The organism is Pseudoalteromonas sp. NZS127_1 (assembly GCF_015864295.1).
Taxonomy (GTDB): domain Bacteria; phylum Pseudomonadota; class Gammaproteobacteria; order Enterobacterales; family Alteromonadaceae; genus Pseudoalteromonas; species Pseudoalteromonas arctica.
The window spans coordinates 57,672-115,342 of sequence record NZ_JADYXO010000014.1; the positions used below are offsets into that span (position 1 = coordinate 57,672).

54 protein-coding genes (2 of these 54 cut by a window edge) are annotated in these 57,671 nt (G+C 39.7%); 22 read left to right on the forward strand and 32 right to left on the reverse strand.

Features of this window, described 5'->3' with window-relative positions; translation table 11 throughout:
* On the forward strand, positions 1-1,270 hold the 3' end of the coding sequence (locus I6F50_RS13295) for a S8 family serine peptidase (protein WP_197176466.1). It extends 2,201 nt beyond the left edge of the window; only the last 1,270 of its 3,471 coding nucleotides appear in the window; its start codon lies off the left edge, out of view; it ends in the stop codon at positions 1,268-1,270.
* Between the two features lie 139 nt (positions 1,271-1,409).
* Positions 1,410-3,584, forward strand: coding sequence for a S9 family peptidase (locus I6F50_RS13300; protein WP_197176467.1), 2,175 nt, complete (start codon positions 1,410-1,412; stop codon positions 3,582-3,584).
* 43 nt (positions 3,585-3,627) lie between these two features.
* On the opposite strand, the gene I6F50_RS13305 is transcribed toward I6F50_RS13300, so the two are convergent.
* The 4 genes from I6F50_RS13305 to I6F50_RS13320 all read right to left on the reverse strand — a co-directional run bounded on the left by I6F50_RS13305 (position 3,628) and on the right by I6F50_RS13320 (position 7,360).
* Positions 3,628-5,115, reverse strand: coding sequence for a cell wall metabolism sensor histidine kinase WalK (locus I6F50_RS13305; RefSeq protein WP_010554544.1), 1,488 nt, complete (start codon positions 5,113-5,115; stop codon positions 3,628-3,630).
* 10 nt (positions 5,116-5,125) lie between these two features.
* Positions 5,126-5,851: a response regulator transcription factor gene (locus I6F50_RS13310; RefSeq protein ID WP_007580488.1), complete on the reverse strand. Its 726-nt coding sequence runs from the start codon at positions 5,849-5,851 to the stop codon at positions 5,126-5,128.
* A gap of 62 nt (positions 5,852-5,913) precedes the next feature.
* Positions 5,914-6,648 (reverse strand): spondin domain-containing protein, encoded by a 735-nt coding sequence (locus tag I6F50_RS13315; RefSeq protein ID WP_024607274.1) that lies wholly within the window; start codon positions 6,646-6,648, stop codon positions 5,914-5,916.
* 10 nt (positions 6,649-6,658) lie between these two features.
* Positions 6,659-7,360, reverse strand: a complete 702-nt coding sequence (locus I6F50_RS13320) for a spondin domain-containing protein (RefSeq protein ID WP_165729342.1) — start codon at positions 7,358-7,360, stop codon at positions 6,659-6,661.
* 184 nt (positions 7,361-7,544) lie between these two features.
* On the opposite strand from I6F50_RS13320, the gene I6F50_RS13325 reads away from it, so the two are divergent.
* Together I6F50_RS13325 and I6F50_RS13330 are read left to right on the forward strand one after the other, a co-directional pair.
* Positions 7,545-7,910, forward strand: coding sequence for a DUF4870 domain-containing protein (locus I6F50_RS13325; protein WP_165729341.1), 366 nt, complete (start codon positions 7,545-7,547; stop codon positions 7,908-7,910).
* A gap of 227 nt (positions 7,911-8,137) precedes the next feature.
* Positions 8,138-8,572, forward strand: coding sequence for a YqaA family protein (locus I6F50_RS13330; protein ID WP_010554546.1), 435 nt, complete (start codon positions 8,138-8,140; stop codon positions 8,570-8,572).
* A gap of 17 nt (positions 8,573-8,589) precedes the next feature.
* Here I6F50_RS13330 and folX read toward each other — a convergent pair whose 3' ends face one another.
* The 7 genes from folX to ycaO all read right to left on the reverse strand — a co-directional run bounded on the left by folX (position 8,590) and on the right by ycaO (position 17,278).
* Positions 8,590-8,946, reverse strand: a complete 357-nt coding sequence (gene folX, locus I6F50_RS13335) for a dihydroneopterin triphosphate 2'-epimerase (RefSeq protein WP_007377309.1) — start codon at positions 8,944-8,946, stop codon at positions 8,590-8,592.
* A gap of 4 nt (positions 8,947-8,950) precedes the next feature.
* Entirely contained in the window at positions 8,951-9,505 is a 555-nt protein-coding gene (gene folE / locus I6F50_RS13340; protein ID WP_002962341.1) for a GTP cyclohydrolase I FolE, read from the reverse strand.
* A 22-nt stretch (positions 9,506-9,527) separates the two neighbouring features.
* Complete coding sequence (folM, locus tag I6F50_RS13345) at positions 9,528-10,247, reverse strand: dihydromonapterin reductase (protein ID WP_010554547.1); 720 nt, start codon at positions 10,245-10,247, stop codon at positions 9,528-9,530.
* Positions 10,248-10,467: 220 nt separating this feature from the next.
* Positions 10,468-11,298, reverse strand: coding sequence for an ammonia-dependent NAD(+) synthetase (nadE, locus tag I6F50_RS13350; RefSeq protein WP_165729340.1), 831 nt, complete (start codon positions 11,296-11,298; stop codon positions 10,468-10,470).
* A gap of 68 nt (positions 11,299-11,366) precedes the next feature.
* The gene (locus I6F50_RS13355) at positions 11,367-11,996 is read right to left on the reverse strand and encodes a YceH family protein (RefSeq protein WP_197119559.1); all 630 of its coding nucleotides are present in this window, start codon (positions 11,994-11,996) and stop codon (positions 11,367-11,369) included.
* Positions 11,997-12,039: 43 nt separating this feature from the next.
* Positions 12,040-15,402 carry an ATP-binding protein gene (locus I6F50_RS13360; protein WP_197176469.1) on the reverse strand — a complete coding sequence of 1,121 codons (3,363 nt, stop codon included), beginning with the start codon at positions 15,400-15,402 and terminating at the stop codon, positions 12,040-12,042.
* Between the two features lie 115 nt (positions 15,403-15,517).
* Positions 15,518-17,278 carry a 30S ribosomal protein S12 methylthiotransferase accessory factor YcaO gene (gene ycaO / locus I6F50_RS13365; RefSeq protein ID WP_024589636.1) on the reverse strand — a complete coding sequence of 587 codons (1,761 nt, stop codon included), beginning with the start codon at positions 17,276-17,278 and terminating at the stop codon, positions 15,518-15,520.
* A 156-nt stretch (positions 17,279-17,434) separates the two neighbouring features.
* Here ycaO and I6F50_RS13370 point away from each other — a divergent pair, with 156 nt between their 5' ends.
* The 4 genes from I6F50_RS13370 to I6F50_RS13385 all read left to right on the forward strand — a co-directional run bounded on the left by I6F50_RS13370 (position 17,435) and on the right by I6F50_RS13385 (position 22,598).
* Positions 17,435-19,720: a penicillin acylase family protein gene (locus tag I6F50_RS13370; protein WP_197176473.1), complete on the forward strand. Its 2,286-nt coding sequence runs from the start codon at positions 17,435-17,437 to the stop codon at positions 19,718-19,720.
* 80 nt (positions 19,721-19,800) lie between these two features.
* The gene (locus I6F50_RS13375) at positions 19,801-20,649 is read left to right on the forward strand and encodes an MBL fold metallo-hydrolase (RefSeq protein ID WP_197176474.1); all 849 of its coding nucleotides are present in this window, start codon (positions 19,801-19,803) and stop codon (positions 20,647-20,649) included.
* 99 nt (positions 20,650-20,748) lie between these two features.
* Positions 20,749-22,281, forward strand: a complete 1,533-nt coding sequence (locus I6F50_RS13380) for a bifunctional GNAT family N-acetyltransferase/carbon-nitrogen hydrolase family protein (protein ID WP_010554553.1) — start codon at positions 20,749-20,751, stop codon at positions 22,279-22,281.
* On the forward strand, positions 22,281-22,598 hold the full coding sequence (locus tag I6F50_RS13385; RefSeq protein ID WP_165729335.1) for a multidrug efflux SMR transporter: 318 nt from the start codon (positions 22,281-22,283) through the stop codon (positions 22,596-22,598). The genes I6F50_RS13380 and I6F50_RS13385 overlap by 1 nt, the downstream gene beginning before the upstream one ends.
* A 67-nt stretch (positions 22,599-22,665) precedes the next feature.
* On the opposite strand, the gene I6F50_RS13390 is transcribed toward I6F50_RS13385, so the two are convergent.
* Positions 22,666-23,553: a DMT family transporter gene (locus I6F50_RS13390; protein WP_197119572.1), complete on the reverse strand. Its 888-nt coding sequence runs from the start codon at positions 23,551-23,553 to the stop codon at positions 22,666-22,668.
* Between the two features lie 230 nt (positions 23,554-23,783).
* Here I6F50_RS13390 and I6F50_RS13395 point away from each other — a divergent pair, with 230 nt between their 5' ends.
* On the forward strand, positions 23,784-24,167 hold the full coding sequence (locus tag I6F50_RS13395) for an MAPEG family protein (RefSeq protein WP_024592624.1): 384 nt from the start codon (positions 23,784-23,786) through the stop codon (positions 24,165-24,167).
* Between the two features lie 74 nt (positions 24,168-24,241).
* On the opposite strand, the gene I6F50_RS13400 is transcribed toward I6F50_RS13395, so the two are convergent.
* The 3 genes from I6F50_RS13400 to I6F50_RS13410 all read right to left on the reverse strand — a co-directional run bounded on the left by I6F50_RS13400 (position 24,242) and on the right by I6F50_RS13410 (position 26,628).
* Positions 24,242-25,450, reverse strand: coding sequence for a M56 family metallopeptidase (locus I6F50_RS13400; protein ID WP_165740961.1), 1,209 nt, complete (start codon positions 25,448-25,450; stop codon positions 24,242-24,244).
* A gap of 9 nt (positions 25,451-25,459) precedes the next feature.
* Entirely contained in the window at positions 25,460-25,834 is a 375-nt protein-coding gene (locus I6F50_RS13405) for a BlaI/MecI/CopY family transcriptional regulator (RefSeq protein WP_007580531.1), read from the reverse strand.
* 101 nt (positions 25,835-25,935) lie between these two features.
* A complete protein-coding gene (locus I6F50_RS13410) occupies positions 25,936-26,628 on the reverse strand; it encodes a pseudouridine synthase (RefSeq protein ID WP_024589641.1) in 693 nt (230 codons plus the stop codon).
* 109 nt (positions 26,629-26,737) lie between these two features.
* Here I6F50_RS13410 and I6F50_RS13415 point away from each other — a divergent pair, with 109 nt between their 5' ends.
* Together I6F50_RS13415 and I6F50_RS13420 are read left to right on the forward strand one after the other, a co-directional pair.
* On the forward strand, positions 26,738-27,043 hold the full coding sequence (locus tag I6F50_RS13415) for a DUF6482 family protein (RefSeq protein WP_024609954.1): 306 nt from the start codon (positions 26,738-26,740) through the stop codon (positions 27,041-27,043).
* A gap of 41 nt (positions 27,044-27,084) precedes the next feature.
* Complete coding sequence (locus I6F50_RS13420; protein WP_165729333.1) at positions 27,085-27,492, forward strand: GNAT family N-acetyltransferase; 408 nt, start codon at positions 27,085-27,087, stop codon at positions 27,490-27,492.
* A 10-nt stretch (positions 27,493-27,502) separates the two neighbouring features.
* Here I6F50_RS13420 and I6F50_RS13425 read toward each other — a convergent pair whose 3' ends face one another.
* The 8 genes from I6F50_RS13425 to I6F50_RS13460 all read right to left on the reverse strand — a co-directional run bounded on the left by I6F50_RS13425 (position 27,503) and on the right by I6F50_RS13460 (position 33,782).
* The gene (locus I6F50_RS13425) at positions 27,503-27,859 is read right to left on the reverse strand and encodes a HopJ type III effector protein (RefSeq protein ID WP_039486892.1); all 357 of its coding nucleotides are present in this window, start codon (positions 27,857-27,859) and stop codon (positions 27,503-27,505) included.
* A 21-nt stretch (positions 27,860-27,880) separates the two neighbouring features.
* On the reverse strand, positions 27,881-28,984 hold the full coding sequence (locus tag I6F50_RS13430) for a retroviral-like aspartic protease family protein (protein ID WP_165739321.1): 1,104 nt from the start codon (positions 28,982-28,984) through the stop codon (positions 27,881-27,883).
* A 187-nt stretch (positions 28,985-29,171) separates the two neighbouring features.
* Positions 29,172-29,879 (reverse strand): HAD-IA family hydrolase, encoded by a 708-nt coding sequence (locus I6F50_RS13435; protein ID WP_121954373.1) that lies wholly within the window; start codon positions 29,877-29,879, stop codon positions 29,172-29,174.
* A 10-nt stretch (positions 29,880-29,889) separates the two neighbouring features.
* Complete coding sequence (locus tag I6F50_RS13440) at positions 29,890-30,834, reverse strand: tyrosine recombinase XerC (protein ID WP_007580545.1); 945 nt, start codon at positions 30,832-30,834, stop codon at positions 29,890-29,892.
* Complete coding sequence (locus I6F50_RS13445; RefSeq protein ID WP_197176475.1) at positions 30,831-31,442, reverse strand: DUF484 family protein; 612 nt, start codon at positions 31,440-31,442, stop codon at positions 30,831-30,833. Before I6F50_RS13445 ends, I6F50_RS13440 begins: the two co-directional genes overlap by 4 nt.
* Positions 31,439-32,269: a diaminopimelate epimerase gene (dapF, locus tag I6F50_RS13450; protein WP_024589649.1), complete on the reverse strand. Its 831-nt coding sequence runs from the start codon at positions 32,267-32,269 to the stop codon at positions 31,439-31,441. Before dapF ends, I6F50_RS13445 begins: the two co-directional genes overlap by 4 nt.
* Before the next feature lie 64 nt (positions 32,270-32,333).
* A complete protein-coding gene (gene lysA, locus I6F50_RS13455) occupies positions 32,334-33,587 on the reverse strand; it encodes a diaminopimelate decarboxylase (RefSeq protein ID WP_165739325.1) in 1,254 nt (417 codons plus the stop codon).
* Entirely contained in the window at positions 33,588-33,782 is a 195-nt protein-coding gene (locus I6F50_RS13460) for a lipoprotein (RefSeq protein ID WP_166419563.1), read from the reverse strand.
* A 157-nt stretch (positions 33,783-33,939) separates the two neighbouring features.
* Here I6F50_RS13460 and cyaY point away from each other — a divergent pair, with 157 nt between their 5' ends.
* From cyaY to add, 8 genes are all read left to right on the forward strand, one after another.
* Complete coding sequence (cyaY, locus tag I6F50_RS13465) at positions 33,940-34,263, forward strand: iron donor protein CyaY (protein WP_007377335.1); 324 nt, start codon at positions 33,940-33,942, stop codon at positions 34,261-34,263.
* Entirely contained in the window at positions 34,260-34,916 is a 657-nt protein-coding gene (locus tag I6F50_RS13470) for an alpha/beta hydrolase (RefSeq protein WP_197161117.1), read from the forward strand. Before cyaY ends, I6F50_RS13470 begins: the two co-directional genes overlap by 4 nt.
* Before the next feature lie 22 nt (positions 34,917-34,938).
* Positions 34,939-35,916: a DUF2914 domain-containing protein gene (locus I6F50_RS13475; protein WP_197176476.1), complete on the forward strand. Its 978-nt coding sequence runs from the start codon at positions 34,939-34,941 to the stop codon at positions 35,914-35,916.
* 35 nt (positions 35,917-35,951) lie between these two features.
* Positions 35,952-36,890, forward strand: coding sequence for a hydroxymethylbilane synthase (gene hemC, locus I6F50_RS13480; RefSeq protein ID WP_197176477.1), 939 nt, complete (start codon positions 35,952-35,954; stop codon positions 36,888-36,890).
* Positions 36,891-38,732, forward strand: coding sequence for a uroporphyrinogen-III C-methyltransferase (locus tag I6F50_RS13485; protein WP_010554569.1), 1,842 nt, complete (start codon positions 36,891-36,893; stop codon positions 38,730-38,732). It abuts the gene before it with no gap.
* The gene (locus tag I6F50_RS13490) at positions 38,729-39,838 is read left to right on the forward strand and encodes a heme biosynthesis HemY N-terminal domain-containing protein (RefSeq protein ID WP_007580562.1); all 1,110 of its coding nucleotides are present in this window, start codon (positions 38,729-38,731) and stop codon (positions 39,836-39,838) included. The genes I6F50_RS13485 and I6F50_RS13490 overlap by 4 nt, the downstream gene beginning before the upstream one ends.
* Positions 39,839-39,889: 51 nt before the next feature.
* The gene (locus I6F50_RS13495; RefSeq protein ID WP_197176478.1) at positions 39,890-42,577 is read left to right on the forward strand and encodes a CHASE domain-containing protein; all 2,688 of its coding nucleotides are present in this window, start codon (positions 39,890-39,892) and stop codon (positions 42,575-42,577) included.
* A 126-nt stretch (positions 42,578-42,703) separates the two neighbouring features.
* Positions 42,704-43,705: an adenosine deaminase gene (gene add / locus I6F50_RS13500; protein ID WP_197176479.1), complete on the forward strand. Its 1,002-nt coding sequence runs from the start codon at positions 42,704-42,706 to the stop codon at positions 43,703-43,705.
* A gap of 58 nt (positions 43,706-43,763) precedes the next feature.
* Here add and I6F50_RS13505 read toward each other — a convergent pair whose 3' ends face one another.
* The 5 genes from I6F50_RS13505 to I6F50_RS13525 all read right to left on the reverse strand — a co-directional run bounded on the left by I6F50_RS13505 (position 43,764) and on the right by I6F50_RS13525 (position 49,082).
* Entirely contained in the window at positions 43,764-44,174 is a 411-nt protein-coding gene (locus tag I6F50_RS13505; protein ID WP_007580571.1) for a CBS domain-containing protein, read from the reverse strand.
* Positions 44,175-44,342: 168 nt separating this feature from the next.
* On the reverse strand, positions 44,343-45,056 hold the full coding sequence (gene fre / locus I6F50_RS13510) for an NAD(P)H-flavin reductase (RefSeq protein ID WP_166419571.1): 714 nt from the start codon (positions 45,054-45,056) through the stop codon (positions 44,343-44,345).
* Between the two features lie 109 nt (positions 45,057-45,165).
* The gene (gene ubiD, locus I6F50_RS13515) at positions 45,166-46,632 is read right to left on the reverse strand and encodes a 4-hydroxy-3-polyprenylbenzoate decarboxylase (RefSeq protein ID WP_197176480.1); all 1,467 of its coding nucleotides are present in this window, start codon (positions 46,630-46,632) and stop codon (positions 45,166-45,168) included.
* Positions 46,633-46,703: 71 nt separating this feature from the next.
* Complete coding sequence (locus tag I6F50_RS13520) at positions 46,704-48,734, reverse strand: methyl-accepting chemotaxis protein (RefSeq protein WP_197119569.1); 2,031 nt, start codon at positions 48,732-48,734, stop codon at positions 46,704-46,706.
* A 66-nt stretch (positions 48,735-48,800) separates the two neighbouring features.
* Positions 48,801-49,082 carry an MliC family protein gene (locus I6F50_RS13525; RefSeq protein ID WP_165729321.1) on the reverse strand — a complete coding sequence of 94 codons (282 nt, stop codon included), beginning with the start codon at positions 49,080-49,082 and terminating at the stop codon, positions 48,801-48,803.
* Between the two features lie 145 nt (positions 49,083-49,227).
* Between I6F50_RS13525 and I6F50_RS13530 the strand changes: the two genes are divergently transcribed.
* Positions 49,228-50,133 carry a DUF808 domain-containing protein gene (locus I6F50_RS13530; protein WP_165729320.1) on the forward strand — a complete coding sequence of 302 codons (906 nt, stop codon included), beginning with the start codon at positions 49,228-49,230 and terminating at the stop codon, positions 50,131-50,133.
* 52 nt (positions 50,134-50,185) lie between these two features.
* Here the strand turns inward: I6F50_RS13530 and I6F50_RS13535 are convergent, their stop codons facing one another.
* The 3 genes from I6F50_RS13535 to I6F50_RS13545 form a co-directional block, all read right to left on the reverse strand.
* The gene (locus I6F50_RS13535) at positions 50,186-51,127 is read right to left on the reverse strand and encodes a tetratricopeptide repeat protein (RefSeq protein WP_024589662.1); all 942 of its coding nucleotides are present in this window, start codon (positions 51,125-51,127) and stop codon (positions 50,186-50,188) included.
* Between the two features lie 86 nt (positions 51,128-51,213).
* Positions 51,214-52,614, reverse strand: coding sequence for a M20/M25/M40 family metallo-hydrolase (locus tag I6F50_RS13540; RefSeq protein ID WP_165739343.1), 1,401 nt, complete (start codon positions 52,612-52,614; stop codon positions 51,214-51,216).
* A 180-nt stretch (positions 52,615-52,794) separates the two neighbouring features.
* The gene (locus I6F50_RS13545) at positions 52,795-54,873 is read right to left on the reverse strand and encodes a TonB-dependent siderophore receptor (protein ID WP_197142726.1); all 2,079 of its coding nucleotides are present in this window, start codon (positions 54,871-54,873) and stop codon (positions 52,795-52,797) included.
* Between the two features lie 191 nt (positions 54,874-55,064).
* Between I6F50_RS13545 and dbpA the strand changes: the two genes are divergently transcribed.
* Positions 55,065-56,453 carry an ATP-dependent RNA helicase DbpA gene (gene dbpA / locus I6F50_RS13550; RefSeq protein ID WP_007580581.1) on the forward strand — a complete coding sequence of 463 codons (1,389 nt, stop codon included), beginning with the start codon at positions 55,065-55,067 and terminating at the stop codon, positions 56,451-56,453.
* Between the two features lie 22 nt (positions 56,454-56,475).
* On the opposite strand, the gene I6F50_RS13555 is transcribed toward dbpA, so the two are convergent.
* A complete protein-coding gene (locus tag I6F50_RS13555; protein WP_165739347.1) occupies positions 56,476-57,048 on the reverse strand; it encodes a DNA-J related domain-containing protein in 573 nt (190 codons plus the stop codon).
* 76 nt (positions 57,049-57,124) lie between these two features.
* Here I6F50_RS13555 and I6F50_RS13560 point away from each other — a divergent pair, with 76 nt between their 5' ends.
* Positions 57,125-57,671: the 5' end (the start) of an ATP-binding protein gene (locus I6F50_RS13560; protein WP_007580583.1), read on the forward strand. 2,273 nt of this gene lie beyond the right edge of the window; the window shows 547 of its 2,820 coding nt (coding positions 1-547); it begins with the start codon at positions 57,125-57,127; the stop codon falls past the right edge of the window.

Below are 57,671 nucleotides of genomic sequence, written 5' to 3' on the forward strand. Positions count from 1 at the left end.
TTCAATAGAGTTTGATGGTGCGTTAGTATTTAATGATGCAAGCACAGATACAGATCACGATTTGCATGTTGTTTACCATGCAATGCCAAAAGCTGCGACAGAATTAAGTGTTTCGTCTCAAATCATTGATAACGAAATGGCACTTATTGTTGAAAATAGCGGCCTAACAGATATTACTCCTTTCGCAGAAAGCATTGTTGCAACAGGTACAGAAAAAACACGAGAAGAAGCAGAGTTTAATATTTTAGCGACTACTTTCTCTGCTTTTGTTGATGACACTTGTGATTCGGGTATATTTGTAACATCGTCTATCCAATTACGTGACCCATTAACTCATGTATTCCAAGCGGGCTATAGACTTGAAATAGATACAGATAATGACGGTGTTTATGATCAAGTTATGCAAAACTATAACGACCGCGGTCGTGAAACAGCATTCCCTGGCCGTAGCCGCACAGTAATTGGTGAAACTGATGGCGCTGGTAACGATTCGTTAGCATGGGTTACTCCGCTTTATCACTCAGCCGGTGAAGATACTATTACCTTCTCAACTTGTAGTGAGCTACTAAACGTTGATGGTTCATTACTTGGTGAGAATATGAACTTTAAAGCATCTGTAGGTTACCCTTCATATGTTACAGGTGTGTTCACTCAGACCGATAGTATTGAAGGCTCAACTACATTTGGAGCATCTCCAAGCGTAACGCTTACTTCTATGGAAACTGGCGAAGCAGTTACTTCACTTAAACCGGGTGAAAAAGCAATTGTTGAAGCAAGCGGTCCATTTGCATTATCACAAACATCTGGTTTGGATATTGTTAAAGTGATGAGTAGTACTGAGTTAGAGCTTCCTGCAATCGACGCTCCAATGCTAGTTGGTGGTGAGTTTAGTGTTTCAGAAGATGCTGCTAACGGAACGGTTGTTGGTGCACTAACTATCACTGAGTCTGAGCAAGACTTAGATGTGTCAGAATACTACGTGCAATCAAGTACTCACCAAGGTTTTGGTATTGATGCGGATGGACAAGTGGTTGTAACTAATACTGAATTGTTAACTGGTGATTCATCAGCTGAACTTCAAGTTGTTGCAATTGATGTACGCGGTAATGTATCAGCACCGGCAATGGTTACTGTGAGTATTACTAAAGTTGTACCACCAGTAGCAACGGTTACACCTGAAAAAGTGAAAAAGAGCTCATCTGGTTCACTTGCATGGTTAACATTACTAGTAGCGCCGTTTGCATTTATACGTCGTCGTAAACAAAAGTAATTTTATAACTAAATAGTTATATAAAGGGAGCTTCGGCTCCCTTTTTACATAGCTTCACAAACTAAATCACAATAAAGGCTATTTATAGGTATATTTAACTACTTAATAAAAAATAAAAATACAACAAGGACTTTGACTGATGAAACGTACCCCATTTGCACTTGCTGCACTATCGCTCGCTATTTTAAGTGGCTGTAATCAAGCCCCTGAAGACACTCAAAAAAATAATACGCAAGTTAAAACAACTCAAGTTGCACAAGCTATTGCGCCGGTTGCTAAAAAAGTGCCGCACGAAATGACTATTCATGGTGATACACGTATAGATGACTACTACTGGCTACGTGATGACGAACGAAAAGCGCCAGAGGTAATTAACTATTTAGAAGCTGAAAATACATACACTGATGCCATGCTTGCACATACTAAAGCGCTGCAAAGTGAGTTGTTTGAAGAGCTAAAAGGGCGTATTCAAAAAGACGACGATTCAGTCCCAGTTAAAAACGGTGATTATTTTTACTCAACACAAACACGTGGCGATAACGAGTACATTACTTACTTACGCAGCAGCGATTTTGCAGGTACCGATCAGCAAGTTATTTTAGATGTAAATGAGCTTGCTAAAGATCACGATTATTATGCAGTAAGTGGTTTAGATGTAAGCCCGAATGGCAATTTAATGGCTTATGGCGAAGATACTGTTAGCCGTCGTATTTATAGCGTAAAAATAAAAGATTTAACTACCGGTAAATTACTCGAAGACACACTTGAAGGCACTAACGGTGGCATTGTGTGGGCGAACGATAATAAAACGGTTTACTACATTAAAAAAGATTTACAAACCTTGTTAGGCTATCAAGTGTATCGTCATACATTAGGTACACCACAAGCTGATGACGAGCTAATTTACGAAGAAACTGATACCAGCTATTACATGGGTATGAGTAAGAGTAAAGATGAGTCAGAGATTTATATTTGGCACAGCAGCACAGCGGCATCAGGCGTATCGGTATTAAGTGCTGATGATGCTAAGGCAATGCCTAAGCGTTTAATTGAGCGCGAAGCAGGGCTTGAATATGAAATCTCTAAACTAGGGAATATTTATTATATTGTAACTAACTTAGATGCTGTAAATTTTCAGCTGATGAAAGTTGATATTGATAAAGCAGGCGACAAAGCTAATTGGCAAAGTGTGATCCCAGCGCGCGATGATATTAAACTCGAAGGCATTGATTTATTTAATGACTACTTAGTTTACCAAGAACGTGAAATGGGCCAATCAAAGTTGATTGCGCGTGATTTAAAAACGGGTAAAGAGTTACCACTGAGCTTTAACGATAGCGCTTATACAATTGGTACTTATGGCAATAACGATATAAATAGCAGCACGTTACGTGTTTACTACACAAGCATGACCACTCCAAGCTCGTCGTACGATGTAGATTTAGCGACTGGCGATAAAACGCTTCTTAAGCAACAGGTTGTATTAGGTGATTTTGATGCTGATAATTACGCTTCAGAGCGTATTTTTGTAACCGCACGCGATGGCATAAAAGTACCGGTAAGCTTAGTTTATCGAAAAGATGCGTTTAAAAAAGATGGCACTAACCCGCTACTGCAATATGGTTATGGCTCTTATGGCGCGACAATGGATCCAACGTTCTCAAGCTCACGTTTGAGCTTGTTAGACCGTGGCTTTGTATTTGCAATTGCCCATGTACGTGGCTCGCAAATGCTAGGTCGTCCTTGGTACGAAGACGGCAAGTTACTCACTAAAAAGAATACGTTTAATGACTTTGTTGACGTAACCAAAGCATTGGTTTCTCAAAAGTATGGCGCAAAAGATGAAATATTTGCGTTAGGTGGCAGTGCTGGTGGCTTATTAATGGGCGCAGTAGCAAACCAAGCGCCTGAGCTTTATAAAGGTATGGTTGCTGCGGTACCGTTTGTGGATGTAGTCACAACCATGCTTGATGCGAGTATTCCGCTTACAACAAATGAATATGGCGAATGGGGTAACCCTAACGAAAAAGCGTATTACGATTACATGCTGTCTTACTCGCCATACGACCAAGTATCTAAGCAAGCGTACCCTAATATGCTGGTAACGACTGGTTTGCACGACTCACAAGTTCAATACTTTGAGCCTGCAAAATGGGTTGCTAAGTTGCGTGACTACAAAACAGATGACAATAAGTTACTGTTTAAAATAGATATGGAAGCAGGGCACGGCGGCGCATCGGGTCGCTTTAAACGCTTAGAAGATACCGCGCTAAACTATGCATTTATGCTTGATTTAGCGGGTATTAAAAAGTAATTAATTTATATATTTAAAATAAATAAAAAATGTAAGGTGCTTTTTAAGAAAGCACCTTTTTTTGTGGCAAATTAAAGCTAAACATCGTGCCTTTACCAATTTCACTTTGTACGTAAATTTCACTATCCATCAGTTTTAATAATCCCCTACAAATAGCCAGTCCTAACCCACCTTGCTGACGACCTTCTTTATTGGAGTTACTTGCTTGGTAGTGCGGATCAAAAATAGCATTCAGCTCATCTTCTTTTATGCCTACGCCCGTGTCTGATACATGTACAAAGAGTTGATTATCGTCACTGCGTTTTACATGCACTGCAATGCTGCCGCCGCGAGGGGTATGCCTAATTGCATTATCAATTAAGTTACTTAACACGCGCTCTAATTTAGCTATATCGGCAACCACCGGGAAATCACAAATTGCAGGTTCTACCGACAAGCTAATGCCTTTTTTATCAACGGCTAAACTAAATTTTGCCATGCAATCGTAAATGAGCTCACCTAAATTAAAGGTTTCTTTATTTATACTTATTTCGCCATTTTCTAAGTGAGCAAGCTCAAATATTTGCTCTATGAGTAGCTTTAATTGCCCGCAATTATTAAGCGATACCTGTAAGTATTCTTGCTGCTCTTGTTTACTTAACTGCTCGCCCGATTGATTTAATACCTCTAAAAACCCTTGCAAGGAGGCAAGTGGTGTACGTAGGTCGTGCGATAAGTGAGTTAGTAACTCTTTGCGTTGTTTATCGCCTTGTTCAAGCGCTTTAAACTGCTCATTAATACGCGTTAACATGGCTTGAATACTTCGACCTAAACTATGCACTTCGTTACTTTTTTGCGTTGAATAGTTACTTAGCTTGGTGTCGGTAAGGCTGTAGTTAGCGGCTTCAATATTACTAACATCGCGTGCTAAGCGCTGAATTGGGTTGGTAAAAAAACGTAGCAAAATTAGCATCGCAATAAATAAAAATGCTAGTGCAGAGCCAAGCCATAAAGCAGCTAGCCATAACTTATCATTATTTTTTACAGTGCTTAGGGAGGTATCGTAAGCCTCACCACCAATAATTACATATAAATAGCCTTGTAGCTTATCTTGATTAAATACTGGCGCGGCTGAAAATATTTTTTGTTGCTCTTTATTACGAGGATTGTCACCATAAATAGGAGCAGCGCTTGGGTCGTTAATCAGCCTTTTTAAAGGCGTTAAACTAATATGCGTGCGTTTAACTTTACCCGGCTTTGCTGAGTAAGTAAGAATTTTTCCGGTTTCGTCTACAAAATAAAATTCAAACGCAGGACCTAATAACATTAAGGTATGGAAGAGGTTTTCAAGCGCTTTATAGTCGTAAACACCTTCTTTTATTAATGGGTTATCTTGTACTAAATGTTCCGCTAACGCTAAGTGCAGATTTTGTTCGGCGTGGTGTTTTGAAGTCAGTTCTAATTGCTTGCTCCAGCCGTAAACTAGGGCGCAAATAAAACAAAAAATCACGACTAGCGATATAGCTAATTTTTGATACAAAGATAATTTCATAATAGGTGTCTTAATTGAGTTGGCTAGGGTTTAGTTTGTAACCAACACCCCAAACTGTTTCGATGATAGGCGCTTGTTGGTGTTCTTCTAGCTTGGCACGTAAGCGGTTTATATGTGAATTAACCGTGTGCTCGTAACCACTGTGTTGGTAACCCCATACTTTATCGAGTAACTGCTGGCGGCTAAAAACATGATTAGGATGGCGTGCAAAGTAAACGAGTAAATCAAATTCGGTGGCGGTAAGGTTAAGGGCTTGCTTGCCTAAATACACTTGGTGCGAACTAAATTCTATATTGAGTGAGCCTACATTTAGTGTTTGTTCGCTATCAACGGGGGAGTTGTCGTTATTTTGGCTAGCGAGTAGTTGTGCTCTGTGGCGTAATTGGGTTTTTACTCTGGCTTGTAATTCGCGTGCAAAAAAGGGTTTACAAATATAATCATCGGCGCCCATTTCAAGGCCAATAACTCTGTCCATATCGCTACTAAGCGCGGTGAGTAAAATTACGGAGGTAGTTGGGTAATGCTCTTTTATTTTTCGGCATAAGCTTAAACCATCCATTTGGGGTAAGTTTATATCGAGTAAAATAAGTCCGTAGGGATGCTTAGCTATTTTTTTTAAGGCAAGTTCTGCGCTCACAACATGATCAACATGTAAGTTAAGCGACGTTAGCTGCGTGGTAATTAACTTACCTATTTCTCTGTCATCTTCTACTACTAATATTTTTTCGTGACGCATGTATTACCTCGTAAAAAGGGGGGCATCCGTGCTCCCTTACTTCCCCATTACAAGCTGGAACGTTACTGCGTGCGCGTAATTACTATTTTCGATACTGGGTTATCAAACTTATGTTCAACACCAAGTGCTGATGTAGATAATCCATCTTGATTTGAAACAATGCCTGGATGCATCGTTATTATATCGGCTGTATCGTCACGTATTTCGTTAAACCCTTCACCGCTAGCGGCAGGACCTGGCACAGTTTCAGCTGTTTCTGTATTTGCTTCCGTACCCGCATCATAAGCTGTCGTAGTGCGTGATAACGAGCCGCCAACTTCTAATGTTGATACATCTAAAGAACTAAGACCGGTAAAAGCATCATTTGTATTCCCAAGCATGGCAGCAAATGACAAATTAAGCGTTTCTTGCTCTTCAACAGTAATGATTACTGTGGTGGTTTCACCAGGGCCAATAGCGCCTTCAGCTGAAACTGCAGCAAGTGCACTTTCGTAGCTGAGGTATTCTTCATTTGCACCGCTTTCTGCAAGCATTTCTAAACCAACAGAAGCTGTTGTACCGAATGTCCAAGGTGCTTCATCTTCAAAAGCAATGACAGAGAGTGGTGACAAAGGCTGTCCTGCAGTTAAGTTACTAAAAGTAATAGTAAACTCACTGATCACAGGTTCTACAACAATTGGCTCAACAACGACCGGCTCTTCAACAACTGGGTCGTTATCATTATCGCTACACGCTGCAAGTGTGGTTGCAAGTGCAAGCACTAGTAGACTTTTTTTAAGGTTGTTAGCAGATGACATAATCATGCTCCTACTTAACTGTAACGGTTAATTGCGCTACTGGGTTTAACCATCTGTGTACTGTATTACTTAAATCGCTATTACCCGCTTCTAAATCGTCATCGCCTAAGCTACCTGGGTGAATATGGATGCTTGTATTTGTATCACCACTTAATATACCTGTACCGCCAGTGCCAGCGTCGCCACCTGGAGCCGCAGGAATCCCCGGAGTACCTGGAGCGCCAGAGCCTTCAACTACAAGCTCATTGTTTTGTTCTGTGCCTGCATCGTAAGCATTTAAATTAATTGTGTAAGTACCCGCTTCTGTTGGGATTTTCCAGCTGTTTAAGCCTACAAAGCCATCATTAGTTGGTAGCATCATTGCAGTTAAAGATAGGTACTCGTTACCGTCAGTAGTTGTTAGTGTTGCCGTTGTAGATGCGGCTGGTGCAAGTAAACCTTCAGCTGGATTTGCAGCCATATCACTGCCCGCTGCAGTTGCTTGTGCAACTAGCTCTGCAATATTGCCGCCTTCAGCCATTGTTTGTAATGCTGTAGATGCCTCTGTTGCTACTTCAAATAGTGTGTCTTCGCTGTTGTGTGCTGTAATTAACAGTGGAGTGAAGTGAATACCCTTGGTTAGGTTAGTAACTTTTAGGTCTAATTCTGCGGCCATAGTCGATTGGCTAGCTGCCGCTAAAAGAATTGCAATTGTTAATGTAGAAGTTTTCATTATTATTCCTGTAAGTGATGATTCGAGTTAAGTATTGAATAATCGTCTCCAGAAACTCTCACAAACTTATCACTTTTTTATCACAAGATTTCACGCTGTGATTTTTAAATACAAATACGTTGGTTGATTTGTAGACATTTGTTTAGTTAAGAGGCAACATACATAAAACAAAAAGGAGAGTGTTATGGAAGAAAATCAACAGGTTGAACCAGTTAACAAAGATGACCGTATGTGGGCTATGTTATGCCATTTGAGTGCGCTTGCCGGATTTATTGTGCCGTTTGGCTCAATAATTGGGCCATTAATTGTGTGGTTAATTAAAAAAGATGAGATGCCAGTTGTTGACGTGCACGGTAAAAAGGCGCTTAACTTTCAAATAACGATGGCAATTGCATATGTAGTTTGTTTTTTACTGATGTTTGTAGCAGTAGGCTTAATATTACTACCTATAGTGGCAATTTTTGGGTTTGTAATGGTTGTAATGGCGAGTATTAAAGCTAACGAAGGTAAAGAGTTTAATTACCCGTTTAGTTTAAATTTGATAAAATAAAACCTCAGTTATTTTTATACCAATTGCATTAAATTAGTGATCTATTATAGCGATAAGAAAATAGCTCAATAACAAGGCTAAAATTATGATACATAGTTGTTCTATATAAATAATTTTTAACGTCGTTAGTGAGTTATTTAATACGCTAGAATGATCATGTTTTTAATAAAATTGGTATTATAAACCCAGCTATAGGCTGGGTTTTTACGTTTAGCCATAAGGGCATTATGCTTTATCTCACGTTATTTATTAGCGCATTTATATCTGCCACATTACTGCCTAGCTCTTCTGAGGTGATAATGGTGGGGATGATTGCCCAAGGTAAAGTTAATTTATGGCTTATGTGGTGCGTAGCAACACTTGGAAATGTATTGGGAAGCTGCGTTAATTACTGGTTAGGCACGCAGGTACTGCGTTTTAAAGATAAAAAATGGTTTCCTGTATCGCAAAAAGGGCTTGATAGCGCACAAAAGCAATTTAATAAATACGGTGTGTATAGTTTGTTGTTTGCTTGGCTGCCAGTAGTAGGCGATCCGCTAACTGTAATTGGGGGGATATTTAAAGTACGCTTTAGTATGTTTTTATTACTAGTAACACTAGGCAAAGGCGCGCGCTATTTAGCGGTTATCGCCCTTGCCGTAGGATTCGAAAAGCTTTTTTAAATAAATTTTTTAAGGCCTTATTTAGCCCAATCAAGCGTTAACGACACCGAGTCGGCAAAACGCAGTGCATGCGGTTTATCAACACGTGCTTTAGCGTAATGAACACTTGGGTGTGAGTGACAAACCGCAAGAATTTCAGCCACTAATTTTTCGAGCAGTAAAAAGTGGCCTTGCTCTACTAAGCTAATTACTTCTTTGGTGATCACTTTATAATTAAGTGCTTGGTCAACTTCATCCGTTTTACACGCGTCATCAGCAGGGTAGTGAATCTCTAGGTTGATCACTACATCTTGCTTTTTTTCACGCTCATCGGGGTTAAAGCCAATAAACGTACGCAGGCGCAAATTAGTAACGTTAATAATTGCATTAGCCATAGGGTTAACCTTTTATAAGCTGCAAAAATTCGTTGCGTGTTTTAGGGTCGCTTCTAAAGTTACCTAACATTACTGATGTACGCATGCTTGAATTTTGCTTTTCTACACCACGCATCATCATACACATGTGTTTTGCTTCAACAATAACGCCCACACCTTTAGCGCCAGTAACTTCTTCAACTGCTTTAGCGATTTGATGCGTTAGCTGTTCTTGAATTTGAAAGCGGCGTGAAAACATATCAACAATACGTGCAAATTTAGACAAGCCCAATACTTTACCGTTTGGAATATAAGCAATATGGCAACGGCCAATAAAAGGTAGTAAATGATGCTCACACATAGAGTAAAGCTCTATGTCTTGCACTAACACCATGTCGTCAGCGTCAGATGTAAATACCGCTTTATTAGTTATTTCATCAAGCGTTTGACGATACCCTTGCGTTAAATATTCCATTGCTTTTGCAGCACGTTTTGGCGTATCAAGTAAGCCTTCGCGGTTAGCATCTTCGCCTACTGCGGTGATGATTTTTTCGTAACTTTCTTTTAATTCATTGTGCATAAATATCTCAGTTTATTTATATTTACTTTAAATGACGGCCGCCATCAACAGGCAAAGAGCGCCCTGTGATGTAGTGGCTTTGTAATAGTAAATCAATGCTATTGATAATTTCTTGGCATCCGGGTTCAATGCCCATTAATGATTTTTTAAGGGTTTTAGCTCGATATTGCTCATCGTCATGTTCATTAAAAATAATGAGTGATGGAGCAACCGAGTTCACTTTTATGTTTGGCGCATATTTAGCGCTAAACGATTTAGTTAAGTTATCGAGAGCTGCTTTACTTGCTGCATAAGCTAAGTGTTTAGGGCTGCCTGTTTCAACTACATAATCAGTAAGGTGAATTATATCAGCAGGTACTTTTTCACTTTGCTGATAGTTTATAAGCAGCTCAGCGCACATTAAATTAATTAAATACGGTGTTTTGGCGTGTATACGCATCATATTATCGAACAGTACTGCAAAGTCAGGATTGTTAGCTTCGCAGTCCCAGCTTGATGCATTGTGAACAACAGCGCGCAGCGATGTTGTATGCTCTTTAAGCGTATTTATAAATGCACTTATACCGTCATCGGTACTAAAATCGGCATAAATACATACAGCGCCTAGTTGCTCTAATTTATCAACAGCGTTGTGGCGAGTACGATACGTAATAATAACAGCCTGCCCTTGGGCTATATAATGCTGAGCGAGCGCTAAACCAATACGTTGGCCTGCGCCGGTAATTAAGATGGGCGATGTCATATAAGGCAGTGTTCTCTTTGGCGGGTAACTTATACCAATATTGTTAAAACATGATCGATCTATCGCTATTTTCTTAGGGCTATAATAGATCACTAATTTAACGCAATTGGTTTATAAAATTTAAAGCGTTAATTTACTAAAATATACGCAGTTTCTTAATCTGTCGATCAAAAAAGCAATTAATCCTCAAAGGCGTTAATTGCTTTATTTTACTAAAACATTAATCGTAAATTGTCGGAATTGGTTGGCGCTTATGTTGTGTACGCATGTAAATACTTACAAGCTTTTGTTCAACGTCTTTAGAAACAGATTTACCTTCTAAAAAGTCATCAATTTGCTCATAGCTCAAACCAAGTGCTTCTTCATCGGTTAAGCCTGGGCGATCGCTTTCTAAATCAGCTGTAGGTGCTTTTTCTACTAATAAAGCTGGGGCACCGAGCGCAGTAGCAAGTGCACGCACTTGGCGTTTTGATAAACCAAATAGCGGAGCTAAATCGCACGCGCCGTCACCAAATTTAGTATAAAAACCAGTAATATTTTCAGCACTATGGTCGGTACCCACTACTAAGCCTTGGCAAAAGCCTGCAATTTCGTACTGAGCAACCATACGTTGGCGTGCTTTAACATTACCTTTAACAAAATCTATCTGAGCTTGCTCAGGCAGTGCTTCACCACAGCCAACTACAGCAGCTATCGCTTGCTCATGCAATGCATCAGCCGCAGGTTGTACGTTTACGGTCATACGTTTACTTGGCTGGATAAAATCAACCGCCATTTGCGCTTCGTCTTCATCGGCTTGTACGCCATAAGGTAAGCGCACAGCAATAAATTGGTATTTGTCAGTATCGTGTTCTTTATTTAGCTCGTTTACGGCAAGTTGACATAAGCGGCCGCAAGTTGATGAGTCAACACCACCACTAATACCCAATATTAGTGATCGTGAGTGAGCTGCTACTAAACGTGCTTTAATAAAAGCAACCCGGCGAGTTATCTCAGCATTTACATCAATAGTTGGCTTAACCTTCATTTCAGCCATAATTTCGGCGCGCATTGCCAGCTCCTTATAAAATTTAATATGTGATACGCAATAAACTTATTATGTGATTTAGTCTTAATTAATTAAAGTTTTAAATGAGCTTTTATTTTGCGAAGCTCTACTTTTAATTCTTCCACTTCTGCCAGTAAATCACTTAATTCTTTATCTTTAATTACTTCGCTTGGTAGAGCAACAAAGGCATCGGCGGGATTATTTTGTTGTTCGCCAAATAAATGAATGTATCGGCTGTCGCGTTTACCTGCTTCTCGTTCTAATTTACGGGCGTAATCGCTTTCAATCAGTTTATTGAGCGCTGTTTCTACTTCATTTACGTTATTAAAATCAGCAAGCCTAGCACTGCGAGTTCTTAATTCACCTGGAGTTTGGGCACCACGTAAAAGTAATAAACAAACAATGGCACGTTGCTGAGCAGAAAATTGCAGATTACTAAACTCAGTGTTGCAAAAGCGGTGGTCGTATTTATTTACGCGACCAGTAAGCCCTTCATCTATAGTTACCAAACGCATGTCTATTAGTTCATCAAGTGCGTTTTGCACGTCACTATCTGTAAGATTTAACACAGGATCGCGATTAGACTTTTGATTACATGCGTTCACTAGAGCGTTTAACGATAGCGGATAATGTTCTGGCGTTGTGCTTTGTTTTTCTAGTAAGCAACCAAGAATACGTTGTTGATTTGCTGATAACTGCATAAATAATCTCAAATTAGTAAGCGTATTTTATTAGCTTACACCTTTATTGGATACCAAGCCATTGCTGGAGTTTAGGTTTTAGGGCGGCTAAATCGAGCGGCTTACTTAAATAATCGTTCATGCCTGCTGCTAGGCATCTTTCTTTATCGCCCTGCATGGCATTGGCTGTAAGTGCAATAATAGTAATATTTTCATTACCCTTACCTGCATCGCCTTCTCTAATGGCTTTAGTAGCTTGGTAGCCATCCATTTCAGGCATTTGGCAATCCATTAAAACTAGCTTATATGGCTTACCTTGTTTTGCATTGAGTTTTACAATTGCCTCAAGCCCATTTTCAGCAATATCAAAAGTCACACCTGCTTGCTTTAATAGCGCCGAGGCAACTACTTGGTTTATTTTATTGTCTTCAACGAGCAGTAGTTGTGGTTCTGATGAATCGAGTACTGGTGCTTTAGTTAGTTTATTTTGTAGTTGTGCTTGTTGCTGCTGTTGTTCAATGTATTTATCGTTAGTGAGTGAGTCAAACAAATCAGAAGGTGTGAGTGGTTTGAAAATCATACAGTCGACTTCCATACCTACTTTAGACTCCTCAGGTGAATAACTCATTGGCGCCATAAGAACTAACTTGCAACTATGCATATTTATAAAGTTTTTAAGCCCAGTTATATGCGTTTGCGGCGCTTTTTCAAAAAAGTAGTAATCAACTAAAATAGCTTCAGGGTGGGTGGTTACATTATTTAAATAATCATCAACCTCAAGATAGTCATGTATGCAATTAACCTTTGCACCCCATACCGTGAGTTGTTTGCTGGCTGTATTTGCATTTAACGAGCACTCATCAATAATTAAAATATGTTTGTTTTTAATTAAATGACTCGGTAAATCTTGTTCTTTACTTAAGCGAGGCTGTATTTGTATTGTGAAAGAAAATGTACTTCCTTCACCTTGCATGCTGTTTACACTTACTTCACCGTTCATCAGCTCACACAGTTGTTTTACTATGGCAAGGCCAAGCCCTGTGCCCCCAAACTGGCGTGTAGTTGAGGTATCTGCTTGTGTAAACGAATCAAATAACGACGCTTGTTTTTTAGGGTCAATACCAATGCCAGTATCAATAATCGAACATTGTAGGAACGAGCCATCCGTTGTTTCATCCACTTTGGCGGTAATAACTACTTCACCATCAATAGTAAATTTAACGGCGTTGCCAATTAAGTTATTCAAAATTTGGCGTAAGCGGTTCGGATCACTAATTATTTCGCTAACTGTAATTTGAGTGGCATCTAAAATAAGTTTTGTATTGTTTTGCTCTACTTTTAAAGCAAACGATTCAACCACTTCTCCTAATAACCGAGGTAGGTTAAATTGCACGTTTTCAATATCGAGCTTACCTGCTTCAATTTTAGAAAAGTCTAATATGTCGTTAATTATATTAAGTAAAGATTGAGCTGATGACTGAGCAAGTTCGATATGATGCTTTTGCTGCAGGTCTAGTTGCGTTTGCTTAATTATATTAAGCATGCCTAAAACACCATTCATTGGGGTGCGAATTTCGTGGCTCATACTCGCTAAAAATTCACTTTTAGCTTCAACAGCTTGTTCTGCAGTTTCTTTGGCGGCAACCAGCTTTTGTTCAGTTTCAATACGTTTTTGGCTTGAGTACAAACTGCCAATAAGTGCTGCGACGGCAATTAAAAAGCTCTCTTCGTTACGAGACCAATTTCTAGGTGACTGACATTGCTCTGCGCATACAACACCCAAAGCTCCACTACCGGCTGGGATAACCACGCATAACATGGCTTGAATTTCTAAAGGGTTTAAATAGTGTGCTTTTAGAGGCGTTAAAACCGGGTGATTTAGTGCATCTGGAGCATTAAATACAGCTTGATGATCAATGGTATTAAAAAAGTCTTTAGCATTTCTTCTTAGCCAAATAGGGTCTACGGTGTCGCTTGATAATTGATTGCTGTGAACTGCAAACGGATTTAGTTGACTCTTATCTTCATTAAAAAACCAAATGCTGGCACGTTTAACGTCAAATGCTTGGCAAATCGATTGTGTGATTACGTCTTTAGATTGGCTTAGTTGTCCGTTTAATATGAGTTTATTAACGGTTAGCGATGCGAGTATTTCATTGTGCAGTGCAACTTTATTGCTTTCTAATTCAATTTTTTTACGGGTATCAATATTCTGTAGTGAGCCAAAAATGCGTGTGCATCGTCCATTCTTTCGTTCTGCTTCACCATGTACGAGTACCCAAACAGATTCACCTTCTGCATCCATTACTTCTAATTCAACTTCGTAGCTTTCACCATATTTTATGGCTCGTTCAATTAAAGGTTTAATTGTTTCTCGGCTAGTGCCTTTTTTAAAGTAGTTTAAATCTTTAGGCCATTCTGGTTGGTTATTTAATGGGTATTTAAATAGTTTTTTGGTCATGTCAGACCAATACACTTGTTTAGTTTCTAAGTTAAATGACCATGCGCCTATTTGAGCTAGATCACTCATTGCTTCAAGCATTTTTTCGTTTTGTTGCTGACGATTAAGCATTTTCAAAAAGAATAAAAAGGCCCAAATTAATAATCCGCAAATAATAATAATCGATAACCGAAGTGGCCATATTGATGAAATAGGAGGGCTCCAACCGATTTTTGGCGCTACATATAACTGCCAGCTGCCGCCTTGAAAATTTAGAGTGAACTCAAGAGGATCTTGCTGAATAATATTTTGATTGCCGAAAAAAAACTCGCCTTTTTTACCTAAGCCATTACGCCCTTGAATGGCAACGTTGTACTGTTTTTCTAATTCATAAACGCCAGAATTGATATAAACTTTGTCAATATCGAGTACAACCGACAACAACCCCCAAAACTCATTATTAGGAGGGGTATACACCGGAACCCTGGCGATTAATGCTTCCCCCCCCTGAACTAATGTTAGCGGTCCTGCCATAATAATTGTGTTGGTATCGCGGGCTCTAAGTGCATCAGTACGCTGATTTTTATTATCTAAAAAATTAAGGCCAATTGCTTTTTCGTTCCCTTTTAAAGGATAGGTCATTTGAATGACCATATTGGGAGCGCCACCAATATTACGAAGTTCATTTGATGTATCAAAAAGAGGGGCTGCGATTTGTTCAAAGCGTTCTTGTTCTAAACCCGGTTCTGCGGCAACGGCAACACCTAAACCCCGTACTAGTTGAATATTAGAAACTAAGGTTGATTCGAGTTGAGCTCTATAAGTACTTACTTCTGAAAGAATTTGTAGGCGGTGAGCATCTTTTACACGATTATAGTTAATACGATCAAGAACAACACCAACTAGTACAGTTAGCGTAAGCGATAACCAAAAGGTCAGCTTAAAGTTATGAACATTCGTTTTTTTGTTATTACTAGACGGTGGCATTAGCTACATCGTGGCGTTAATTTAGGCAAATTAACTATAGCTAATTTATGACATAAATGAAAACGGCGCATTAACAAATGCGCCGTTTATTTTTTATAATTAGTAGTTTAGCGAGTTACGAATCGCTAACTTCACGTGCCCAATGATTTTGCTTTGCTACGTGTAGCTTGCGGTAACCATCAAGTAATGCTGCATGCTTTTTAAAGCCTTCAAGCGATAAACCTGGAAAAGTTAAACCGTTAAACTGCTTTTTACCTTCGGCAATTTCAATAGCCAGCGCTACATTATTAGCACCAAACATTAAGCCTAATGCATCTTGGTAATCAGCGTATTCGCGCTCGTCATCGTATTTAATTTCAAGAATCGCTTTTAAACAGCGGAAGTGGCGCATTGCATCTTCGTTTACTTGGCCTGTATGAAGTATCCAGTCAACCCAATCAATGGCTTCTTCGCTGCCTGCGGCTAAACATAGGTGCGCTTTAAGTTCACCTATACGCAGTGTGTGCCATGGTGTGTCGGCATCGGTTGCTAAACCAATAAATTCTGCGGCGCGGATAATATCGCTATGACCTGCTTCTTCTAGGCTGTCGTAAATTTCCATCCATTGCTCTGCATCGTACTGATCAAGCGATAGGAATGCTTCGCGAAATTTTGCGCCTTCGTTGTTGTTGCGCCAAATAAGCTCATCAACTGGATAAATATCTGACATGCCCGGTACTAAAATACGACATGCGTATACGTTTAGGTGCGTATAATCCATGATGTATATATCGTGATCCATGCTGTGAATCAGGTCAGTACAGAAGTTATATTCTTGCTCTGTTGTGCCGCTAAAGTCCCAGTGTACAAATTCAAAGTCAGGTTTTGCACGGAAGAAATCATGCGAAATCAAACCGCTTGAATCAATAAAGTGCAGTTCAATGTTCTCTGGTGTTGCTACTTCATCGTTATCAAATGTTGCAGGTTGGAATACATCTAGTTGATCTAAACGACGACCTTGTAGTAACTCTGTAACTGTACGCTCAAGTGCAACTTCAAATGATGGGTGAGCACCAAAAGAGGCAAATACAGAACCATCTGTTGGGTTAATAAGCGTTACGCTCATTACTGGGTAAATCCCCCCAAGTGATGCATCGGCAATACGTAAATGAAAGCCATGGCTGCGAAGCTCTTCACACGCTTCGTGAATTTTAGGATATTGCTTAACAACGTCTTCAGGCACGATTGGTAAACAAATGCCTTCGGCGATGATGCGGTTTTTAATCGCGCGCTCAAATACTTCTGATAAACCTTGTACGCGCGCTTCAAACTTCGTGTTACCTGCGCTCATACCGTTAGATACAAAAATATTACCGATAACGTTTACCGGAATGTATACGTCTTGGTTATCGCGTTGGCGAGTGTAGGGCAGGGTACAAATGCCACGATCAATATTGCCTGAGTTAAAATCAAAGAGATGTGATGCGTTAAGTTCGCGCTCTGGGTCAAAGTAATCCCATAAGCTTTCATCCATAATACCTTGTGGTACTTCGTCGCCTTCAACTTTAAACCATTTTTCGGTTGGGTAATGAGTAAACTCGCCATTGGCAAATTCTTCACCTAGATAAAAGTCTGCAAAAAAGTAGTTACAGCTTAAACGCTCAAAGTATTCACCGAGTGCTGAGGCAATAGATGCTTTGTCGGTAGCGCCTTTACCATTGGTAAACATAACACCGCAGTCACTGTCTTTTATATGAACCGAATAACAGTTAGCTACAGGGTTAAGCCAAAGCGCTTCTTCAACATTAATGTGTAGGGCTTCAAGCTTGTTTTGCATGGTAGAGATTGACGATTCTAGGTCGCGGTCTTTACCTTTGATAAATGTTTTTTCAGTCATATTGATCTCAACTAGTTCTGCACGATGTGTGGAGCTGACATTATCGTGGATTTTGATGTTTATTTCACCCTTTGCGAGCAAGAACATTATTATTTAATAAAACTGTGGTTATTATATGTCCTTAACGCTTGGTCAAAACGTGCAAAGGAAAGGTTGATGTTTAAAGTAATCAAACGCTTGTTATTATTAATTGTGATTTTAGGGCTGGCAAGTACCGCCGTTGTTTATGGTGTACTTAGTTTAAGTTTACCTGCCCTTGATGGAAACGGACGTAGTAACGCGGTAGTAGAGCCCGTAAAAATTTCGCGCGATGCACTAGGGCAAGCAGTGATAAATGCAAATAGCCGAAACGACGTTGCCTATGGTTTAGGTTATGCGCATGGGCAAGACCGATTTTTTCAAATGGATTTACTAAGACGTAATGCCGCAGGCGAGCTAAGTGAGTTATTTGGCGAAGCCGCGTTGGGGCTCGATAAAAAGATGCGTTTTCATCAATTACGTAAACGCAGCCAAATTATTTTGCAAACGCTGCCTGAGACCGATAAGCAATTACTTAAAAGTTACGCTCAAGGTGTAAACGAAGGTTTAGCGCAAGTAGGGTATTCAAGCTTTGAATATTTACTAACAGGTGCACCACAAAAGCCATGGCAAAGTGAAGACAGCCTACTTGTGATATTTAGCATGTACCTTGATTTGCAAAGCGCCACATTTGAACGCGACCAAGCACTCATTCAAATTGAGCAAGCGTACACAAAGCAAATGGTTGATTTTTTAACGCAACCAAGTAAGTACCAAGCCGCGCTTGATGGCAGTAAATTAGCGCCTTATAGCGGCGGCATACCTACTTTGCCAACTCAAACACAGCATACAGTTAAAAGTATTGAAGCCAACCAAGAGCGCGGCAGTAATAACTGGGCTGTTACAGGAGCGTTGACTAAAACAGGCGCTGGTATGGTGTCGGATGATATGCATTTATCGATGGCAGTGCCTGCAATTTGGTACAGAGCCCAGCTAAATTATATACAAAATGGAAAACCTGCTCAGGTAACTGGTGTATCGCTGCCCGGAGCGCCGGCAATTGTTGTTGGCACTAACAATAATATTGCATGGGGGTTTACTAACGGCTATTTAGATACAGCCGATTGGATTGCATTAAACGATGATAGTAAAACATGGCAAGTAGATGAACCTATTGCATTACCCGATGGGGAGGTTGAAAACTATTCATTACTACTCAGCGAATACGGACCTGTAAAATACATTAACGAAAAACCTTATGCATTGAGCTGGGCTGCACATCAGCCTTACGCCGTTAATATGCAACTATTAAAGTTAGAGCAAGCCAAAACAGTAGATGATGCACTTGCTGTAGCAAGCGATGTAGGAATACCTGTGCAAAACCTAATTGTGGTAGATAGCCAAGGTAACGCAGCGTGGAAAAACATGGGCGGTATACCGGCTCGTAAAACGCCTAGCGAACTTGGCGTAAATGCCGATGACTACTCAGTGCTTTGGCAGCAAAATGAATTACAACGCCCGTTTATTAAAAACCCAAAAAGTGGGCGATTATGGACTGGTAACTCTCGCGTGGTATCGGCTGAGGATAACGCTCGTTTTGGCAATGGTGGCTATGCTCTCGGTGCACGTTCGAGTCAAATTCGCGATAGATTATTTGAAAAACAAACATTTGCTGAGAGTGATTTTTACGCACTACAGCTCGATAATCAAGCTCGCTTTTTAATGCCTTGGCATGCTCTGCTATTAAAGCAATTAAAAGCCGATCAAACTAAAAATCAGCAATATATAACAGCGCTCGAAAATTGGCAGCAATGTGCGTGTTCAACCTCCATAGGGTATACCTTAGTTAAGCGCTACCGCGATGAAGTGATTAATATTTTATTTAGTAATATTGAAAGCCAATTAAATCAACAGCAAGGCACGCTTAAATACGTAAAACGAGATTTAGAGCCCGCAGTGTGGCAGCTTATTAACAACAAACCCGATACGTGGATAAACCCACAATTTAAGAGCTGGGATGCACAATTACACGGTGCATTTAACCAAACTATTACTAAGCTTACTGAGCAGTTTGGCAATAACGTGCAAAGCTGGCAGTGGGGCAAGGTCAATGAGTTAGTGATAGAGCACCCGTTTGCAAAGCAAATGCCGTTACTTGCTAAGTTATTAAATATGCCTACAGCAGCGGGTTTTGGTGATAGCTACATGCCCGCCGTACAAGGGCGTAGTTTTGGTGCATCGCAGCGCTTTATTGCACAACCTGGGCATTTAGAACATGCAATTTTAGCTATTCCGGGTGGGCAATCGGGGCATCCGTTATCTGAATTTTATAGAGCGGGGTTTAGTGATTACGTAGAAGGTAAACATACACCTTTATTGCCGCAAACACTTATACATCAAATAGTCATAAGTCCTGTTAAATAACGTTTAAGTGATCAGTGAGTGAGCTTAAATAGTGATAAAAACGTTCTATATAATTACTAATAAAACAGCAGAGAACTAAAATGAAAAAAATACTACCCGCATTAATAACAAGTTTATTACTAAGTACAGCAGCGCAAGCAGACGAGGGTCCAGTAACAGCGCAAAAGCTAAGTGAGCATGTATACGTACTATTTGGGCAAGGCGGTAATATTGCAGCGAGTGTAGGCGATGATGGCATTTATATTATTGATGATCAGTTTGCTAAGCTATCAGACGATATTAAAAAAACTATTAGCGATTTAAAGCCAGGCAGTGCAGAGTTTGTTATTAATACGCATCATCATGGCGATCATACTGGTGGCAACGAAAACTTTGCTAAAGCGGGTGCGCACGTTATAGCACACGACAATGTACACAAACGTCTAGAAGAGCAGCACGGGGAAGGGTCAGACTTTTTACCGCGCATTAGTTTTGGTCACGATTTAAAACTACATTTTAATAACGAACACGCCCATGTAGTGCATTACGAACATGCACATACCGATGGCGATTCAGTTATCTTTTTTAGTAACGACAACTTAGTGCACATGGGCGACATTTACTTTAATTTTGGCAGCTTACCGTTTGTTGATGTAGATAGCGGCGGTAGCGTTGATGGTATTTTAGCGGCAGTAGACGATGTAGTTAAACAAATTGACGACAACACTAAAGTAATACCAGGACACGGTAAGGTAAGTGACCGTTCAGGACTGATAGCGTATGGTAAGCTAGTTCAAAATGCGAAAGATGTGATGTTAAAAGCAATGCAAAATAATGCAAGCTTAGAGCAAGTACTTAAAGCCGATCCATTGGCAGAACTTGGTCTTGAATACGCAGGCTGGTTACCAAAAGAGAAAGTAACCACACTCTTTTATCGCAGTTTAAAGTAGTACATCTAAAGTAAAAAACATGATACAAAGCTGAGTGTATTCTTGATTTAATCGAGCGTACATTCGGCTTTTATTTTCTTATGCCTAAAGGAGTTGTGTATGTCGGCAGAAAAAACCCATCTTGAAATTTGTAACTTAACCAGAGAGCAATATCCGCAAATTAAAACCTTGATGGATCAAGCGTATCCCGACTTAGGTGGTGCGTGGCCAAGTCATACCATTTTTAGATTAATAGACCAATTTCCTGAAGGGCAAATCGGTATTGTAGATGACGGCGTGCTGGTGGGCTTAGCGCTGAGCGTACAAGTTGATTACACACGTTTTTCAAACCCGCATACCTACGAAGACATTGCAGATGGTCATGACCGTGTATTTAGCGATACCGACGGCGATGCGCTATACGGCTTAGATGTAGCAATAAGCGAAACTCACAGAGGCATGCGCTTAGGTCGTCGCCTTTATGATGCCCGTAAAGAACTGTGCCGCCAATATAACCTACGCGCTATTTTAGCGGGTGGTCGTATTCCGCGTTATTACAATCACAGTAGTGAAATGACGCCAATGGAATACATTGCAAAAGTAGATCAGAGAGAGCTATACGATCCTATTTTAAGCTTTCAGTTATCTAACGATTTTCAGGTAAAGCGTTTACTTAAAAAGTACCTACCGGAGGATCAAGAGTCAGTTGGTTACGCCACTTTGCTTGAGTGGAATAACATTATGTATGAACCAACCGACACGGTACTCGAGTCAACTAAATCAATTGTGCGCGTAGGTGCTGTGCAATGGCAAATGCGTTGTGTTGAATCGGTTGAAGAAATGCTAAAGCAGGTTGAATACTTTGTAGATACCGTATCTGACTACAAAAGTGACTTTATACTATTCCCTGAGTTTTTTAACGCGCCATTAATGGGTTTAGGAAATCAAAGCAACCAAACGGAAGCGATTCGTTATTTAGCCGAATATACCGAAACGTTTAAAAACGCGATGTCGCGTATGGCAATAGAATACAACGCCAATATTATTACCGGCTCTATGCCGCTTGCCGAAGATGATAAAATTTATAACGTGAGTTATTTATGTCACCGCAGCGGTAAAATAGATGAGCAGCGTAAAATACACATTACCCCGCATGAGCAAAACGATTGGGTTATTCAAGGCGGCGACAAAATTGCTGTATTTGAAACCGATGCCGGGCGTGTAGGTATTCAAATTTGTTACGACGTAGAGTTTCCTGAGCTTTCACGCATATTAGCTAAGCAAGGGCTCGATATTTTGTTTGTACCATTTTGGACAGATACTAAAAATAGTTATTTACGTGTACGCCACTGTGCACAAGCACGCGCAATAGAGAACGAATGTTATGTAGTTATTGCAGGCTCGGTAGGTAATTTACCACAAGTAGAAAGCCTTGATGTGCAGTACTCACAATCGGCAGTGTTAACGCCATCGGACTTTTCGTTCCCGCACGATGCAACACTTAACGAAGCCACGCCAAATACAGAAATGCTGTTATTTAGCGACCTTGATATGGATAAACTAAAAATTCTTCATAGCGAAGGTACAGTGCGTAACTTAAAAGATCGCCGCGAAGATTTATACGAGGTCATTTTGAAAAAGAGAGATGTTTAATGGCGTGGATTTATTTGGTTATTGCCGGTTTACTTGAAATTGGCTGGCCGATAGGTTTAAAAATATCGCAAAACTCAGATACTCGCTGGCAGGGTATTGCAATAGCGGTGGCTTTTTTAGTCGCTAGTGGCTTTATGTTGTGGCTTGCCCAAAAGCAAATATCGATGGGTACGTCATACGCAGTGTGGACCGGTATTGGCGCTGCAGGTACGTTTGTAGTGGGTATATTGTTTTATAACGATGCCGCTACATTTGGTCGTATTGCGGGTGTACTGATGATTATTAGTGGTGTGATAACGCTAAAAATAAGCTCTTAATTAATAATTCAAATAAACGCTTAATTATGAATAGCGCAGGTATAAAAGCCTGCGCTTTTTTATGCTCTTAACTTGGCAACATGACCAAAACAGCGGCGATGGCGATGAGTATTAAGCCTGCAGTATCTTGTTTTTTAAGTGGCTGTTTTAACCAAAGTACGGCAATTAGCATGGTAAAAAACACTTCAACCTGTCCAAGTGTTTTAACGTAAGCAACGTGCTGTAAGCTCATTGCACTAAACCAGCCAATAGAACCGACACAACTAAAAACACTAATTGCGGCTGTAGTGCTTTTGTATTGCCACAGTTTACTGAGTGTTTGCGGCTCTTTTAATAATAAATAGCCAAGTAATATTAGCGTTTGTAGACTAATTACAAACAGTAAAACCCAAGCGGCAGAGTGTGGAAATAGTAACCCCGAATTTAAACTCGCTTCACGTACCCACAGTGATGTAAGCGCAAAGCAAGTACCACATGCAAGCCCCAACAAAGCCGTTTTAGCATTAAAGGTTTTTACACTGGTTATGCCACTAAGTAGCAATACGGCAATAGCGCCAAAAAATACACCAAGCCAACCAAGTAAAGAAAGTGCTGAGCCAAAAAATAATACACCTAAAATGGCAGCCACTAACGCCTCGCTTTTAGCAAGACCAGCCCCTACAGCGTAGTTATTCATTTTAAATAACTTAACCATTAAACCAGTGGCGAGTATTTGCATAACGCTTGCGCCAATAATAAATCCCCAAAAGGCATTATTAAACGTAGGCATGGCGGTATCTTGATATTGATACAAACCATATAAATACACCGCCGCAATAGGCCCCGCAATAATAAAGCGGGAGAGGGTTACGCCAGCAACACTGACATTACTACTTAATTTACTTTGCAGGGCATTACGCCATGCTTGCATGAAGGCGGCTAAAAAAGTGAAAAATATCCAGGTCATGGTCGTCATCGTTAAAATGTAAGGCAGTAAAGTTAACAAGCTTTGTGAAGTAAAGCGATGCATTAACTATGATGTTGAATATTCATCATCTGCGACATTATGTCGCATGGGTTTGAGGATATATTTAGCTATAGTAAGCCTGATGTTATTGTTAGCCGCCAGCGTTTGTCATAAAACGTATCTGGCGGCTTTTTTATTGCGCTTATGCTAAATTATCCGAAACATCAAAAGGATAAATTATGACAACATTAGTTGTATGTGCATTACTTGCGGTATTAATGCCTTACTTTGCAAAAGTGCCGGTTGCTATAGCAATGGCAAAATTAGGTCGATACGACAATAAACATCCAAGAGCGCAACAAAAAAAATTAACCGGCTTTGGTGCTCGGGCGCTCGCTGCTCATCAAAACTGTTTTGAATCGCTCGCTGTTTTTGCTGTCGCTATTGCAGTTGTACTGGGCACTAACTCTGTAGGTGCAGTGACCGAAACGCTAGCGGTTACGCATATTGTGTCGCGTATTTTGTATTGCGTTTTTTACTATATGAACCTAGATATAATTCGCTCATTAGTGTGGTTTATTGGTTTGGGTACAGCCATATCCATGATTGTGGTGAGCTTATAACTTTATGGCGTAAAACCACAAAGCAAGCAGCCTAAAAGGGCGCTTGCTTTGTAGTCTTGAAAAATCTAATAAAGTTAGTGCGATACTTTAATTCGCTCTATTAAATCGGTATTAGCAACTTCATTGTTTATTGCAAAATCGAGCTGTACAAGTACGTTTTGATAACCCATTGATGAGGGTTTGTATTGCCACTGTCTTAGCGCCTTTTTAGCTTCACGGTCAAATATGGCTTCAGGCTTTGCACTAACAACAGAAACATTAGCGGTTTCACCATTGGGAGTTATATCGTACTTTAATACCACTGAGCCGCTGATGCCTTGTTGAGCTGCTTGTATTGGATAAAGGGGTTCAATACGCATTGTCGGTGAAATGTGATCCTCTTTAGTCATTGCCTCTGGTTGCTTTGCAATCGCTAATCCACTTAGCATACTTGCGGCTACAAGTAATAAGCCACCTTTAGCAAGCTTTGAACGCTCCCCACTGTGTTTTATATTAGTTAGTCGTTGTAACATGGTTTTTTTATCTCCGTAGTGTGAATAAGCCATAAGTCCTGTGGGCGCATTTGCCGCGCAGTTTATTAAGGCTTTGCTATATAAAATATGTTGTTGTGTGGTTTTATTGCTAAGTACCCGTTCATCACAAGTCAGCTCTTGTAGTCGGCGCATGCTTGCGTAACAAAACCAAGCTAGTGGGTTAAACCAAAGTAAAATAGTAGGTAGTAACATAAGTGCGTTTGTTAGGTTGTCTTTGCGTTTTATGTGTACGTTTTCGTGCTCTAAAATAAGCGCTAATGTGGCTTTATCAAACTGGGTATTGTAGTTACTCGGTAACACCAGCTTGCTGTTTAAAATACCGACCACCATTGGCGTGGCTACATGTTGGCTGGTATAAGTTTTAACATCAGCGGTAAGAGTGCCTTCAAATTGTGTTAACTCAGTTAACTGCAGGCTTTTAACAAAACGGGTATGTGTAATAAAACTAGCTATTAATAACCCTGCGGTAATAAGTACATACATGAGCGCCCAGCTAATACCCATTTCATGTGTAAAAGGCTGGTTAGGGGTGATTAAGTAATGGCTAATATTGCTATTTTGCAGTGGTTTAATCGCATTTGGTAAATTAGCAATCACCAATGCCGCAGGTAATAGCCATGCTAATTTATATACAAACCGCGAGCCAAGGGCTTTTAAACCAAATCGCTCGAGTAAAATAAATCCACAAAACAAAATGCTTAATAGTAATTGCTGCTCAATCAACCAATTAAAACCAGTTTGAATAACCATGTTAATCCCTTACTTTTGGTTTTTTTCCCAGTCATCTATAACTTTTTTAAGCTCGTTTATATCTTGCTGAGAAAGCTGCTCCGATTTAGCAAAACCGCTTACAAGTGGCGCAATACGTCCACTAAAAAAGCGCTCAATAAAGTTTTGGCTTTCTTTTAAGGTGTAGTCGGCGCGCTCCATACACGGCATATAAATATACTGACGACCTTCTTTTTCAAATGTAAGTGCGCCTTTTTTTACTAGTCGACCTAGTAGGGTTTTAATGGTTTTTTCGTGCCATTGCTTATCGTCGCTTAAGCGCTCAATTATTTGGCTCGCGGTGGCGGGGTAGTTAATCCAAAGTGCGTCGAGCACGTCAAACTCTGCTTTTGATAACTCAATCATGCTATTGCCTACAAGTGTAATCTTTAATTAAAGACTACGCCTGTAATCTGTAATTGCAAGTTTATTTTTAACTTTTTGAGATGTAATTAAGTGACTTGGTATTAGATTTTTGAAATATCGTTTTTATTAATTTGTATATATTGGTTTTCAGGTAGGTTTAGTTTTGAAAGGGTGAGGTCACTAAATTGCACTCTAAATAAATCAATTACTTTATATCCGCAGTAATGCGCCATTTTACGTATTTGTCTGTTTAGCCCTTGTTTTAAAACAATACTAAACTGATTGCTGGCTATTTTATTTACTTCACAAGGCAGGGTTATGTGTTTATCAACGGGTACGCCTGCTGCCATTTTTTTACAAAAAGCATCGTCTAAAGGCTTATTTACGGTGACTAAATAATGTTTAGGCTGGTGGAAGTCAGGATGTATTAGTTGATTACAAAAATCCCCATCGTTGGTCAAAATAAGCAAACCGCGAGAGTCTTTATCTAATCGACCAATAGGGTAAACGCGGGTGAGTGTGGGCAAATGGTGAATAAGGCTGGCTGGGTCATCAATATTTAATTTGCAGTCAATACCTACTGGTTTGTGGTACGCAAAATAAACTAAATCGGCAGCACCTTTAATTTCTTTTTCATTCACTATTACAATGTCTTGCTCATCAACGTGATCTATATGATTCGCTGGGCGATTATTTACAGTCACAACACCTTCATCAATTAAACGCGATGCCTGTTTACGAGAACAAATACCTGCATGGGCAATATATTTAGCGAGTCGGATTTTTGTGCTCATAACGTGTGACGCCAGCGGCTAATAAAAATTTGATCGTGATTATAGCAAAGCTGCGTATCGATAATGTTAAATAACCAGAACTCAGGTTAAATATAAAAAGGTAGCCAAGATGGGTATTAAATTTTCACAGTTAAAAAAGCACGAGCCGCTACAAAAAGTCATTGTTCACTCGTTAGATATGGCGCTTTATCAAGTATCAGTAATGATTAATAACGTTGAATACTATGTAACAGAAGACAGCGGTGAGTTTTTAAGAGCGCTAAGCCCACTGCATGTTCAAAAGCGTTTTGATAAAATAGCCTATGCGGGAATGGTACTGCGCCAAACAAGCGCTTACGACGAAATGTGCGGACAGCCCGAAAAAACCGGCAGTAATATGCTCGAAGTACCTTACGGTAAAAACAACCTGTATTGATAGAACTAGTTTGCTAGTATCTGCTCCTTTAAGGGCGGAACATGTATCAATTAAAAGCAGATAATACCGACGCGTTAAACTCAGCGCTTCGCACAAAAATGGTTGAATTTAATGCCCAGCATTTTGATGCGCAAAGAGTGCCATTAGGCTATAAATTTACAGATGAGCAAGGCGAGCTTGTTGCCGGTATTAGTGGGTGTGTATTTGGAAATTGGCTGATGATTAGTTGGCTTTGGTGTAGCGATGTAGCGCGAGGTCAAGGGCTTGCAGATAAGTTGCTAACGGCACTTGAACAATCAGCTATTGAACTAGGTGCAACGACCGCTCAGCTTGATACGCTAGATTTTCAAGCAAAACCCTTTTATGAAAAGCGCGGTTATAGTGTTAAGTATCAACTTAATAATTATCCGCGCTCTGGTACGCGCTATTTTATGGAAAAGCCGCTTTAATTTTTGCTGACTATTTTGCTTTTAGTGGCTCGCCTTCAAAGGTAATACCTAAGAATGGCGTTGTCTCTGGCGCTAACATAAAGGTGCGAATGTTCATGTGATCATCACCTTTAGGGTTTTGCAGCACGTCTTCTCGGTAAAACTTACCAAAGCAATCCAACGTATTTTGTTTACTTAAATCGTTTAATTTAGCAAACGCAAAAATTTTACATGAGCCGTTGTTCTCACTCGCAGCGCTAAGTAATCCATGGTTATTAAAGCCACATGCAGTAAAGTCGTAATTTGCTTCAATAACAGCCATTGTATCGGTAAATTGAATGCTTTTTGGGTTTTCAGCAAGTGCTTTTAAATAGTTATTTAGTGTCATGTGTTACCTTTGGATTTTTAATTATTTAGCGCTCAACTCTAGCTCATCTGTTTGCTGATTTATATTGAATTTAAATCGCGATAAAAAGTTCATCCCTAGCAAACCTTGTCCGCGTGTGTTTTCAATGCTCAACACTTCAAAACCATAAATAATTTGCGAGCCCACTTTAAACGATTCAATTTGATAACGTTTTACAACAATTTGACCGTTAGCTGTGTTTACCGTTACATCGCCTAAATACAAAGGTTGTGGCGAAATTTGCTCAATTATACTTGTAGGTAGTGAGGTGATGCTTGCGCCTGTATCAATCATTAGTTCGGTCGATAGATTGTTATTTATTTCGGTGTTTATTAAGTAATGCGCGCCGTAAGGCGTTAAAGCAACAAAGTCGTCTTGCGATTGTGCTTTATTGATCATAGCTTGCAGTGTTTGCACTTGGCTTTTTAGATTGTGCTGGTTTGGCATTCGATCAAGCGTTGCTTGTGCACTAATTAAATCGCCTTGCTGAAAGTAGGCGTACGCAAGCGGATATAAAAACTGCGCGTTATCGCTTTTATAATCAAGCCAAATTTGTGTTTGCTCAATAATAGCTTGCCAATTTTGTTGCTCAGTTAATGTGTGTAATTCGTTTTTAGTGAGCGTATTTAAACGTGTATTTACGTTGTTTTGCTGATCAGCAGGTAGTAATGAATTCAGCTCAAATAAAGCAATAATGGCGTTTTGTGTTTGCTCGCTATTTATTAAATACTCAACCTGTAAATTAAGTATTTCTACGTTGTAAGGGCTGTTATTTAATAGCGCATTGAGAAGCGATTCGCTGAGTAATAAATTGCTATTTAGCCATGTTTTAAGCTGTATCAGCCACGATGAATAAAGGTTTTTTGCACTCTCTGGATTGCTGTTTTTTAACTGTTGATAGCTATTAAGTGCGGCTTCAAATTGGTGTTGTTCAAATTGCTGCTTTGCCGTATTTAGTAACGTATTTTGTTGTTTAGGCGATATGCTTTGCTGGGCACTTTGCGTTTTTTGTGGTGTAGTTAACGCAGGCTGCGGCCATAATAAATAAGCGTTAAGGCTAAGCGAGCCAATTAATAGCAAGGTGATTAGCTTGGTATAGTGGCTCATTGTGACCTCTTATTTTTAAACGAGTTTATACCAATTTTATTAAAACATGATCATTTTATCGCATTAAATAACTCACTAACTGCGTTAAAAATTATTTATATAGAACAACTATATGTCACAATTTTCGCCTTGTTATTGTGCTATTTTCTTAGCGCTATAATAGAACACTTATTTAATGCAATTGGTATTATTTAATAAAGTGCGTTAAGGCGTGGATGTTGACTATTTCAATATCAGCCAGCCCTTTATAAGCATAATTGGCGCCTTGATCGTTTAACCATACCGATTGGCAACCGGCATTATTTGCGCCTTGTACGTCGGTATCTAGGCTATCGCCAATGTGTAAAATTTCACTTTTAGCAACGTTTAAATGTGTGGCTGCTTTATCAAATAAGGTGCTGTGAGGTTTTGCTTTACCGTGCATACCTGCTTGCAGTACGAGTTCAAATTTATCGTGTAAGTTAAAGCGTTCAATTTCAACGTTACCGTTAGTAATCGCAACAAGCGTAAAGTGTTTGGCTAGGTTATCTAGTAAGTTTAGTACGTCATCGCTTACGACTATGTTGCTGCGCGCATCGGCAAAGGCGTTATAGGCGGCATTTGCATGGCGCTCTACATCATCTGCGGTAAACCCAAGTTTAGAAAGCGCTAAACGTAGGGTGTGTTTGCGCCATTTAGTTACATCATCTGCGAGATCTGGGTTTTGTATTACGGCAAGTTCGCGACATAGTTGCCAGTACTTTGGACCTTGCTCTTGATAGCCCGGTAGCGCGTTTAAATAATTTTGTTGGGCTTTAACGGCTGCTTTTATAATAGGGTGATTGCTGTATAGCGTGTCGTCTAAATCAAAGCTCATGACAGAAAATGGCTTAATAGCACGATTAAATCGGATCATATTTATTTTCCTAATCAGTTCGTTTTTTTGCGCGAGGGTGAGTGTTGTCGTACACCTTGGCTAAATGTTGAAAATCTAAATGCGTATACACTTGTGTAGCCGACAAACTGCTGTGCCCTAGTAATTCTTGCACGGCGCGTAAATCACCAGATGATTCTAAAATATGTGACGCAAACGAGTGGCGCAGCTTATGCGGGTGAACCTGCGAGCTAATGCCTTGTTTTATTCCCCACTCTTGCATGCGTAGGCGCACTTGGCGAATCGAAATACGATTTTTTTGGCTACTTAAAAATACTGCTATTTCATCGGGCTTTGTAAATTGAGGGCGTATTGTGAGCCATTTTTTTAATGCGTCTAACGCTTTTTTACCCACCGGAATTAATCGCTCTTTATTGCCTTTACCACGCACTAAAATTTCGCCATTAGCGGCACTAATATCTTGCATATTAGCGCCAACTAACTCACTAATACGCAGCCCTGATGAATACATTAACTCCATCATTGCCTTATCTCTAATTGCGAGAGGCTCGTCGTCGGGTATTTCGAGCAAGCGGGCCATTTGATCTACATCGAGATTTTTAGGTAAAGGTTTTGCAAACTTAGGGCCTTTTATACCCACAGCAGGATTATGATAATGCGATTGCTCGGCAATGTTTTTTGCTTTTAAAAACTTATACAAACTGCGAATGCAGCTGAGCTTTAAACTAATAGTACGCCCACTTAATTGTTTTGAGCGCAGCGCCATGCTGTAGCGGCGAATATGCTCGCCTTGCACGCCAAACCAGTCGTCACATAATTTACTAAAATAGAGGGCTGCAAAACCAAGTTGGCTTACATATTGGTTTACGGTGTGTGCTGAATATTGTTTTTCGAACTTTAAATAATCGCTAAATAGCGTTATGGGTGTGCGCCAGTTATCGCTTAATTGAGTAATATTAGGTGCGTCGTCACTCATGCAAGTTTTTGTAACCGCAGGTGTAATGCGTTTATAAAGTCGAGTACAAAAAGGTTATCTTGAGCGGGCTCAAAGTGGTTTACGTTATTACTACCAAAGGCCAAAATAGCGATAGGGTGTGTAGTGTCGCCAATTAAATAAATAGCAGCAGATTGTGTATCTTCACTAAATAATTGTTCGCGTTCTTGCTGATTAATACGCCCTAAATAATGCCCAGAATGGGTAAGGCGATGTGCAATAAGTTCGTCGTATTCGGGATTATATTTTACTAATTTGCAGTCGTTAACATCTTCACTTGAGCAAATTATATTGCGCAGGTTATTTGCTAGCGTATCAAAGTCGTCATGATTCCAAAGCTGGCGATGGCACTGGCTAAACAAACGATATACAAGCTCGTTTTGCGTTGCATGCTTGCTCATCGCGTCTATTTGGCTTTTTAAAAGCGTGTTGTGCTCGCGTAATTGGCGTTGCTGAATATGTACCAGCGACGTTGCACCTTGAGCTTGTTGGTGCAGCTCAAGTTGTGCGAGTAGCTCCGGGTGTTGAACCAAAAAATCAGGATGTTGATGTAAGTAATCAATAACCTGTTCTTTACTTAGCTCGCTCATAGCGCTACTTGTCCGTCGAATACGTGCTCTGCGGGGCCTGTCATGCGTACAGGGTGACCTTCGCCACTCCAACGTACTTGCAAGCTACCGCCTGGTAAATCTACTTGAACGGTTGTTGATAACTTATTTTGCATATGACCAATAACCATTGCTGCACATGCGCCTGTGCCACAGGCTAGGGTTTCGTTAACGCCTCGCTCCCATACCCTTAATTTAATGTGTTCTTGCGATACAACCTGCATAAAACCAATATTCGCTTTTTGCGGAAAGCGTTCGTGGTTTTCAAGCAATGGCCCCAATATATCAACTTGCGCGGTGGTTACGTCGTCAACTTCTAGTACGCAATGCGGGTTACCCATAGATACCGCGCCACTAAATACAGTGTGTTCCTCGGTTCTAATAATATAAGTAAGCTCGCGCTTGCTTGCTTTTAAAGGGATTTTACTGGGTTCAAAGTTAGGATGACCCATGTTAACCGTCACTTGACCGTCTTTTTCTATGTAGAGCGTTAAGTTGCCCGACTTGGTCGACACAGTAATTTTGTGCTTGTTAGTAAGGCCTTTCATGCGTACAAAGCGGGCAAAACAGCGTGCGCCGTTACCGCATTGTTCTACTTCGGTACCATCGGCATTAAAAATTCGATAATGAAAGTCGAGATCAGGAGAATATGGCGCTTCAACCATCAGCAATTGGTCAAAGCCAATGCCAAAATGGCGATCTGCCAGTTTTTTGATTTGATCTCGCGACAAAAAAACATTTTGTGTAATGTTATCAATTACAACAAAGTCGTTGCCTAAGCCGTGCATTTTGGAAAAATTAACTAACATAGCGCTCTAATTCGGTTTTGCTCTGTGCTAATCATGCCACAGAGCAGCGTCGTAACAAAAACGTTTATGGTAAAATTTTCTCACCTTGATAAAGGCTTTCAATAGTTTCGCGTTCACGAATAAGGTGATGATGCTCACCATCTACCATTATTTCTGCAACACGCGGGCGCGAGTTGTAGTTTGAACTCATGGTAAAGCCATATGCACCAGCACTTCGTTGCGCGAGTAAATCGCCTTGTTTAAGCGCAAGCTCACGATCTTTTCCTAAAAAGTCGCCGGTTTCGCACACCGGGCCCACAATATCAAAGTTGTGAGTAGGTGTTTCGTCGTCGCGAACGGATACCGGAATAATTTTTTGCCACGCTTGATAAAGCGCAGGGCGAAGCATGTCGTTCATACCTGCATCTACAATGGCAAAAAACTTGTCTTGGTTTTGCTTAATAAATTCAACTTGAGTAACTAAAATACCTGCGTTGGCTGCTATAGCGCGCCCTGGTTCAAAAATCAGTTCAAGGTGTTTATAGTTAGCTAAGCGCTCGGTAACTTGCGCGGCATACTCACTTGGGTGCGGTGGTTGCTCGTTGTTATATGGCACGCCTAAACCGCCACCAATATCTAAGTGAGTTAGCTCAATGCCGTTAGTTTTTAGCTCATCAATAAGCGCCATGAGTTTATCAAGGGCTTCTAAAAAGGGTCTTACTTCGGTTAATTGAGAGCCAATATGGCAATCAACACCAATTATTTTTAAACCAGGTAAAGCCGCCGCTTGTTGATAAACACTCACCGCCGTTTGTATATCAATACCAAATTTATTCTCTTTTAAGCCGGTAGAAATATACGGATGTGTTTTTGCATCTATGTCGGGGTTTACGCGAATAGAAATAGGCGCTTCTAGATTTAGCTCACAAGCAACTTCTGAAATTCGCTCAAGCTCAGAGGCTGATTCAACGTTAAAGCATTTAATGCCTAACTTTAATGCGTACGCTATTTCGTCAGACGTTTTAGCCACGCCCGAAAAAACCACTTTAGAGGCATCGCCTCCTGCTTTAATTACACGTGCAAGTTCACCCTTCGACACAATATCGAAACCCGATCCTAAGCGCGCTAATATATTAAGTACGGCTATATTTGAGTTTGCTTTAACGGCGTAACACACCAAGCTTTTATGATTTTTAGTGGCGTTAGCAAACGCTAGGTAATGGCGCTCAAACGTAGCACGCGAGTATACATAACAAGGTGTGCCGTATTGCTGCGCTATGCTTGCCACACTTACGTCTTCGGCAAATAATTGGTTGTTTTTGTAGTTAAAATAATCCATTTATTGCTCCTGACTTTGCTGTGTTTTTGCTTGCTCAGCGGTAGTGGCTGGCTTAGCTGTATTTTGAGGTTGGTTTTGCTCTGTTTGTTGTTCTGGTAAATATAGCGGACCGCTCTGCCCACAGCCAGCTAAGGCGCTTAACAGTACAGTGCTTATTAATAGTTTTTTTAATTGTAAGGTATGCGTCGCTTTCATTAGATTAATATGGTTGCTGGCTTTATAATCGCAGAGTAACAGAATATCTAAAAAATGCAGCTATTCGCGGATGATTTTATTCCTGTTACACTAACAGTACACTTTTAAAGCTAAAACGTACCCAATATTAGGCGGCTCGCCTGCAAAGGAAATAACAATGACTGAACACGAATATCACCAATTAGCCGAAGCTCTTATGTTCACTATTGAAGAGCAAGTTGATGATTGCGAAGCTGATTTAGATTACGAATCGGCACAAGGTATTTTAGAAATTATTTTTCCTGATAAAAGTAAAATAGTAATCAATAAACAAGCGCCTCTTCATCAAGTATGGGTTGCGACTAAGTTTAACGGTCATCATTTTGAAATGCGCGATGGGTTATGGATTGATAACCGTTCGGGTGCAGAATTTTGGGCGTTTATAAATGAAGCATCAACTCGCCAAGCAGGTCAAGAAGTTAAGTGGCAATCAACACTATGAGTTTAGAGTTTGTAGAATTTCCAGCTCAAAGCGAGCATAAAGCAACGGTTATTTGGTTACATGGCTTAGGCGATTCTGGGGATGGTTTTGCACCAGTGGCTCCGCAGCTTAATTTACCAAGTGAACTGGGTATACGGTTTGTTTTTCCGCATGCACCAGTGCAACCGGTCACCATAAATGGTGGTATGGAAATGCGCTCTTGGTACGATATTAAATCTATAGAATTAGATAAGCGTGCCGATGAACAAGGCGTAAGAGATTCGGCTGCTAAAGTAGAAGAACTAATCAACAAAGAAATTGCTAATGGCATACCCGCTAATAAAATTATTTTAGCTGGTTTTTCTCAAGGTGGTGTTGTGTCGCTGCATTTAGCGCCGCGCTTTGAGCAAAAGCTTGGGGGTGTTATGGCGCTTTCTACTTATATGTGTGTGCCGCAAAAATTTGCTGATGAAGCAAAACATACCGATTTAAATGTATTTATGGCGCATGGTAGTCAAGACAACGTAGTACCGCATAGTGCGGGAAAAAGTGCGTTTGAAGTATTAACAGCACATAACATGGATGTAAGCTGGCAAGAATACCCAATGGCTCATCAAGTTTGCGCAGAAGAATTGCAAGCTATTCGCCAATGGTTAATTGCTCGTTTAAGCTAATTTTGGAACCGCTGAGGTCAATATGAGTCAAAAAATAGTTATTAAAGCAAATGTTAAACGCGAACTACAAGAGAGTGTACCAACGGTAAGCTACGAGTGGAATTGGCGTCGTATTGTGAGTATTGCTATGTTGGTATTAATGACCTCTGCAGCAGTTGTATATGGCTTAACAACCTCAGCCAGTGCAGAGCAAGGTGAGCATCCAAATGAGCAGGAACAATTTTTAAGCTTTAGCAGTAACGCTCAAAACCAGACAAACGTTGAAGTAACGGATGTTGAGCCTGAATCATCAATAAACAACATTCCTAACGAGTCCGCAGAGATAACGCAAACGAGCATTGAACCGTTATTAGCTGCGCAGAATGAAGTTGAGCAAAGCATATCAAATAATGCACCTGATAAAGTGAATCCAGTAAATAATGATACAGTTTTATTAGCTAGCAACGATATTGTGATTGATCAAAGTGAGAGTATTAATACAGAGTTAAACTCAAACCTTGATAATGATGTGCAGGAAGAAACCGAAGAAGCTGAAAATATAGCTGAGTATGCTGATCAGAGTGACTTACTTTTAGATCAAAAAAGCGATGATGGTGCATTGAGTGGTACTGAAGGTTTTTCGCCTACAGCACAAGTGGCAAGTGTGGCATTAGGCGCGCAAATAGACACAGATAAAATTAGCCGTGCGGTACTTACTCGTAAAGTAAGTAAGCGTGAGCCTACTAATGTGTTTGCGGCAGATATTAGGTTAAGTCAGTTTGATGAAGGGTTATCGTTTTTTAGCGAGATTAAAAACCTTCAAGGGCAGCAAGTTAAACATGTTTGGACGTTTGAAGATGAAACTATGGCTGAAATTACACTCAATGTTACTTCGCCTCGCTACAGAACCTACTCAACAAAAAATATTATGGACACACAAACAGGCCACTGGCGTGTTGATGTTGTAGATGAGCAAGGTAATTTAATTGCCCAAAAAGAATTTAGAATTTTAGCTGACTAAAACTAGCTAAACGCAGTAATTAATTGGATACCCTTATGACAGAAAAAACAAAATTAGTACGCATCGCAACTCGTAAAAGTGCTTTAGCACTTTGGCAGGCCGAATTTGTAAAAGCTGAACTTGAGCGTTTTCATGCAGATGTACGCGTAGAATTAGTCCCAATGTCGACGCAAGGGGATATAATTTTAGATACGCCTTTGGCCAAAATTGGCGGTAAGGGTTTATTTGTTAAAGAGCTTGAGCAAGCCATGTTAGATGGCCGAGCTGATATTGCCGTACATTCTATGAAAGACGTACCAGTAGAGTTCCCTGACGGATTAGAGCTGTATACTATTTGTGAGCGTGAGGATCCGCGAGATGCGTTTGTATCAAACAATTTTGCTAATTTAAACGCTCTACCACAGGGCGCTATTGTGGGCACTTCGAGTTTGCGCCGTCAGTGCCAAATTAAAGCACTTCGTCCTGATTTAGATATTCGTGATTTACGCGGTAATGTAAATACGCGTTTAGGTAAGTTAGATGATGGCCAATACGATGCTATTATTTTGGCTGCAGCAGGGCTTATTCGTTTAGAAATGGAGTCGCGTATTGCCGACTATATTGAGCCAGAAGTATCATTACCGGCAAATGGTCAAGGCGCTGTAGGTATTGAGTGCCGTATTGATGATGAAGTAACAAAAGCATTACTTGCACCACTTGAGCATACTCAAACACGTATTCGCGTAAATGCAGAGCGTGCGATGAATCGCCATTTAGAAGGTGGTTGCCAAGTGCCTATTGGTGCTTATGCATTAGTTGATGGCGAGCAGGTACATTTGCGTGGTTTAGTGGGTGCTGTTGATGGCAGCGAAATTTTACGCGACGAAGTAACAGGTCATGTAAATGACGCAGAAGAACTAGGTATTGAGCTTGCTAAAAAATTACTAGCTCAAGGCGCAGACAAAATATTAGCTGAAGTTTATAGAGACGCATAAATGACACATATTCTGATAACTCGGCCCGAAGGAAAAGGCGCAGCCCTTGCACAGCAACTTGAGCAAGCGGGTTATCAGGCGTCTTTATTTCCGGTATTAAAAATAACGCATTTAACACCCTCCAGCACTGAACTTAGTCCGCTGTTAAATGCAGATAAAATAATATTTATATCGCAAGATGCAGTCAGTGCACTTTCGCAATTAAAACCCGATATAAATACCAAAGCGCAGTTTTATGCGGTTGGACAACAAACAGCCGACATTATATATGAGCAATTTGGTGTGCGCGCAGCAGTACCAAAGCAGTATGATTCAGAAGGGTTACTTGCGCTCAAATCACTCGCCGAGGTTGATGGCAGTAATATAGTGTTAGTTAAGGGGCAAGGTGGCCGCCCTGAGTTAGCTAAAACGCTAAAAGAGCGTGGAGCTTTTTTAAATAATTGTGTTGTGTACAAACGTGAACCCACAGAGAGTATCACCCCTAACTGGACAGACCACTGGAAAAGCCAGAATGTACACGGTATAGTCATAACAAGTAATGCAGCAGTTGATGCTATATTTAAAAGCCTTACTGCACACCAACTACAATGGTTACAACAGTGCCGATTTTATGTTGCAAGCGAGCGGATAGCCGCTTATTTAAAGTTGCAACAGGTAAGTTCGGCTAATATACACATTGCAGCAGGGGCTAGCGATAATGCTATGTTTACCTGCATAAATCAGCAAGGTAGCAACATGAGCGAACAGTCAAAGCCAGTTACGGCAGAAAAAGCCACATCAACAATAGCTAACCCGGCCTCAGCTAAATCAGCTAAGCAAGAGCCAGCAGCTACAAAAAATACGACAGAAAAAAACAAACAAAAGGTAAGTAAGGTTGCAGCACTTGCGCTTCTTATTTCGTTAATTGTGGCCTCTGGTGTTGGATACGAGTTTTATCAAAAATTAAATGCTGGTAAGGCGCAAAACCTAGCCGTTAATGAGTTAAGCGAGCAAAATAAGTTACTCGTTCAAGAGCTGCAAGCACTTAAATCGGCGCAATCTAATTTGCAGCAAGCGCTGTTTAATAGTGAGAAAAAAGTAGCCGCAACCCTAAGTGAAAGTGCAGCTCAAAATCAGCAAGAACTAAAAGCAGCCCTGCAAAAAGCGCAGCAACAAGGCTCGTCTTTAAACCCACAAGAAGTAACCAGCTTACAGCGTATGGCTGAATTTAAACTATGGGCTGAAAAAGATTACCAAGGCACTAGTGCTGTTTTAAAGCGCTTAGATGCATTACTTAGCGAACACCCAGGAACAGTTGAAGTTCGCCAAGCTATTATGCAAGACATACAAACACTTGATAGCCTTAAACCTATAGCAACAGAGGCTATTTATTTACAGCTAAACAGTGCACTTAATAGCGTTGATAATTTAGTTTTTAATGCGGTTAACTTGCCAGAAGAAGCGGCTGCAATAGATGAAAATGCTTTAAGTGATGACGTGAGTGATTGGCAGCAAAACCTGAGTAATAGCTGGAATAAAATTGTGGATAGCTTTATTACTATTCGCCAGCACGAAGGTGTTTCCATTGAGCCATTACTTACAGATCAAGAGCGCCATTTAATTAATCAACGAATCAAGCTTAATATAACTCAGGCACAAGATGCACTTATGAGTAAGCAGGCGAGTATTTTCTTTAGCGCCTTAAGTGAAGCAAAACGTTTAGTTGGTGAGTACTTTAAGCAAGACGATGATGCAACCAAAACGGTACTTAAAGCGTTGTCTAAACTCGAAAAAGAGCAGCTTAATTTTAATCCAAAAATAACCTTAAATAGTACACAAAAGGTTAAGGAGTGGGCGCAATGATAGGGCTAATTATTTTAATTGTAGCTATTGTTGTTGTACTAGCGGTTACTCCATTTGTGCTAGATGAAAAAGGTTATGTACTTATTTCATTTAACAATACGACGATAGAAGGCACGATAGTATCGTTTTGTATAATGGCAGTCATTACCGCTGTTGTTTTATATTTAACATATAAGCTAATCCGCTACTTATTATCGATTTATCATAATACTAAACATGGCTTTTTTGCACGTAGCCAAGAGCGCAAACAAGTAGCTATTGAGCAGGCTCTGTGGAGTGCTATTAATGATGATTATGAGCATGTAGAGCAGGCTCTATCGGGTAATAGCGTACCAGATAAGTTTGAAGATATTCGCTTAGCATTACTTGCAAAAGCAGCGCTTGCTAATAATCAAACAGATAAAGCACTTGAGCGTTTATTTGAAATAAGCCCAGAGCATCAATTAAAAGTAGCAAAGCTATGGTTGGCAAGTGGCGACAGTAGCGCGATTGAATCACAAATGCGTATTAGCGCAGAAGCTAAAAAAGCCACCGCACTTGAGTTAAAACTTTATGCAGAAGTATTAGTACAGCAACAACACTTTAGTGCGCTGGAAGATTTTTTGCCGCGTTTATTACGCAAAAAAGCACTTACTGATGCACAGTGGACGCAGTTATTTAGTGCCTACTTTAATGCGTTAGATGCAGACAAACTGAGTGAAAAATATAAACAGCTACCGAAAAAGCTGCAAGCTCATGCCCACACCGCATATTTAATGCAAATGGCGCAAGCAGGTCAATTGGCTGTTATCGAAAGTGACTTAATTAAAATGGTTAAGCATAATGAGCAACACTTAGAGCTTGCCAATATATTAAGTAAAGCAACAGCAGCCGACGCGCCTAAGTTGCAAATAAACATACAAGAACGCCTTAAAAAGGATGATTCAAATAATTCACTATTACTTGCGCTGGCTTGCCTTGCTAATGCTAAAGGTGATTATGACTTAGCAGCTAGAATTTTTGATAAAGCACTGAATAGTGACAATAAAAAACAGTTCTCTGAACAAGCTGTTTTAAGTTATAAAAATAGTGCACAAGCAGAAAAGGCGCTCGTTTTATATCAATAAATGACTACACTATAACTACTTAGCATTTTTTGTAGTTCAGGAGCACAAGCATTGAGAAAGTTTTTAATATTAACCCTTAGCTTGGCTTGTGCTTACTTCTTTACTGGGTATTTTAGCAACTCACTTCTTTCTGTTGATGGCTATGCGGTCGCCTCTTGGCCGCCCTCAGGAATTGCTTTAGCGAGCTTTTTAATTTGGGGACGTAAGTCATTTATTGGCCTTATTCTTGGTGCTTTCTGTATTAACTTAATTCATCTTGATAACACCGTAGATATTCTTCATTTTAATGTGCTTTTACAAGCTATTTGCGTCACTTTAGCCTCTGTTTTACAGGCTTGGATTGGTCGTCAAATCATAGTAAATGTTATAAAGGCTCCACTAGATTTATCTTCTTTAAAACACAGTGTGCAGAGCCTAATAGTAGCAGGGCCAATATGCTGTGTTATTGCTGCAGGTGTGGGAACTAGCTTATTAGCATTGAATAATGTGATCCCTACGCATGCTATTTTTGATAGCTTTATAGCATGGTGGATTGGTGACAGTATCGGTGTACTTATATTTACTCCACTCATGCTCGCAGCCTTTAATTACACGCAAGTACGCCACCGTATGTTGGTAATTTTACCTTCACTATTAATTTATATACTGATCAGCGTTAGTTTTTATGGCGCTGCCAGTGTAAAAAAAGAAAAAGACATTCAAAAGCAAGAAGCCAAAATACTTACTGTGCAAAATGCTATAAGCCAGAAGCTCGATGGTATTACTGCTCACTTAGGATTGTTAGCTACATTTTTTGCTAGTAGTAATGACGTGAACTTTAAAGAGTTTAAACAATTTACTTCAAAGCAGTTGGACTATAGCCAAGAAATTTTAGCATTTGAATGGATACCTTATGTACCAGCAAATAAACTCGCAGATTTTGAAACACATGAAAATACAGCCACAGGCAAAACTTTATACATAAAAGAAAAGTCACTTGATGGAGGTTGGCAACCTGCAGGTACTCGTAGTAATTACTTTCCTGTAAAATATGTATATCCCTTAAAAGATAATGAAGGTGTTTTAGGGTTTGATTTAGCTTCTAGTAAAGTAAGAGGTGCAGCGCTTAGCAAAGCGAAAGAGCTTAATGAACTTGCACTAAGTGAGCCAATTAATTTAGTCCAAAATACAGCTGAAGACGGTGTGCTTTTTTTATATCCTGTTTTTGGAGAGTCGTCTACCGAAGATGATTTTCAAGGTTTTGTGGCAGCGATTGTCAGTCTGAAACGCTTATCGCAAACACTATTATTTGATCACAACAACTCAATTTCAGTCAGTTTTTTTGATACAACGATACCAGGGAAAAAGCAGGCAATTTATATTGCCGATACCGATAACTCGCAAACGCTGTTTAAAGAATATCAATTGTTGATTGGCAAACGCATGTGGCAGGTCGAGTTATATGAACCAATAGTTAGAACGTCTTGGTTAATGTATTGGCTTGCACAAATAGTAGGTATGTTGTTTGTGTGGTTACTGATTACATTTTTGATTTCAGTTACAGGTACAAACATACAAATTCGCGAACAAGTGGCTAAGCAAACGCATACATTACGCAAAGAAAAACAAAAAGCAGATGAAGCGAGTCATATTAAAGGACAGTTTTTAGCAAACATGAGTCACGAAGTCCGTACCCCTATTAACGGTATAAAAGGGCTGCATTATTTAGCGCTGCAACAGAATGATTGGCAACAAGCAAGAAGTTACATTGAACAAGCAGATGGAGCACTGGGTGTTTTACTGCGGGTATTAAACGATGTGCTCGACTTTTCAAAAATGGAAGCAGGCAAGCTAGACTTAATGCAAGAGCCTATTAATGTAGCGAGTTTAGCGGATGAAATGCTTAATTTACTTCAGTTTGAAGCTGACATTAAATCAATAAAGTTAAGTCTAGATTTTGATAAAACATCAAATTTGGTCATTAATACCGATCCAATCCGCTTAAAACAAGTGCTGCTGAATCTGCTCAATAATGCGGTTAAATTTACAGGGGAAGGTGAGATCACTCTGAAAATTTGGCAGTCGAAAAAAATGACTTACTTTAGTATTAACGATACGGGTATTGGTATTAGTAGCGAAGCACAAAAACAATTGTTTAAACCGTTTGCGCAAGCCGATAGCTCAACCTCACGTCAATATGGTGGTACAGGCTTAGGGTTAAGTATTTGCAGAAAGCTGGTTGAGTTAATGGGTGGTGCAATTGATTTAGTCAGTTATGAAGGTAAAGGTTCTACATTTACATTTAGTTTGCCGCTTATATCGCCTTTACCAAAGGCAGAGCAAATTCAACAGCAATACGACGAAATAGATGTAAGTACCTTATCATTCGCAAACTATAAGTTACTTTTAGTCGAAGATAACCCACTTAACCAGCATGTTGCCAGTGCCATTTTAAAAACAAAAGGGTGTATTGCCGACATTGCTAATGATGGTTTTGAAGCCATAGAAAAGCTAACCGAAAATAGCTACGACATTGTTCTTATGGATATTCAGATGCCAAAAATGGATGGACTCCAAGCAACAAAAGTAATTCGTTGTGATTTAGGGTTAATTGATTTACCCATAATAGGGCTATCGGCGAACGCCCATGACGATGACGTTAAAAAGGCATTAGCCTCTGGAATGAATAGTTATATTACCAAACCTATTGATGCAAATACGCTTTTTAAAACTCTTTGGCATTATTTATCAAATAAATAAGTAACGTTATTTTTTGCACAAAAAGCAGACATATGACCGCTTAAACTTAACGCAAACCATATAGACTTGAAAAATAACTATATCTGCGTATCATGCGCGCAAATTTAACTAAACTGGGTTGCTATTATGATCAATAGAAAATTACCTTTGCTAGATATTCACCGTCATTTAGATGGTAATGTACGTGCGCAAACCATATTAGAACTTGGTCGTCAGTTTAATATAGAGTTACCTGCAGATAACGTTGAGGCATTAATTCCTCATGTTCAAGTTATTGACCCTGAGCCAAACCTTATGGCTTTTTTACAAAAGTTAGATTGGGGTGTCACTGTACTTGGCGACTACGATGCGTGTAGACGCATAGCGATTGAAAACATTGAAGATGCACAAGCACAAGGCCTTGATTATGTAGAGCTTCGATTTAGCCCTTACTACATGGCACAAAGCCAAGGTTTACACCCAGAAGGGGTTGTAGAGGCGGTTGTTGATGGTATTAAATCAGCAACAAAGGATGCAAATATAAAAGCTAACTTGATTGGTATTTTATCGCGTACTTATGGCGTAAAAACATGTCAAAAAGAGCTTGATGCTTTACTCGCATTTAAAAATGATTTAGTCGCTGTTGATTTAGCCGGTGACGAAATTGGCTTTCCTGGTGAGTTGTTTGTAGAGCACTTTAAACAAGTACGAAATGCTTATTTAGCTTCGACTATTCATGCTGGAGAGGCACTCGGTGCTCCAAGTATTTGGCAAGCAATTAATGAGTTAGGTGCAAGCCGAATAGGGCATGGCGTTAAAGCTATTGAAGATCCAAAACTAATGAATTACTTACGCGATAACCGTATTGGTATTGAGTCGTGCTTAACAAGTAATATTCAAACCAGTACAGTAAACGATTTAGCTAAGCACCCACTTAAACAGTTTTTAGATCACGGTATTTTAGCGTGTATTAATACTGATGACCCTGCGGTTGAAGGCATTGAAATTGAGTACGAATATACCGTTGCAGCACCTAAAGCGGGCTTATCTCAAGCTGATATGGAAAAAGCCCAAAAAAATGCATTAGAAATAGCATTTTTAAGCGATGGCGATAAAAAAGAACTTTCAGCAATCGTTAGCGCACGTTAACTCTATTTAATACACATTAAAAATGCCGCTTTATAAGCGGCATTTTGTTATCTGCAATTTAGTGTGTTTGGCAGCTCATGTAATTATCGTAAAGTGCTTTAAGTACATCTGCTCGGCTGATCATGCCGATTACTTTAACACCCTCTACAACAGGGTAGTTTTTTGGTTTACCGGGCTGCATTTGCTCTGCAAGCTCAATAATATTGGTATCGCCGCTAACTGTCACTACCTTTGTTTGCATAAGTTGCGATACTTTAACCATCCCATCACAAAAATAACTGCTTTGCGTAAGTGGTTTTAATAGTTCTTGCTCAGATATAAATCCGACTAGGCATTTATCTTTATCAAATACTGGTGCGCCAAGTAGTTTAAATTTTTGTAGTTCTGCTATGGCTGTCGTCATTTCTGTATCGGGTGTTATATTTGGCAACTTGCGTTGCATAAAATCTTTTACTTTTGTATTTAGCATTTGGGTCTCTCCCGCTGATGTTCTATACAAAGTATGGTTTATAGATAGGAATTTAGGAAATTGTTTATATTGATGAGATTGATAGGTTTTAACTATTAAGTATTTATTGTTATATAAAATAAAAGCACCGATTAGGTGCCTTTATTCATAACTGAAAGTTAATTTCAATTATTTGATAAATGCGAATGCATCTGCGTACATGTTTTCACGAATTGCACCATGAGTAATAAAGTCATCACGGACAATACCTATCATGTCAAAACGACCCGCCATATAAATATCGTACGGTTCAAGCGATACAATATCTTGCATTACTGCTTTGTGTACATAACCAGTATGACCTTGCCAATTAGCAGATGGATTTTCTACCACAGGAATAAACTCAAAGTTTTTGTGGCTATCGGCCCATGTTTGCATTTCGGTGTGTGCGTATAAAGCAGACTCTTCTTTTACGCCCCAGTAAAACAATACAGGGCGGTCGCATTTAATCTCAGCTAAGTGATCAGCCATTGATTTTGCGTATGAAAAACCAGTACCGCCGGCAAGTAAAATAATTGGTCGCTCACATTGTAGGCGCAACTGTGAAATACCCAGTCCGGCTTCAATGTCTACTAACTGCCCATCATTATGTGCACTTCTTAAATGTTCCAGCGATTGCATTGCATACGAATCGGCACCTGACGCGCCAATATGCAGTTCTATTGCATCGCACTGTGAAGGGCGGCTAGCTATAGAAAAAGCACGTTTGTCTTTTTCGCCTAACACCAGTTGCATGTATTGGCCAGCTTCAAAGGTCACAGGTTGTTGTGGCTTTAAAATTACTTTATGAACAAATTCTGTAAGTGGGCTGATAGCTACAACTTCAGCTTTTAATGTTTGCATTTTTTACCTTTTAGCAGCGCTTTTAACAGCAGATACGCAATCGAATGAGTCGATTCTAGCATATCTGCAGGGTTATTTTATAGCCTGTTATGTACTTACATATAAACACTTAAAGAATATTAAGGCTTTCCCAAATATCATCTACGCGGTCTTTGGTGTCTTTATCCATAACAATAGGCTCGCCCCATTCACGGGTGGTTTCGCCAGGCCATTTATTGGTAGCATCCATTCCCATTTTTGAACCAAGGCCAGAAACTGGCGATGCAAAATCGAGGTAATCGATAGGTGTGTTCTCTATTAATGTTGTATCGCGAGCGGGGTCCATTCGGGTTGTTATAGCCCAAATAACATCTTCCCAATCACGGGCATTAATATCGTCATCGCACACAATTACAAATTTAGTATACATAAACTGACGTAAGAACGACCAAACGCCCATCATCACGCGCTTAGCATGACCAGGATATTGTTTTTTCATTGTTACAATCGCCATACGGTACGAGCACCCTTCAGGCGGAAGGTAAAAATCGACAATTTCAGGAAACTGCTTTTGTAATATCGGCACAAACACTTCATTAAGTGCTACACCTAAAATCGCAGGCTCATCAGGCGGACGGCCAGTAAATGTGCTGTGATAAATAGGATCTTTACGATGCGTTAAGTGAGTTACCGTCATAACTGGAAAGTCGTCGACTTCATTATAGTAACCGGTATGGTCACCATAAGGGCCTTCTGGCGCCATTTCGCCCGGCATAATGTAACCTTCAAGTACTATTTCTGCACTGGCAGGGACTTGTAGGTCATTGGAAATAGATTTAACAACTTCGGTTCTACTACCACGTAATAAACCAGCAAAAGCATATTCGCTTAATGTGTCGGGTACTGGTGTTACAGCGCCTAGTATTGTTGCAGGGTCAGCGCCTAATGCAACAGAAACCGGATAAGGTTGCCCTGGGTTTTCTTTACACCATTCTAGAAAATCAAGCGCGCCACCACGGTGTGATAACCAGCGCATAATTATTTTATTTTTGCCTAATAGCTGTTGGCGATAAATACCTAAATTTTGGCGCTTTTTATAAGGCCCTTTAGTTACGGTAAGGCCCCAAGTAATTAATGGTGCAGCGTCACCTGGCCAGCAATGCTGAATAGGTAATTTAGTTAAGTCTACATCATCACCTTCTAAAACCACTTGCTGACAAGGCGCTTTTTTAACTTCTTTTGCTGGCATATTAAGCACTTGCTTAAAAATAGGTATAGCGCCTAGGGCTTCTTTAATGCCCTTTGGTGGATCTGGCTCTTTTAAAAAAGCGAGTAGCTTACCTACTTCACGTAGCTCACTAACATCGGTTTGGCCCATGCCCATAGCTACGCGTTTTGGTGTACCAAATAAATTGGTAAGCACTGGCATATCGTAGCCTTTTGGATTTTCGAATAATAACGCAGGGCCTTTTGCACGCAATGTGCGATCAGATATTTCGGTCATTTCAAGATACGGGTCGATTTCTTGGGTGATACGTTTAAGTTCGCCTTTTTTTTCAAGCAAATCGATAAAATCACGTAGATCTTTATATTTCATTGTGGGCCGCTATTAAGCAAAAGAGTTGAAGTATTATACCCATTTCATGCAAGCCAAGTCATTACTTGCACTTAAAACTTAAAGCGCTCTACGGCACTTGTTAAGGAGTGTGCAAGTTGATTTACGTCTTCACTTTCGCTTGCTAGGGTTGTCGCGTTTTTGGCATTCAAGGTTGCTTGCTCTGTCACCTTGGCCATTATTTGTTGAATGTCGTTACTGTTAGTCAATTGCTCATGTGATGCATGAGCAATCTGCTCACTCATCTGATTAACAGACAACAATGTGCTTTTAATACGCTCTACGGCTTTATTTAGTTCAGTGCTGTTTTTAACACATTGCTTGGCTTGGTGTTGGCCATCGGTAATGTGTTCTTGAGTTGTTTGAGTGTGCTGTTGCAATGTTTGGATCATGGTGTTTATTTCGCTAGTCGAGGTCTGTGTACGTGCAGCTAATGATCGAACCTCATCAGCAACTACAGCAAACCCGCGTCCGTTTTCACCCGCTCGCGCTGCTTCAATTGCAGCATTGAGTGCCAATAAGTTGGTCTGCTCGGCAATGCTGCTAATTGTTTCAACAATGGCTTCAATAAGCTGAGTGTGTTGGGCTAGTTCCTCAGTGCTGCCTACTGCTTTATCAAGGCGCTGTAATAAAGTTTCTATACTTAGACTGTTTGTATTAGCAATCTTGTTTACGTCATTGGCAAATTGCGATGCATTGGTTATTTCACTTGATGTTTTATCTGCTTGTTCATAAACCGCTTGTGAGTTAGTTAGCATATTTTGTGCAAGCGATGTTGCCTGTGCGCTTCGCTCCAACTGCTGTTGTGCAACAACCGTCATTTGCTGACCTTTTTCACTGGTTTTAATAGCGCTGCGGTCTAGTTCATGGGCGTCGCTACTAATTGCGCCAATTAACTGGGTAAGGTCTTCACTGAGTTTATTTATGTTATTTAGCAAAGTACCAAATTCATCTTTACTGCGCGGATGGCTTCGCTTTGATAAATCACCTGAGGCGATTCGGGCTAAATCGCGGTTTACTTTTTTAAGCGGTTTTAGCATTGCGCGAGTTGTAAAAATAGAGATAGCGATAATCAATATAATTAAAACAAGCGTAATAATTACTACAGAACTAATCCCAGTATTTATGGCGGCCTTTGCATTAGTTTGTAAGGCATTAAAGCGCTCATCAGCCAATTTATTAAGTTCAATAAGCTGACCTTCTGTTGTTATAAATTGCTGTTGAAAGTGTTCAAAATTTTGAGCCGCAGCAATAGTACTTTTGAGTACTTTATTTTGTTGGGCATAAATTCCTGTATCGTTGTTAAGTAACTCTCTTAATTGATTAAATTTAGCCGTTAAATTTTTAGCATTAAACGCATTATTAAAGGGTAGCGCTTGTTGCTCTAAATAGGTGAAATTAGGTTGGATGTTATCTAGTAGAAATAGGGTATCTTGCTGATGGCTATTTAAATCATTGATACTTGTAGTTTGAGTAATGCTTTTTATATTATTGCTTAAGTTAAACAATAAATCATCTATACGGGTCGCTGTTCCAAACATCGCATTAAGTAGCGCCTGCTGTTTTGCAGGCACTTCTAAAAGTTCTATATCAAGTAAGTTAGAACTTAAATTGTAAAGTTGCTCGTTAAACGTTGCTGATAATTCTATGGTGGAATTTTGCGCTACAAACTTACTCTCTTTAGCACTAAACATTGCGACACTTACTTTAGTCAGTTGCTCGAAGCCTGCGTTGGTACTGGTGAGTAAATTTTGCATTGTTATTTGTTGATTTAGTTGAGTGCTTAACGAATTGAGCATATCGCTAAATTGTTGTTGCTCAGCTTGCGCCTGTTTTTTATTTTGTTGAAGTAAATCAAGGTTTGCTTGGCTGTAAGCTAAGGCGTTAAATTTAGTAATAGACAGTAATGATAGCCTTAAATCTTTACTGAACTGTTGTACCGGAACTGCTAATTTTTCGGTTCGGGTATTGTTAACGCTAATTTTGTTTAATGACCAATAAAAAAACACACTACTTGTTAGCACCAATAAACCAATGGCTGTAAAAGCTAAAATTATTTTATGTTTGATCGCAATTGAACGCATAACTTCATCACAATAATGGGTCTTTAATTATTGTAGCATTACTGTAATTTATTGGTTGGTTTTGTGTTAAACCTTGATGCACTGTCTTTTTTTACCAGCAATGATTAGCATGGCCTCATTTCCCTTACCCCAAAACAGTACCTCTTCACTTATATATTTATTCCCTGATGCACTTTTTTCGTGATTAAGTACATGCACTTTATTGTTAAAGATAATTTCGGCTTCAGAATTATTAATAATATTGAGTTTTACGCTCTCATCATCGCATTGGTAAGCAGTACTGGTTTGTAAATCACTACATGCGGTTAAGCTTAGTAAAATAGCAATTAATGCTAAATATACTTTCATTTTTTCTCCCATCTTCTTTAAAAGTAAGTTAAAACGCAGGGCAAAATTTTAATCTAATGTAAGAATAACAAAGCAAAATTAACCGTTGGTGAAAGTAGCGCTTTACGTTATGTTTATAGCAATATTTTTTGAGCTCGGAAGCTTTATGGCAGGCACTAACCTTTTAACGTTATTAGACGATATAACCACTTTACTTGATGACATTGCGACAATGAGTAAGGTAGCAACAAAAAAAACAGCGGGTGTATTAGGCGATGACTTAGCACTCAATGCACAGCAGGTTACAGGTGTTGCAGCAGAGCGTGAATTACCGGTTGTTTGGGCTGTGGCAAAGGGCTCATTTTTAAATAAAGCGATACTCGTACCCGCTGCTTTATTAATAAGCGTATGGCTGCCTTGGTTAATAACACCGCTTTTAATGATGGGTGGTTTGTTTTTGTGTTTTGAGGGAGCTGAAAAAGTATTTGCTAAGTTTTTGCCTCATCACAATGAAGTGGTAGATGAAGATGAAAAATTAGATTTAGTTGAGTATGAAAAACAAAAAATAAAAGGGGCAATAAGAACCGACTTTATTCTTTCTGCCGAAATTATTGTTATTACTTTAGGCACTGTGGCAGGCGCTACGTTACTTAACCAAGCTTTAGTGCTTTGTGTTATCGCAATTATAATGACGATTGGCGTTTATGGCTTAGTGGCCGGTATTGTAAAGCTGGATGATGCCGGGCTTTATTTACTCAACGAATCTAAAGTGTCAGCTAATAAATTTAAAGAGTTACTTGGTAAAGGCTTACTCGCAGCAGCGCCTAGGTTGATGCAGTTTTTAGCATTTGCGGGCACCATTGCAATGTTTTTAGTAGGCGGCGGGATTTTAGTGCATGGTGTTGAGTTATTGCATCATACTCAAGTGGATGTAACGAGCTATGCTCAGTCTGTTGCTGGCGGCACAGGAGAAGTATTAGCGCCTCTCTTGTTTGATGGTTTGCTAGGTGTTATTGCCGGCTTAGTTGTTGTGCTTATACATGTAGGTTATACAAAGTTATTTAAAAAATAGTTTATAGCTGGCGTACTTGTTGCGCCAGCTATATTTAAATTCACTCATTCACTCATTCACAGTTAGCTATTTTACAAAGCGATTCTAATTCAAATTGTGCTTTAGTATTTTTTTGCTCAATGGCCTTTTTATACCAATAAATAGCCTGTTGATAATTTTGAGCTATTCCCTGACCATCACGATACATTTGCGCTAAATTTAATTGCCCCCATTGAGAACCCGCTTCAGCAGCTAGCTTAAAGCTATTAAATGCTTCAAAAAACAACTTATCTTTAAAATAAATAATGCCTTGTTGATTGTTTTTATCGAGTTTTAAACCTTTATATAGTGGCTTAGGTTTGGGAGGAAACATCACAAACCCGCCATAAAGGCTGTTGGCATAAGGTCGCAGCACGTCATAAATAGCTTCGTCTTTATACAAACGCTTTACTTCATCACGAGGGAGGGTGATTGTTTTAGTGGAGAAGTAATTGTCTTGAATTAGTTGGCTGGTACGCATTGCCAAGGTAATACTATTATTACGTTTATAGCTGTAGTTGCTTATCTGAAAGGTAATAAACTGCTTATCAAAACTTAAAACTTGAGCAATTCTTAAATTGGTTAGGGTCCAGGGTTCGTGTGTAAATTTGTCGGCGTGTACTAAGTAGGTGTCATATATTTTAGGTGTATTCAAATAGCTTTGCTTTTGAGTCTCGGTATCAAGGTGTTGTTGATAAAAAAACGAAACAATCCAAAGCAATAAAAATACGCCAATAAAGTATTTAGGTAGGCTTAGTTTTTCTATTAACGGTAGTTGCGGTATTTTAACAGGTTCGCTTTTTCCGCATTGATAGCACTCGCGTTTATAGCTTAATTTTAAGGCAAGCATAGGTAAAATGCTAAATCGTAAATAGCGGCTTTTATTTACTAAATGGTAGGCGTCGCTTTGGCAGTGAGGGCAGCGTGTTATTTGTGCAAAATGTGGAAATGATTCACTTGTGTTGAAAAGTAACATAAAGCACGCTCCTTGTTTAATTACCTAAAGGTAAAACAAGAAGCGTGTTAGTTAAAGCTACAAACTGTAAGTAAGTATGTCTGTTATTACTTATTTTGAGCTTTAGGCTTGATAGTGGTTTTTGCATCGGCAGCCATTAGAGCAAATACAGCATATGCAGCGGTATTTTGACGAAGCTTAGCAGGTGTCACTTTATCAAGCGTATCGTCAGCTGTATGGTGGTAATCAAAGTAATCTGTTCCATCTTGAGCAAGTTCAAAAATAGGCGCTGACGTTGCTGCTTTAAGTGGAATTAGATCGGGGCCACCATTCGCTTGGTTTTTACCAATGTGCTCAATATTTAACGGCGCAAGTTCTTTTGCTATAGCGCGAACTACAGGAAGTGACTCTGCGCTTACGTTCGACTCAAAAGCATATACAACATCGGCGCCAAAATCAGACTCAGCGGCTGCAACAATATTGCTTAGCTCGTTTTTATGCTCTGCAAAATAAGCTTTTGCACCCCAAAGACCTAGCTCTTCAGCTGCAAAAAGTACCACACGAATACTGCGCTTAGGGCGTTTTACATCGCTAATATGTTTAGCGGCTGCCATTGTTAGTGCAACGCCTGCGCCGTCATCTAATGCGCCAGTCCCTAAGTCCCAAGAATCTAAATGCCCCCCAATTAATACATATTGCTCAGGGTTTTCGGTACCATTAAATTGGCCAATAACGTTATAACCAGTGCCTTCACCAAGGCTTTCGGTTTGCACATTAATATTTACCGACACTTCTTTATTTAAAGCAACTAAGCGTGCTATTTGATCTGCATCTGGGTTAGCAATTGTTACGTTAGGTATTTTTGTAACACCTTCTTTGTAGTAACTACCGCCAGTGTGTGCAAAGCGATGATGACCGGTACTAACCGAGCGCATCATGTAGGCAACAGCGCCTTTTTTAGATGCTTCTATAGCGCCTGTACCGCGTGCTTTTACAGCAGGTCCGTAACCATTCCCGTCTATGTCGCGGTTCATACGGTAATTAATATACGCAATTTTACCTTTTAAACTGTTTGCCGGTGCGGCTTTTAATTCATCAAGTGTTTCGAATAATACAACCGGCGCTGTAATCCCATCTTTTGGCGTGCTTATACTGTTACCTAATGCAGTTAAGTGCAGTGGTTGCTCGCTTGGTGTTAGTATTTTTCCGCTTTCGCTATAACGGCGCCATTCAGGAAATGTGGCTTTTTCTAACCATACTTTATCAAAGCCCAGTTCATTAAATTTGGCTTGAGCCCATGCCACGGCTTTTTTATCGTTTTCGGTACCAGGAAGGCGTGGGCCTACTTCAGTTGTTAATGACTCTAGTAATTTATAACTTAAATCACTATTTAGTGCAGAGGTGCGCACTTTGTCTACTTGTTGTAATTGCTTTTGGGTAAATTCGGCGCTGTTAGCGTTTGCAGCCATACTGCTAGTAAGCAGCAGTGCGGTAATTAATTTTTTCATTTTGGTAGGCCTTTTTAATAATTAGCGCTATTAGAGCATGTAACAAACATGATAAAAAATAGATGAGATGAATAGGCTTTGTAATAGGTTTAATGCTGTTAGGTGTGAATATTTAGATATAAAAAAGCCCGCGTAAATGTACGCGGGCTATATTTTAAAGCTGTTATTTAAGGCATTTATTTAAAAGCTAAATTGCGCAGCTAAACGAAGATTTGTGCCCTCGCCAACAGTTACATTATTTGTGCCGCCACCACCTAAATAGCTTTTATCAAATAAGTTTTCGATGTTAAGGCGTAAGTTAATATCGGTATTACTTAAGTTAAACTTATAAGTTGCACCTACATCAACACGCGTATATGCATTTTTAGTAATTGTATTGGCGCTATCAGCAAAACGTTCACCTTCGTAAAAAGCACCTGCATTAAGTGCAATTGCATCGTTTAATTCATAACGAGTCCAAAGTGATGCCGACCATTTTGGTGCATCGGTAGGGCGTTTGCCTTCAAGTTTTTCATCGCGTTCAAAATTAGCATCTAGGTACATAGTTGATGCCATTACAAATAAACGGTCAGTAGCGGCACCTTGTGCGCTTAGCTCAAAACCTTTATGGCGTTGTTCACCTACTTGGTTTGTTTCACTTGTGAATGACCCAATAGGAACTTCAAGTTGTTCGCTAACAAGAGTACCTTCTTTGCTAATATCAAAAATAGCACTGGTAAGCATTAGGCGGTCATCAAATAATTGCCATTTAATACCAATTTCTCTTTGCTCAGATGTAATAGCATCTAATTTCATACCGTTATTTACATCTGTTTCATCAATTAATGTTTCGCTGCCTTGAGGCTCGAAACCTTCTGAGTAACTAGCGTATATAGTTGCAGAAGCATTTGGGTGATAAAGCACGCCTACTTTTGGTACAAATGATTCGTTATCTGCATCTTCTCGTGTTTGTTTATCGTAACGGCCACCTAGCGATAATTGCCACTCTGGTGAGAACGAAATTAAGTCTTGAACGTAAATACCGTAGTAGTCGTATTCAGTTTCGCTTATTGTATCATCTGTTTTATAGCTTACTGATGGACGAGATGGTTCTGCTTGTCCTGCAGAAAAATCAAAAGAGTCGGCAGAGGTACGACGTTGCCCGTAGTAATAATTAAGCGAGTTTGCGCCAATTAAAAACTGATGTTGTAAACTTCCCGTTTTAAATTCACCAATAAAATCAATAAATGCAGTTTTAAATTGCCAATCATCAAAGCGATCATAAGGATTTGATTGATAGCTATCACCCTCAACAAAGTCACTTGGCATATTCGGTGCTGATTCAAAGCGTTGGCGCTCAAATGTTTGTTCGTTATAGCCAAGCTTTACTTGCCAGTTATCGGTTAAAAATACTTCTAGGTCTACACCTACGTTTTCTACTGTAATATCGGTAAACGCCCAAGACATATCACGGATTGTTTTATCATCACCAATTACATTGGCATTATCGTCTATCCATGCGCCAGTATCTAAACCTGCTTCGTCGTCTGTGCGGTCGTAATGCACACGTACTAATGCATTGTCGCTAATATCGTAATCAACAACTAAAGCACCTAAAAAGCGGTCACGTTCACGGTTTTCACCATTTTGGTATTCACGCCAGTAATCAACATCTTGTTTAACTAAAATACCGCGAGCACGTAAATCTTCCGATTCTGTTAATGCGCCTGCAGCATCAACCATAAAGCGCGTTGAACCATGTTGGTCTACATCGGCACTGGCATTAAATAATGTCGTTGCAGTTGGTTTTTTGGTTACCATGTTAACCAATCCACCAGGGCCTGACTGACCATATAAAATACTTGATGGGCCTTTAATTACTTCAACTTGTTGCAAAATTTCGATTGGTTGCTGGTAGTGCGACCAATGCTGATGCCCGTCGCGTAAATAACCTGTCGATGAGCTTAGCTCAAACCCACGTAAGTTAAATACTTCACGGTTTCGTTGCTGTGAGCCTGCCGTTAAGCTGGCATCATTTGTTAGTACTTCGCCAAGGGTAGTGGCAAGTTGTTCATTAACAATAGTGTCTGTAATTACGGTTACAGATTGTGCGGTTTCAAGTAATGAAGCTGACGTTCTCATTGCGCCATTAGCGTTATCTACTTTGTAATCATTAAAGTAGCTACCTTTTACTTCTATACGTTCAAGGTCGGTAGAGTTTGCATATGCGTTTGTTGTAATGCTTGCTAATAGTGCTATGTAAAGAGAATTCAGTTTCATTGATTGCTTCCAGCGCAGTTATGTAAAAAACAATCGAGATCCTAATGCAAATCACTATCATTTTCAACATCTTTTATTAACATGCTTTATAGTGTGTTTGTTAATGGTTGCCAATTGCGAATTCTGCTATTATTAGCAGCATATTTAGTGGGGCTTTCCCCCACGTTATTTTTATTGCTATGGAACTTACTGTGACTTCAACTGCTTTTTCATCTTTGGCTTTACCAGCTGGACTCGTTGATAATTTATCAACACTTGGTTATGCGCATATGACACCTGTACAAGCGCAAAGTTTACCGCCTGTACTTGCTGGTAAAGACATCATTGCTCAGGCAAAAACCGGTTCAGGTAAAACTGCTGCGTTTAGCTTGGGTGTGTTAGCTAAATTAAACGTAAAACGCTTTCGTATTCAATCTTTAGTCTTGTGTCCTACTCGTGAGCTTGCCGAGCAGGTTGCGGTTGAAATGCGTAAATTAGCGCGCGGTATCCATAACATTAAAATATTAACGTTATGTGGCGGTGTATCGATTGGTCCACAAATAGGCTCGCTTGAACATGGCGCGCATATTATTGTTGGTACACCTGGGCGTGTTGATGACCATATTCGTAAAGGTACTTTACGTTTAGATGATGTTGAAACATTGGTACTTGATGAAGCCGATCAAATGCTTGATATGGGTTTTCAAGATACACTTGATGCAATTATTGAGCGCATTCCACAAAATCGTCAAACATTGTTATTTAGTGCAACATTCCCAAGAGCTATTGAAGCAATTGCTAAGCGTGTACTTAAAAATCCAGAAATGGTTAAAGTAGAAGAAGAGCAAGCCAAAAGCACAATTAAGCAGTACTTCTACAAAATGGATAATAATAAGCAGCGCTATCCAACGCTAAAATTATTATTACTTAAATTTACACCACAAAGCTGTGTTGTGTTTTGTAATACTAAAGTAGAAACACAACAAGTGTGTGACGATTTAGCTGATGAAGGCTTTAGTGCTGTTTCGCTACACGGTGATTTAGAACAGCGCGATCGTGAACGTACGTTAATTCACTTTTCAAATAAAAGTGCTTCAATACTTGTTGCAACCGATGTTGCTGCACGTGGTTTAGATATTGACGACATGGATATGGTGATTAACTACCATTTAGCACATGACACGCAAACACATGTGCATCGTGTTGGTCGTACTGGTCGCGCTGGTAAAAAGGGCATTGCATGTTCTATTTACGGTGAAGCAGAAGCGTTTAAAATTGCTCAAATAGGCGAACATTACGAACGTGATATTACTCCAGAGCAAATGCCACCATTTAATTTATTAGACAAGCCACCGTACCGCCCTGAAATGGTTACTTTGATGATTGATTCAGGTAAAAAACAAAAAGTACGTGCAGGTGATATTTTAGGTGCCTTAACGGGTAAAGATGGGGTTGCAGGTCGTCAGGTGGGTAAAATTAACGTACTTGATAACGTAGCGTTTGTTGCTGTTGAGCGTAACTCATTAAAACCTGCGCTTCGTAAATTAACCGAAGGCAATATTAAAGGGCGTAAAATACGCGCACGTCGCCTTACTCGTTAATTTAAACTTCTAAATTAATAGATTAACGAGCAGCTACCTTTAGCTGCTCGTATTGTGTTTGTATTTTTTTAAACTCAACTTCACAGCCATTTGGTTTATCTGGGTGCACTTGTAATGCAAGTTGTCTCCAGCGCTTTTGAACATTTTTAAGAGTGAAATTTTCAGGTAACTTCCATTCTAAAGCCAATGCTTTAAATTCATTTTCATTTAAAGCCTGTTGTGGTGATATCGTTTTAAACTGACGCCAAAAGCTATTTAAAAGCTCATCAATCTGCTCTTCTCTGGTATCGTAATTATGCCAATCTAAATAATAATCTCGCAAATTTTCGCTTGTTGTTACTAAACTATTATCTCCTTTTTCTAAAAGCTCGATATGCAGAGCTGAAATGAGTAAACTCTGAGGGCGTAATTGTGCCTGCAGTTGGTACAGTGCATTCATAATTAAAAAGTTACGTTTAAATAAATCACGTTCAGGACTTTTATCGAGAGTGGTCATAGCGCTGCGGTTTGTCAGTTCTGCTGCTAAAGTATGAACTTGCCAAACCTGCTTTGTTAGTATTAGCTCAAAAATCTCATCAATCAGTGGGTTAAGCATTGTTTAGGTCCTAGTAGTTGGTGTATCTTCAATAAAGATTACACTGATATAAGTAACGGTTTGAAGGATTAAAATTATGCTGGGCAAGTTAAAATGCCTCTTATTTACTATATGCTGTGTACTAATAGCTCCTAGCTATGCCCAAAATAATGATTCGTTATTTGAGCAATTCAAAAACGAAGTGCAGTGGGAGCCTAAATTACAATTAGCAAACATGCTACTTGCTAATAAAAATGCCTCCAAAAAAGAGCGTGTCGCTGTTTATTCGGCATTGGGTAATACTGCGTTATCGGTTGATAATTTTAAAGACTCATTACATTACTTTAAATTACTTGAACAACATACTTCGGATACTTTCTTCCCTGATGAGCACTTTCGTGCAATAAAAATGCAAGGTGTTGTACTTTTTTATCAAGGCTTATTTCAAAAAGCGATTATTGAATATACCCGTACCCTAGCATTAGCAGAAAAGAATAAGCAATTACTAGAGCAGGCAAACTTATTAAATAATATTGGTTTGGCCTATTTTAATATGAATAAGCTAGGCGATACCCTAGAGTTTTATTTAAAAGCAAAAGCTATCTACGAGGCGTACGGCAGCGAGCAAGATAAAACCGATATAC

What these genes read in the sequence shown, in the direction of transcription:
- folE (WP_002962341.1), bottom strand. Translation starts at nt 9,505, where the DNA reads ATGCACAATGAATTAAAAGAAAGTTACGAAAAAATCATCACCGCAGTA.
- dapF (WP_024589649.1), bottom strand. Translation starts at nt 32,269, where the DNA reads ATGTTAGTTAATTTTTCCAAAATGCACGGCTTAGGCAACGACTTTGTT.
- ubiD (WP_197176480.1), bottom strand. Translation starts at nt 46,632, where the DNA reads ATGAAATATAAAGATCTACGTGATTTTATCGATTTGCTTGAAAAAAAA.
- I6F50_RS13415 (WP_024609954.1), top strand. Translation starts at nt 26,738, where the DNA reads ATGGGTATTAAATTTTCACAGTTAAAAAAGCACGAGCCGCTACAAAAA.
- I6F50_RS13505 (WP_007580571.1), bottom strand. Translation starts at nt 44,174, where the DNA reads ATGCTAAATACAAAAGTAAAAGATTTTATGCAACGCAAGTTGCCAAAT.
- I6F50_RS13325 (WP_165729341.1), top strand. Translation starts at nt 7,545, where the DNA reads ATGGAAGAAAATCAACAGGTTGAACCAGTTAACAAAGATGACCGTATG.
- I6F50_RS13360 (WP_197176469.1), bottom strand. Translation starts at nt 15,402, where the DNA reads ATGCCACCGTCTAGTAATAACAAAAAAACGAATGTTCATAACTTTAAG.
- I6F50_RS13460 (WP_166419563.1), bottom strand. Translation starts at nt 33,782, where the DNA reads ATGAAAGCGACGCATACCTTACAATTAAAAAAACTATTAATAAGCACT.
- I6F50_RS13370 (WP_197176473.1), top strand. Translation starts at nt 17,435, where the DNA reads ATGTTTAAAGTAATCAAACGCTTGTTATTATTAATTGTGATTTTAGGG.
- I6F50_RS13315 (WP_024607274.1), bottom strand. Translation starts at nt 6,648, where the DNA reads ATGTCATCTGCTAACAACCTTAAAAAAAGTCTACTAGTGCTTGCACTT.
- I6F50_RS13300 (WP_197176467.1), top strand. Translation starts at nt 1,410, where the DNA reads ATGAAACGTACCCCATTTGCACTTGCTGCACTATCGCTCGCTATTTTA.
- hemC (WP_197176477.1), top strand. Translation starts at nt 35,952, where the DNA reads ATGACAGAAAAAACAAAATTAGTACGCATCGCAACTCGTAAAAGTGCT.
- I6F50_RS13400 (WP_165740961.1), bottom strand. Translation starts at nt 25,450, where the DNA reads ATGGTTATTCAAACTGGTTTTAATTGGTTGATTGAGCAGCAATTACTA.
- I6F50_RS13445 (WP_197176475.1), bottom strand. Translation starts at nt 31,442, where the DNA reads ATGAGCGAGCTAAGTAAAGAACAGGTTATTGATTACTTACATCAACAT.
- I6F50_RS13420 (WP_165729333.1), top strand. Translation starts at nt 27,085, where the DNA reads ATGTATCAATTAAAAGCAGATAATACCGACGCGTTAAACTCAGCGCTT.
- I6F50_RS13535 (WP_024589662.1), bottom strand. Translation starts at nt 51,127, where the DNA reads ATGTTACTTTTCAACACAAGTGAATCATTTCCACATTTTGCACAAATA.
- add (WP_197176479.1), top strand. Translation starts at nt 42,704, where the DNA reads ATGATCAATAGAAAATTACCTTTGCTAGATATTCACCGTCATTTAGAT.
- I6F50_RS13530 (WP_165729320.1), top strand. Translation starts at nt 49,228, where the DNA reads ATGGCAGGCACTAACCTTTTAACGTTATTAGACGATATAACCACTTTA.
- I6F50_RS13485 (WP_010554569.1), top strand. Translation starts at nt 36,891, where the DNA reads ATGACACATATTCTGATAACTCGGCCCGAAGGAAAAGGCGCAGCCCTT.
- I6F50_RS13375 (WP_197176474.1), top strand. Translation starts at nt 19,801, where the DNA reads ATGAAAAAAATACTACCCGCATTAATAACAAGTTTATTACTAAGTACA.
- I6F50_RS13355 (WP_197119559.1), bottom strand. Translation starts at nt 11,996, where the DNA reads ATGCAGTTATCAGCAAATCAACAACGTATTCTTGGTTGCTTACTAGAA.
- I6F50_RS13310 (WP_007580488.1), bottom strand. Translation starts at nt 5,851, where the DNA reads ATGCGTCACGAAAAAATATTAGTAGTAGAAGATGACAGAGAAATAGGT.
- I6F50_RS13425 (WP_039486892.1), bottom strand. Translation starts at nt 27,859, where the DNA reads ATGACACTAAATAACTATTTAAAAGCACTTGCTGAAAACCCAAAAAGC.
- nadE (WP_165729340.1), bottom strand. Translation starts at nt 11,298, where the DNA reads ATGCGCGCCGAAATTATGGCTGAAATGAAGGTTAAGCCAACTATTGAT.
- folX (WP_007377309.1), bottom strand. Translation starts at nt 8,946, where the DNA reads ATGGCTAATGCAATTATTAACGTTACTAATTTGCGCCTGCGTACGTTT.
- I6F50_RS13390 (WP_197119572.1), bottom strand. Translation starts at nt 23,553, where the DNA reads ATGACGACCATGACCTGGATATTTTTCACTTTTTTAGCCGCCTTCATG.
- I6F50_RS13410 (WP_024589641.1), bottom strand. Translation starts at nt 26,628, where the DNA reads ATGAGCACAAAAATCCGACTCGCTAAATATATTGCCCATGCAGGTATT.
- I6F50_RS13305 (WP_010554544.1), bottom strand. Translation starts at nt 5,115, where the DNA reads ATGAAATTATCTTTGTATCAAAAATTAGCTATATCGCTAGTCGTGATT.
- fre (WP_166419571.1), bottom strand. Translation starts at nt 45,056, where the DNA reads ATGCAAACATTAAAAGCTGAAGTTGTAGCTATCAGCCCACTTACAGAA.
- I6F50_RS13430 (WP_165739321.1), bottom strand. Translation starts at nt 28,984, where the DNA reads ATGAGCCACTATACCAAGCTAATCACCTTGCTATTAATTGGCTCGCTT.
- I6F50_RS13440 (WP_007580545.1), bottom strand. Translation starts at nt 30,834, where the DNA reads ATGAGTGACGACGCACCTAATATTACTCAATTAAGCGATAACTGGCGC.
- I6F50_RS13395 (WP_024592624.1), top strand. Translation starts at nt 23,784, where the DNA reads ATGACAACATTAGTTGTATGTGCATTACTTGCGGTATTAATGCCTTAC.
- I6F50_RS13520 (WP_197119569.1), bottom strand. Translation starts at nt 48,734, where the DNA reads ATGCGTTCAATTGCGATCAAACATAAAATAATTTTAGCTTTTACAGCC.
- I6F50_RS13435 (WP_121954373.1), bottom strand. Translation starts at nt 29,879, where the DNA reads ATGATCCGATTTAATCGTGCTATTAAGCCATTTTCTGTCATGAGCTTT.
- I6F50_RS13475 (WP_197176476.1), top strand. Translation starts at nt 34,939, where the DNA reads ATGAGTCAAAAAATAGTTATTAAAGCAAATGTTAAACGCGAACTACAA.
- lysA (WP_165739325.1), bottom strand. Translation starts at nt 33,587, where the DNA reads ATGGATTATTTTAACTACAAAAACAACCAATTATTTGCCGAAGACGTA.
- I6F50_RS13490 (WP_007580562.1), top strand. Translation starts at nt 38,729, where the DNA reads ATGATAGGGCTAATTATTTTAATTGTAGCTATTGTTGTTGTACTAGCG.
- cyaY (WP_007377335.1), top strand. Translation starts at nt 33,940, where the DNA reads ATGACTGAACACGAATATCACCAATTAGCCGAAGCTCTTATGTTCACT.
- I6F50_RS13555 (WP_165739347.1), bottom strand. Translation starts at nt 57,048, where the DNA reads ATGCTTAACCCACTGATTGATGAGATTTTTGAGCTAATACTAACAAAG.
- ycaO (WP_024589636.1), bottom strand. Translation starts at nt 17,278, where the DNA reads ATGACTGAAAAAACATTTATCAAAGGTAAAGACCGCGACCTAGAATCG.
- I6F50_RS13470 (WP_197161117.1), top strand. Translation starts at nt 34,260, where the DNA reads ATGAGTTTAGAGTTTGTAGAATTTCCAGCTCAAAGCGAGCATAAAGCA.
- I6F50_RS13330 (WP_010554546.1), top strand. Translation starts at nt 8,138, where the DNA reads ATGCTTTATCTCACGTTATTTATTAGCGCATTTATATCTGCCACATTA.
- I6F50_RS13380 (WP_010554553.1), top strand. Translation starts at nt 20,749, where the DNA reads ATGTCGGCAGAAAAAACCCATCTTGAAATTTGTAACTTAACCAGAGAG.
- I6F50_RS13405 (WP_007580531.1), bottom strand. Translation starts at nt 25,834, where the DNA reads ATGATTGAGTTATCAAAAGCAGAGTTTGACGTGCTCGACGCACTTTGG.
- I6F50_RS13385 (WP_165729335.1), top strand. Translation starts at nt 22,281, where the DNA reads ATGGCGTGGATTTATTTGGTTATTGCCGGTTTACTTGAAATTGGCTGG.
- folM (WP_010554547.1), bottom strand. Translation starts at nt 10,247, where the DNA reads ATGACATCGCCCATCTTAATTACCGGCGCAGGCCAACGTATTGGTTTA.
- I6F50_RS13320 (WP_165729342.1), bottom strand. Translation starts at nt 7,360, where the DNA reads ATGAAAACTTCTACATTAACAATTGCAATTCTTTTAGCGGCAGCTAGC.
- I6F50_RS13545 (WP_197142726.1), bottom strand. Translation starts at nt 54,873, where the DNA reads ATGAAACTGAATTCTCTTTACATAGCACTATTAGCAAGCATTACAACA.
- I6F50_RS13525 (WP_165729321.1), bottom strand. Translation starts at nt 49,082, where the DNA reads ATGAAAGTATATTTAGCATTAATTGCTATTTTACTAAGCTTAACCGCA.
- I6F50_RS13540 (WP_165739343.1), bottom strand. Translation starts at nt 52,614, where the DNA reads ATGAAAAAATTAATTACCGCACTGCTGCTTACTAGCAGTATGGCTGCA.